The sequence below is a fragment of the Spirosoma pomorum genome (genome assembly GCF_054776615.1).
Window position 1 is genome coordinate 1 of the sequence record NZ_BAAHBP010000006.1, and the last position, 57,671, is coordinate 57,671.

At 48.5% G+C, this 57,671-nt stretch carries 44 protein-coding genes and 1 pseudogene (1 of these 45 running past the window's edge); 34 read left to right on the forward strand and 11 right to left on the reverse strand.

Annotation, left to right across the window (positions count from 1 at the left end):
- The coding region (locus tag ACYVAD_RS09195; RefSeq protein WP_461139207.1) for an ABC transporter permease at window positions 1-242 on the forward strand (242 nt) is incomplete at its 5' end.
- Between the two features lie 264 nt (window positions 243-506).
- Here ACYVAD_RS09195 and nrfD read toward each other — a convergent pair.
- The 3 genes from nrfD to ACYVAD_RS09210 all read right to left on the reverse strand — a co-directional run bounded on the left by nrfD (window position 507) and on the right by ACYVAD_RS09210 (window position 3,794).
- Complete coding sequence (nrfD, locus tag ACYVAD_RS09200; RefSeq protein ID WP_461139208.1) at window positions 507-1,937, reverse strand: NrfD/PsrC family molybdoenzyme membrane anchor subunit; 1,431 nt, start codon at window positions 1,935-1,937, stop codon at window positions 507-509.
- 161 nt (window positions 1,938-2,098) lie between these two features.
- Window positions 2,099-2,656, reverse strand: a complete 558-nt coding sequence (locus ACYVAD_RS09205; protein ID WP_461139209.1) for a TetR/AcrR family transcriptional regulator — start codon at window positions 2,654-2,656, stop codon at window positions 2,099-2,101.
- Window positions 2,657-2,873: 217 nt separating this feature from the next.
- Complete coding sequence (locus tag ACYVAD_RS09210; protein ID WP_461139210.1) at window positions 2,874-3,794, reverse strand: hypothetical protein; 921 nt, start codon at window positions 3,792-3,794, stop codon at window positions 2,874-2,876.
- A 280-nt stretch (window positions 3,795-4,074) separates the two neighbouring features.
- Here ACYVAD_RS09210 and ACYVAD_RS09215 point away from each other — a divergent pair, with 280 nt between their 5' ends.
- On the forward strand, window positions 4,075-4,722 hold the full coding sequence (locus ACYVAD_RS09215; RefSeq protein ID WP_461139211.1) for a recombinase family protein: 648 nt from the start codon (window positions 4,075-4,077) through the stop codon (window positions 4,720-4,722).
- A gap of 28 nt (window positions 4,723-4,750) precedes the next feature.
- Here ACYVAD_RS09215 and ACYVAD_RS09220 read toward each other — a convergent pair whose 3' ends face one another.
- On the reverse strand, window positions 4,751-5,437 hold the full coding sequence (locus ACYVAD_RS09220; RefSeq protein WP_461139212.1) for a GNAT family N-acetyltransferase: 687 nt from the start codon (window positions 5,435-5,437) through the stop codon (window positions 4,751-4,753).
- Between the two features lie 906 nt (window positions 5,438-6,343).
- Between ACYVAD_RS09220 and ACYVAD_RS09225 the strand changes: the two genes are divergently transcribed.
- The 10 genes from ACYVAD_RS09225 to ACYVAD_RS09270 all read left to right on the forward strand — a co-directional run bounded on the left by ACYVAD_RS09225 (window position 6,344) and on the right by ACYVAD_RS09270 (window position 15,351).
- The gene (locus ACYVAD_RS09225; protein WP_461139213.1) at window positions 6,344-8,116 is read left to right on the forward strand and encodes a KAP family P-loop NTPase fold protein; all 1,773 of its coding nucleotides are present in this window, start codon (window positions 6,344-6,346) and stop codon (window positions 8,114-8,116) included.
- A gap of 9 nt (window positions 8,117-8,125) precedes the next feature.
- Complete coding sequence (gene qatB / locus ACYVAD_RS09230) at window positions 8,126-9,061, forward strand: Qat anti-phage system associated protein QatB (RefSeq protein ID WP_461139214.1); 936 nt, start codon at window positions 8,126-8,128, stop codon at window positions 9,059-9,061.
- The gene (gene qatC / locus ACYVAD_RS09235; RefSeq protein ID WP_461139215.1) at window positions 9,058-10,404 is read left to right on the forward strand and encodes a Qat anti-phage system QueC-like protein QatC; all 1,347 of its coding nucleotides are present in this window, start codon (window positions 9,058-9,060) and stop codon (window positions 10,402-10,404) included. The genes qatB and qatC overlap by 4 nt, the downstream gene beginning before the upstream one ends.
- Entirely contained in the window at window positions 10,388-11,116 is a 729-nt protein-coding gene (gene qatD / locus ACYVAD_RS09240) for a Qat anti-phage system TatD family nuclease QatD (protein ID WP_461139216.1), read from the forward strand. Before qatC ends, qatD begins: the two co-directional genes overlap by 17 nt.
- A 217-nt stretch (window positions 11,117-11,333) precedes the next feature.
- Window positions 11,334-11,579, forward strand: a complete 246-nt coding sequence (locus ACYVAD_RS09245) for a hypothetical protein (RefSeq protein ID WP_461139217.1) — start codon at window positions 11,334-11,336, stop codon at window positions 11,577-11,579.
- A gap of 158 nt (window positions 11,580-11,737) precedes the next feature.
- Window positions 11,738-11,872 (forward strand): transposase, encoded by a 135-nt coding sequence (locus tag ACYVAD_RS09250; RefSeq protein WP_461139218.1) that lies wholly within the window; start codon window positions 11,738-11,740, stop codon window positions 11,870-11,872.
- 310 nt (window positions 11,873-12,182) lie between these two features.
- A complete protein-coding gene (locus tag ACYVAD_RS09255; protein WP_461139219.1) occupies window positions 12,183-12,668 on the forward strand; it encodes a transposase in 486 nt (161 codons plus the stop codon).
- Between the two features lie 23 nt (window positions 12,669-12,691).
- A complete protein-coding gene (locus ACYVAD_RS09260) occupies window positions 12,692-12,889 on the forward strand; it encodes an integrase core domain-containing protein (protein ID WP_461139220.1) in 198 nt (65 codons plus the stop codon).
- Between the two features lie 374 nt (window positions 12,890-13,263).
- On the forward strand, window positions 13,264-14,037 hold the full coding sequence (locus tag ACYVAD_RS09265; protein WP_461139221.1) for an antA/AntB antirepressor family protein: 774 nt from the start codon (window positions 13,264-13,266) through the stop codon (window positions 14,035-14,037).
- An 840-nt stretch (window positions 14,038-14,877) separates the two neighbouring features.
- On the forward strand, window positions 14,878-15,351 hold the full coding sequence (locus tag ACYVAD_RS09270) for a DUF6169 family protein (protein ID WP_461139222.1): 474 nt from the start codon (window positions 14,878-14,880) through the stop codon (window positions 15,349-15,351).
- A 128-nt stretch (window positions 15,352-15,479) separates the two neighbouring features.
- Here the strand turns inward: ACYVAD_RS09270 and ACYVAD_RS09275 are convergent, their stop codons facing one another.
- The 4 genes from ACYVAD_RS09275 to ACYVAD_RS09290 form a co-directional block, all read right to left on the reverse strand.
- Complete coding sequence (locus tag ACYVAD_RS09275; RefSeq protein WP_461139223.1) at window positions 15,480-16,511, reverse strand: hypothetical protein; 1,032 nt, start codon at window positions 16,509-16,511, stop codon at window positions 15,480-15,482.
- Window positions 16,512-16,539: 28 nt separating this feature from the next.
- A complete protein-coding gene (locus tag ACYVAD_RS09280; RefSeq protein WP_461139224.1) occupies window positions 16,540-17,229 on the reverse strand; it encodes a hypothetical protein in 690 nt (229 codons plus the stop codon).
- Between the two features lie 576 nt (window positions 17,230-17,805).
- Window positions 17,806-21,669 carry a hypothetical protein gene (locus ACYVAD_RS09285; protein ID WP_461139225.1) on the reverse strand — a complete coding sequence of 1,288 codons (3,864 nt, stop codon included), beginning with the start codon at window positions 21,667-21,669 and terminating at the stop codon, window positions 17,806-17,808.
- Between the two features lie 259 nt (window positions 21,670-21,928).
- Window positions 21,929-22,516: a recombinase family protein gene (locus ACYVAD_RS09290; RefSeq protein ID WP_461139226.1), complete on the reverse strand. Its 588-nt coding sequence runs from the start codon at window positions 22,514-22,516 to the stop codon at window positions 21,929-21,931.
- 339 nt (window positions 22,517-22,855) lie between these two features.
- Between ACYVAD_RS09290 and ACYVAD_RS09295 the strand changes: the two genes are divergently transcribed.
- The 7 genes from ACYVAD_RS09295 (at window position 22,856) to ACYVAD_RS09325 (ending at window position 31,594) form a co-directional block, all read left to right on the forward strand.
- Complete coding sequence (locus ACYVAD_RS09295) at window positions 22,856-23,731, forward strand: helix-turn-helix domain-containing protein (protein WP_164043895.1); 876 nt, start codon at window positions 22,856-22,858, stop codon at window positions 23,729-23,731.
- Window positions 23,732-23,850: 119 nt separating this feature from the next.
- Window positions 23,851-24,834 carry an aldo/keto reductase gene (locus ACYVAD_RS09300; RefSeq protein ID WP_164043896.1) on the forward strand — a complete coding sequence of 328 codons (984 nt, stop codon included), beginning with the start codon at window positions 23,851-23,853 and terminating at the stop codon, window positions 24,832-24,834.
- A 324-nt stretch (window positions 24,835-25,158) separates the two neighbouring features.
- On the forward strand, window positions 25,159-25,800 hold the full coding sequence (gene paoA / locus ACYVAD_RS09305) for an aldehyde dehydrogenase iron-sulfur subunit PaoA (RefSeq protein WP_164043897.1): 642 nt from the start codon (window positions 25,159-25,161) through the stop codon (window positions 25,798-25,800).
- A 56-nt stretch (window positions 25,801-25,856) separates the two neighbouring features.
- On the forward strand, window positions 25,857-26,807 hold the full coding sequence (locus tag ACYVAD_RS09310) for an FAD binding domain-containing protein (RefSeq protein WP_164043898.1): 951 nt from the start codon (window positions 25,857-25,859) through the stop codon (window positions 26,805-26,807).
- A 1-nt stretch (window position 26,808) separates the two neighbouring features.
- On the forward strand, window positions 26,809-29,019 hold the full coding sequence (gene paoC / locus ACYVAD_RS09315; protein ID WP_461139227.1) for an aldehyde oxidoreductase molybdenum-binding subunit PaoC: 2,211 nt from the start codon (window positions 26,809-26,811) through the stop codon (window positions 29,017-29,019).
- A 111-nt stretch (window positions 29,020-29,130) separates the two neighbouring features.
- Window positions 29,131-30,798 carry a carboxylesterase/lipase family protein gene (locus ACYVAD_RS09320; protein ID WP_461139228.1) on the forward strand — a complete coding sequence of 556 codons (1,668 nt, stop codon included), beginning with the start codon at window positions 29,131-29,133 and terminating at the stop codon, window positions 30,796-30,798.
- Window positions 30,799-30,859: 61 nt separating this feature from the next.
- Window positions 30,860-31,594, forward strand: coding sequence for an SDR family oxidoreductase (locus ACYVAD_RS09325; RefSeq protein WP_164043950.1), 735 nt, complete (start codon window positions 30,860-30,862; stop codon window positions 31,592-31,594).
- Between the two features lie 203 nt (window positions 31,595-31,797).
- Here the strand turns inward: ACYVAD_RS09325 and ACYVAD_RS09330 are convergent, their stop codons facing one another.
- Window positions 31,798-32,745 carry a helix-turn-helix domain-containing protein gene (locus tag ACYVAD_RS09330; protein WP_164043901.1) on the reverse strand — a complete coding sequence of 316 codons (948 nt, stop codon included), beginning with the start codon at window positions 32,743-32,745 and terminating at the stop codon, window positions 31,798-31,800.
- A gap of 469 nt (window positions 32,746-33,214) precedes the next feature.
- Here ACYVAD_RS09330 and ACYVAD_RS09335 point away from each other — a divergent pair, with 469 nt between their 5' ends.
- The 11 genes from ACYVAD_RS09335 (at window position 33,215) to ACYVAD_RS09385 (ending at window position 44,097) form a co-directional block, all read left to right on the forward strand.
- On the forward strand, window positions 33,215-34,348 hold the full coding sequence (locus ACYVAD_RS09335; RefSeq protein ID WP_461139229.1) for an XdhC family protein: 1,134 nt from the start codon (window positions 33,215-33,217) through the stop codon (window positions 34,346-34,348).
- A 29-nt stretch (window positions 34,349-34,377) separates the two neighbouring features.
- Window positions 34,378-35,610, forward strand: coding sequence for a PQQ-dependent sugar dehydrogenase (locus ACYVAD_RS09340; RefSeq protein ID WP_164043903.1), 1,233 nt, complete (start codon window positions 34,378-34,380; stop codon window positions 35,608-35,610).
- 61 nt (window positions 35,611-35,671) lie between these two features.
- Complete coding sequence (locus tag ACYVAD_RS09345; protein WP_164043904.1) at window positions 35,672-36,025, forward strand: hypothetical protein; 354 nt, start codon at window positions 35,672-35,674, stop codon at window positions 36,023-36,025.
- 494 nt (window positions 36,026-36,519) lie between these two features.
- Window positions 36,520-36,966 (forward strand): cyclophilin-like fold protein, encoded by a 447-nt coding sequence (locus tag ACYVAD_RS09350; RefSeq protein WP_461139230.1) that lies wholly within the window; start codon window positions 36,520-36,522, stop codon window positions 36,964-36,966.
- Window positions 36,967-37,040: 74 nt separating this feature from the next.
- Entirely contained in the window at window positions 37,041-37,718 is a 678-nt protein-coding gene (locus tag ACYVAD_RS09355) for a (2Fe-2S)-binding protein (protein WP_164043906.1), read from the forward strand.
- Entirely contained in the window at window positions 37,715-38,734 is a 1,020-nt protein-coding gene (locus tag ACYVAD_RS09360) for an FAD binding domain-containing protein (protein WP_164043907.1), read from the forward strand. Before ACYVAD_RS09355 ends, ACYVAD_RS09360 begins: the two co-directional genes overlap by 4 nt.
- Window positions 38,735-38,736: 2 nt before the next feature.
- A complete protein-coding gene (locus ACYVAD_RS09365; RefSeq protein ID WP_164043908.1) occupies window positions 38,737-40,974 on the forward strand; it encodes a xanthine dehydrogenase family protein molybdopterin-binding subunit in 2,238 nt (745 codons plus the stop codon).
- Between the two features lie 170 nt (window positions 40,975-41,144).
- On the forward strand, window positions 41,145-41,873 hold the full coding sequence (locus tag ACYVAD_RS09370; RefSeq protein WP_461139231.1) for a hypothetical protein: 729 nt from the start codon (window positions 41,145-41,147) through the stop codon (window positions 41,871-41,873).
- Between the two features lie 94 nt (window positions 41,874-41,967).
- A complete protein-coding gene (locus tag ACYVAD_RS09375; protein ID WP_164043910.1) occupies window positions 41,968-42,543 on the forward strand; it encodes a sugar O-acetyltransferase in 576 nt (191 codons plus the stop codon).
- Window positions 42,544-42,573: 30 nt separating this feature from the next.
- Entirely contained in the window at window positions 42,574-43,110 is a 537-nt protein-coding gene (locus ACYVAD_RS09380; protein ID WP_164043911.1) for a (R)-mandelonitrile lyase, read from the forward strand.
- Between the two features lie 186 nt (window positions 43,111-43,296).
- Window positions 43,297-44,097, forward strand: a complete 801-nt coding sequence (locus ACYVAD_RS09385) for a carboxymuconolactone decarboxylase family protein (protein ID WP_164043912.1) — start codon at window positions 43,297-43,299, stop codon at window positions 44,095-44,097.
- A gap of 404 nt (window positions 44,098-44,501) precedes the next feature.
- On the opposite strand, the gene ACYVAD_RS09390 is transcribed toward ACYVAD_RS09385, so the two are convergent.
- On the reverse strand, window positions 44,502-51,122 hold the full coding sequence (locus ACYVAD_RS09390) for a putative Ig domain-containing protein (RefSeq protein ID WP_461139232.1): 6,621 nt from the start codon (window positions 51,120-51,122) through the stop codon (window positions 44,502-44,504).
- A gap of 1,804 nt (window positions 51,123-52,926) precedes the next feature.
- Between ACYVAD_RS09390 and ACYVAD_RS09395 the strand changes: the two genes are divergently transcribed.
- From ACYVAD_RS09395 to ACYVAD_RS09410, 4 genes and pseudogenes are all read left to right on the forward strand, one after another.
- Complete coding sequence (locus ACYVAD_RS09395; protein WP_461139233.1) at window positions 52,927-53,871, forward strand: ParA family protein; 945 nt, start codon at window positions 52,927-52,929, stop codon at window positions 53,869-53,871.
- A 1-nt stretch (window position 53,872) separates the two neighbouring features.
- A complete protein-coding gene (locus ACYVAD_RS09400) occupies window positions 53,873-54,721 on the forward strand; it encodes a ParB N-terminal domain-containing protein (RefSeq protein WP_461139234.1) in 849 nt (282 codons plus the stop codon).
- Window positions 54,722-55,828: 1,107 nt separating this feature from the next.
- Entirely contained in the window at window positions 55,829-57,079 is a 1,251-nt protein-coding gene (locus ACYVAD_RS09405; RefSeq protein ID WP_461139235.1) for a replication initiation protein, read from the forward strand.
- Window positions 57,080-57,345: 266 nt separating this feature from the next.
- Window positions 57,346-57,465 (forward strand): annotated as a pseudogene (locus ACYVAD_RS09410) (DUF4062 domain-containing protein); the annotation flags it as partial.
- A 65-nt stretch (window positions 57,466-57,530) separates the two neighbouring features.
- Here ACYVAD_RS09410 and ACYVAD_RS09415 read toward each other — a convergent pair.
- A protein-coding gene (locus ACYVAD_RS09415) for a hypothetical protein (RefSeq protein ID WP_461139236.1) crosses the window boundary here: on the reverse strand, window positions 57,531-57,671 show its final stretch. Its footprint extends 681 nt past the window's final position; 141 of the gene's 822 nt are visible here — the last part of the coding sequence; the start codon falls outside the window, past its right edge; its stop codon occupies window positions 57,531-57,533.

Consider the following 57,671-nt stretch of genomic DNA (forward strand, 5'->3'; position numbering starts at 1 on the left):
TATGGACTCTACTGGCTAAGGACTTTGTGGGACTGGTTGTATTGGGTTGCTTTTTAGCGTCACCCATTGCCTGGTATTTTCTACATGATTGGCTGCAAAGCTATAGCTACCGTACGCCGATCTCGGGGTGGATTTTTGTGGGGTCGGGGGTGGGGGCGTTACTGCTTACGTTGGTAACGGTGAGTTACCAGAGTATCAAAGCGGCTTTAATGAATCCAGTAAAGTCCTTAAGAAGCGAGTAGCATCACCAATCAGCTATTCTCTTTAAATGCTCAATTTAAGAAGTAGATAACACAGAAGTTCCTCTGTTTCATGGGTGAGCGTTTCAGGAGACTATAGAGTGTAAGTGTGTAAATTTCCGATTTGGCTAGCACAGCCAATAAGTAAGACTTAATAGGCTTCCAAAAAGCAAGAGCCCTCTCGGGCCCTCATTACTTGGTTGCTGCCATATGAATCATGTACTGACTTCGCTGACTTGACGACCCTTACCGCCAGGAGTAGCGCCACTAGTCCACTTGCTTGTTGAAGGGGGAACTCCGGACTCGCTCCCCCTTAGCAACCCCAGCCACTGAGCCAGGTAGCTGGGCTGAGGACGATTTGATGATGGTCTTCACCTCGGCCATGTTCACTACTGGCAAGAACTTGGAGAACAACAAAAAGAGCGTGAAGAACAAACCAAACGAGAAGATAAAGTCGCTAATATCAAACAAAGTGGGGTGAAACATAACCCAACTGGAGGGTAAATAATCCCGGTGAAGGGAGGTGACCATGATGACGAACCGCTCGAACCACATCCCGATATTGACAACCACCGATAAGACAAACGTCCAGACTACACTCCGACGAATACGGCGGGACCAAAATAGTTGGGGGGTGATCACGTTACAGGTCATCATCGCCCAGTATGCCCACCAGTAGGGACCCGTAGCCCGGTTGATAAACACATAGCGTTCAAACTCGACCCCCGAATACCAGGCAATGAAGAACTCGGTTAGGTAAGCAACGCCAACAATTGACCCGGTTAGGGTAATCACTTTGTTCATTGACTCAATGTGTTCCAGGGTAATATAGTCTTCCAACTTGAAGACGACTCGGATGATCAACACTAGGTTTTGCACCATCGCAAAGCCCGAGAAAATCGCCCCCGCCACGAAATAAGGCGGGAAGATCGTCGTATGCCAGCCCGGAATTACTGAAGTAGCGAAATCCATACTCACAATCGTATGCACTGACAGAACCAGCGGGGTGGAAAGACCCGCCAGAATCAAACTCATATACTCGTAGCGGGCCCATGTCTTGGCTGATCCATTCCAGCCTAAAGAAAAGGCTCCATAGATGTAGCGAGAGACTTTACTGCGGGCGCGGTCCCGAATGGTGGCCAGATCGGGTAAAAGGCCCATGTACCAGAATACCAGCGAGACGGTAAAGTAGGTGCTGATGGCGAAGACGTCCCAAACTAAGGCTGACTTGAAGTTAACCCACAACGAGCCCAGGGTGTTGGGCAGGGGCAGTGCCCAGTAGGCTAGCCAGGGCCGGCCCATGTGCATCAGGATAAACAACGCGGCACAGATGACGGCGAAAATCGTCATTGCTTCGGCGGCCCGGTTAACGGCCGTACGCCATTTTTGGCGAAACAAAAGCAGAATAGCAGAAATCAGCGTACCGGCGTGGCCGATGCCCACCCACCAGACAAAGTTGGTAATGTCCCAGGCCCAACCCACGGTTTTGTTAAGGCCCCAGACCCCCAGGCCTTCCCACCAGGTCCAGAAGACGCAGGCACCCCCGTAGAGGAGGACGATCAGGGCCACTGTAAAGGCAATTTTCCACTCCCGGGTGGGCCGGCCCTCAACCTGTCGGCTAATGTCTTCGGTGACGTCGGCATAGGTCTTACCGCCGGTCACCAGGGGCGGTCTTACGGAAGATGATACGTGGGTCATAAGCTAGTTTAAGATGGTTTTTGCCTAATCGACTGGTTGTTTCAATTGAGCTTGGCCAATGAACTGATTGCCAAGAAAAGCTTACAGGCTACCCCTTGTGGGAGGCTAGATGAGATTTATGGTGGGGTCGGGTGACCCTGTCGCTTGAGGGCGGTAGGCGGCTAGCCCGCTAGATCTAGTGTTTCCAAGAATAATAAGAGTCGCTGTTTTTGCTCGTTGGTCAGCGAGTAGAAGCCAAGCACATGAGCGGTTAGGATGGAATCCGCCACTAGAAACAGGGTTAACTCAGCGGGCGAGTAGTCATCGGGATCGGTCAACACGTTTTCCTGGTACCACTGGCTGAACATCTGTCGGTAACGGTCCTGGTTGAGGGCGGCTTGCATCATCACCCGCAATGATTGCTTTTGTCGTGGGTCGGGCTTCTCGTTGATGACCGCTCGTAGGAAGGCCAGTACGGGGGGGCGGCTGATGGCGAGTTGTTGTTGGAAAGCCTGGTTGAACTGTTGCAAGCGGTCCTGAAACAAGGAGTCAACCAACGCTTCTTTTTTGGGGAAATGATGCACGAGTCCTCCCTTAGTTAGCTTGGCTTTTTGGGCCACGGCCTCTAGGCTCATCTTATCGAAGCCATTCTGACTGGCAATCTCCAGGGCGGCTTCCAGGATGCGTTGCCTGTTCTCGAGCGGTGCTTTTTTGCGTTTATAATTATTATCACTGTTCATCCTGTAAAGATACCGTACGTACGGTATCTTTACAAGCAATGTGTAGTGTACTTTTTCATTCGCTCTAACGCCTATATACTGACTATGGTTGATAGATTTAGTCGAGCTATGATTTCTCGCTAAGCAAAAGTCTCAAATTGCCATCTCATCAATCAAGGTATCAAAAACTGGGATGTAGACGAGTTTACGATGCACTTCGGCCAGCTAGCTATATCCACTACGCGGTAAACTGGAAAAGGTGATCGAGTAGCGGTGTTTTCTGTACTAACAGCGGATCGGGATAATACACACGCCCATGCTCTTTCTGCAGAGTCAGTAAACCAAACCACAGCCCAAACTGCTCAATAAACCGCCACCGGTACACCCGCTCAAACTCTAACGATCGACCGGGTAACCGACCTGATTCTATTGGCTCCCCCAGGTGAGGAAACGCCGTCAGTAATTTGGCTGCGTAAAAATCAGTGTTCTGCCATTGCTGCCCATGGCGATGGACCAAGTACAGCGAGTAGGCCCAGCCAAACTGACCCACCTGGGTTTGGGTATCATCCAGATAGGCCCAGTTGAAACGCATCGTGTAATCCCGCAGCAGTTGGCTCAAGCGCAGGACTCGATCCTGCTGCATAGCCTTTTGACCAGCCTTGGTTAGCTCCAGTGTATTGTGCCGTTTCCTGACGTAGGGACTCAGCGTCAGACAAACTTTGAGGGCCTGCAAAAAGGACACGTTATCTTCAGAAATCTTCTTGGTGATTCCTCGCTCGATGTCATCCTGCGCCAGCAACTTTCGCTCATACAGCAGTTGACACAAAGCTAGGGGCAGATTCCCCTTGGGGGTTAGTTTGATAGAGGACTTGGTCCGTAACTCTTCCAGAAGCATCTCGGTCAGGACCAGAAAGGGAATCTGGTCGAACATCTCATCCGACAACTCGTCCTGAAGCCTTACTAGGGACTGCTCACTCCAGGGGTCATGCAGCAGGGTGTGCATCTGGTGCGGGGATAGATTGTCAAAGTCCGCCAGTGGGCGCTGGTTGAAGGTTTGTCTAAAAGCATCCATCTTCAGGTTGATCTCTTCGAAGGATGTTTGACCCGGGATAAGCTCGGGGTGAGCCAGCAGGAAAGCTTGCCATATGTCTTGAGCCATGGCCATGGAGTGGTATCAGTAGTAGATAGGTACGATAAGATAGAGGGGTAAAATACGATAACTAATCTCAGTTCAGTATAGAAGGCTTACGATTATGGTTTTATAACGTTCTAACAACGGTCGTTCTTACAATGTTATAAAACCCAACTTTACCCTATCTTCGCCCGTGGAACACCAAAATAACAACTACAACCCTAGTTGAAAAGGGGGATAGGCAACTAGTTTTTATTCCCGCGCGATGGTCGCCCCATTTTACTACTATATATAAGGTACAAACTTGATGAAGTACGTTCCCTACTTTCGGGTCTCCACCGCTGGCCAAGGCAAGAGTGGCTTGGGACTCTCGGCCCAGCGTGAGATCGTCAACCGCTTTATCAAACCCGGGGATGAGGTGCTGGAAGAGTTTGTCGAGGTCGAATCTGGCAAGCGCGCGGACCGTCCTCAACTGACCGCAGCCATTGCCCTGGCCAAACAGCAGGGAGCACGACTATTAATCGCCAAGCTGGATCGGTTAAGTCGCAATGTGTCCTTTATCTTCTCTCTCCGTAATTCAGAGGTCGATTTTGTAGCCTGTGACATTCCGGACGCCAATACACTGACCGTCGGCATCATGGCCGTGCTAGCTCAGCACGAACGGGAGTTGATTGGGGAGCGGACCCGGGCCGCCTTAAGGGCTAAGAAGGCGCAAGGGTTTCAATTAGGCACACCCAATTTGACACCATTCATCGCTGCCCAAGGGCGCCATGTGCAACAGCAGAACGCCCGTAATCATCCCGCTAACGTGCAGGCGGCTGAATTGGTACGGCTATACCGAAAGGATGGCTTTACGTACGAAGCCATTGCCGAGCGGCTGAATAAAATGGGCTTTCGAACACGCAGAGGGAATTTGTTTAAACCGATGAGTATCAGGCGACTAGACAACGTTTAAAAAAGTCATTTGTCTAAAGAATAGTTTGTTAAAGGACATCCTCCTCATTGAGTGCTATCGCATCAAGTTTGGGATTTGTATGAAACATGGATAAGTAATGTAAATCTGATTTCGGAACACGCTTAAAACCAATTGACTTGTAAAAGGCAAATAGCTTGCGTTGAGCCATCGAAGTATTTTGAGTAAACGAGCTGAGCATAAGTTGTTGAGTCCAGAGGCTTGTGTTCGTTAAAATGCCAGCTTCAAACTGAAGCGGAAACGCTTTTAATACAACCATACCACAACAGCTATCAAATCGCCAGATAATGTCTTTTAATACTTTTTGCCCAATGCCTCTTCCCCGCCACTCCGGCAACAGCTCCAAACGACGAATATAAAGCAGGTTATCATTGAGTGGTTCAAACGTATCAATCAACGGTTTTTGAAATTCGCCGTGCTCGTCGTAAACTTCTTCGTACAGATTAACGTACTCGATACAATGATCGAAAATGTCAAACATCGATTGATCATTATTAAGGCCTAGCTCGACTAAGAATAAGCTAACAGAAGCACGACCAATCTCGACCGACTCTTCCCGTTGTGTGTCCGATAACTCGCGAACTTCATCAAAATAGATACGGACCTTATACTCGTTGATATAACGACCACTCTCTAACTCTCCAGAGCCGGACGTAAAGCTATACTCAGTGCGGATAAAACCGTAGTTATTAGTCATAAAGAATGGGTCAATTGACACAATATATGAACTTTCTTATTCATATTCTAAGTGTTAAATGGTAATATATAGTAACTGTTACCATGTCAACTAATTAAAAGTTGACATAATTACTTATTCGAGAAGAGATAGTTAGAAGCCGTTTACTAAATACAGATTTGTTAATAATATATAGAAGTCATATTTGTATACTGGTCTGAACGTATAGGAAGTTAAAGATACGTTTATTGTCACTTTATATTATAAAACAGTTATATAGCAATTTTATATTGTTGAAGATTGAGGCAAGAATAACAGTTAAAATATTTAAACATGTATAATGATTTAACATTAATAGTGAATATAATTAAGGGATTTTGGGAATGATTTTGAATAACTATCAATATATATACAATATTAATTTATGAGACTTTATGTAGCTAATTTAACTTTATCTTCTTCCTTTAAATGAATGGATTTAAAATAAAAGTATAGTCGTACGATTATAGTACAAAGCAGCATTATGATAGAACAGAAACACATGGTCTCTTTGCGGTTTACAAACGTCCTACTGTACTAGCAGTACCCTATTCTTAAAAGGTATAAACAACTTCTATATTTAAAGTTAAAACAGCTGGCAGAAGGTATGTGTATGTGTGCTACGATGCTAGCATTTTAAGTTATAATAAAAAAAATACTTCTGGCTCATAGAACGAAACTTGTCTGCAATAGAATAAGGGATTAATTAAGTATTTTCAAGGTAATATGGTAAAAACATGTGCTTAGAACTTCTAAAGTGTTAACACCGTATTTAATTTAATTGGCTGGTTTTGCTATGCTAATTTATTAAATCAGTTAATCGTCTATGTCGGGTTTGATTCTAATTGACTTTGGCCTTTTTCATTTGTACCGCAACCTAATAACCCTATGTGGAGTGATAACGAAACTAGTACAGACTATATCAATTTTAAGCATTATGAAGATGCTATATGCCAGATTGTAGACACCAATGAGTTATTACCCTGTAGCATCGGTATTTTTGGTGATTGGGGCAGTGGCAAGTCTAGTCTGATGAAAATGATTGAGTCACGCTACAGTGGTAAAGAAAAGGAAGGCATACTGACTATTCGCTTCAATGGTTGGTTATTCGAAGGTTATGAAGACGCCAAAACCGTCCTGATGGGTCGTATCGTAGAAGAGATTAGCCGCCACTGCACTTTGGACGAAAAGGCCAAAAAGGTAGCTATTCGGCTTTTCAAGAAAATTGACCTGCTGAAAGTGGGTAGCTCAATTGTCAAGTTTGGTATTGGCGCGGCCTTGGGGCCTGCGGGCTTACTTGGGATCACGGCAACCGAAATCTTCAAGAGCTTGAAAGACGAAGACTATGAAGGGTTTTTCAAGAGTGGTGAGGAGAAGGAAGAGACCAGTCGATCGAGTATACAAGATTTTGGGAAGGATTTTGCTGAATTACTAAGCACAACGAAACTCAAAAAAATCATTGTATTAATCGATGACCTAGATCGATGCAATCCTGACACAGTCATCGGAACATTAGAGGCCATAAAGCTTTTCCTATTCGTTGATAATAGTGTTTTTATCATTGGAGCAGACGAGCGTTTAATTAAATATTCAGTACGTCGGCGATTTCCCGAGATAACAGGCGATAAGCTAGATGTTGGTCGTGATTACTTAGAGAAGTTAATTCAGTTCCCTGTGCGCATTGCTTCGATGAACGCCATCGAGTTGACAAATTATATTAACCTCTTATTTGTTCGACTATACTTGAAACCGAATGAGGTAGAGACATTACGGCAAAAAGTACTAACTAACGACCGTGATCTTAAAACGAAAGGTCTAAATGCAGCCACGGTTCAGCAACTACTAAACCAGACAACAATTGATTCGAAGTTGTCCGAGTCATTGGACGTATCCTTTCGTATTGCCACTATTTTGACCGCTGGTTTAAACGGTAACCCTCGGCAAGCAAAGCGTTTTTTGAATACCTTAATGATGCGAACTAACATGGCAAACAGCCGAGGAATTATCCTGGAAAGTAAGTTGCTGGCCAAACTAATGCTGCTTGAATATTTTCAGCCTGAAACATTTAAGCGATTTAATACGTCACAAGCCGAAAACGAAGGTTGTATAGCCGAACTAGTTGCTTTCGAAACTAATAAAGAGATCCCCGCGGACTTAGAGTCGTTAATCCAGGATAAGTGGTTTCAAAACTGGCTTGAGATCGATCCTAAACTAGGCGAGCTTGACCTAGCCAGCTATTTTTATTATTCTCAAGATAAACTTTCGGTTGTTGGAGCAGCCTCGCAAAGAATGTCTCCCGAGGCCCAGGAATTCTACCAAAGTGTTAAATCTCCGAGTGACCTAAAGCGTAAAAGAGCTCTTGAACGGGCCACTAGTTTAAGCCAGGCCGATGCCGCAGCTGTCTTTGAGGCATTAGCGAATGACGTTCGACGAGATGAGAAGGCCAATTATGGTGATTCAATACTGAAAAAACTGGTTGAATTTTGTTCGGCTAGAAAAGACCTTGTATCTCAGCTAGTTCAGCTACTGAATAGTCTTCCAGAGGGTAAATTGAACATAGCCATGAGACCAGCTCTGCAGGAATTGGCTAGGGAAACCGTATATGCGAAATCAATCGAACCGCTTATTGAAAAACTCCCAAAACCACTAAAGTCAAAGTAGCATTAACCTATGGGAACTTCAAGTTCGTTTAAAGGACCAAAAAACAATAGTTCGCTGCTCCCATCCTGGGCGGATAATAATCCCGATTATGAATCAGCCCCTGCACCTAGTTTTCCGCAGGATGGAGATGGTCCTGCTACTGATAATCCAGCCCCCACTGGGCCGGGCGCCCCTAATCAGCCTAGCGCCCCCCCCCCTCAGGGTGAGCCAAGCCAGCCATCTGTCCCAGGTGATGATAAAGATACCCCTGAGAAACATACTCCCAAACCCCGTAGGTGGAGTGACGCCAAAATCGCAATGTCTCGCTTCGGCAGCGCTCCTAGTAATGCGAAGTCGCTAAAGAATGCGGGTCGCAGTTACGTAAGAGCTAGGGGTGGTCCGCAAGCAACAACTCGTTCGGCTGGACGAGGTATTAGCGCGGTAGCCGGATTGGGGGGCTTTTTGGGCGATGTAGTTAATCGTGGTTTTGATGAAGCACTGCGTAACGCTGGAATTCAGGATTGCCTTGGTAAGCCCGCCGAAGAAGTCTTCGCTAAACTAGCCGACCAGTTAGCTCCGGCTGGCGGGCCAATTGACGAAGGAATAACCCGAAAGGCCATTCTTGATTCCTTATGTTATCTATATGATAAACTGACGGATGAGAACGGTAAGCTTCAACCAATTGACGCGTTGGGCCCTGACGAAGTAAAGGAAGCCTTGTTACTGGCAACCCAGCAGTACATCTATCAGAAATGGCTGAATGAAGTAGGGATTGCTCTAGAGCGAAAAGAAGTAAGCGAAGCAGAACTAGTAGACGCAGAAATGACCATAAAAGAGTTTGTCGGAGAATCCGTCCGTGTAGCTTTTAAAAACGTCAATGTCGCAACGTTTAGCTTTCAAGATCCGAGTGTCACTCAGCAGATTAATTCAATTTTCCAAGAAACTTATACGTTGATTGAGCAATGAATGTAAAGCCAATTCTTCTTCAGACAAGCGCAGTTGATACGTTTACACCTGATACGGCGGGCGATGCTGAGTTGTTAGTCGTCGATTTGACAGAACAGGATCGTGAATCCACTCTCCTCCAGCATAAAGTTTATCAACTAATTGATCAGACCAAATTGACAGAGGAAGTACAGGACCTGCTGAATATGACCTTGATGGCCTACGCCGCCGATCAGGCCGTCTCTAGGGAAATGAATGGTTACCTAAATTGGAGCCGTCATTTTAGGTGCTATGTCCCTGTTAAAACCCTATCCAAATGGATAGCCATTCAGGAAGATCTACAAAAGATGCTTTCATTTTTAAGCGGAGATAAATGGGAGTTTGTTTTCCGTCAGGGAACAGCAGATACTGCCAAGCTTATAAGTAAAAAGTACGTTTTTCCAGAAGACCTTACGAAAGTATGCCTTTTTTCAGGTGGTTTAGACTCATTTATTGGAGCTATTGATTTATTACAACAGGGGGAACAGTTAGCTTTGGTAGGGCATCATAAAAAGGGGGGGGGAGAAGGCCAAACTCAGGAGGAACTCTTTTCACTTCTGAAAAAAACCTATCATGATCAAGAAGTAATTAATTTCCCGTTTTATGTACAGCCTAACCAAGCGTTTAAGGGTGCTCAGAAAGAGGTTTCATCTCGGGCTAGATCAATCCTATTTATTGGTTTAGGTCTTGCAGTTGCCAATTGCTGCAACAACATCCCGTTGATCATACCCGAAAATGGTTTTATCTCGTTGAATGTTCCTCTGACCTTTACCCGGCATGGCAGCCACAGCACGCGTACCACGCATCCTTATTTTCTCCATTCATTCCAGCAAATCTTAAGCAAGCTTGGCATACCTATTCTACTTGATAATCCTTATCAGTTCAAAACAAAAGGAGAAATGGTTAGTGGTTGCGGGAATCCTTCCCTGCTGAAAGTTCACTTTAAATCGACGTTGTCTTGTGCTCACCCCGATCAAGCCCGTTTCAAAAAAATGCCACCGGGAACGCACTGTGGTTATTGCACACCTTGCCTCATTCGACGGGCTTCGCTCGAAGCCAACGGTCTTCGTGATACCAAATACGTTATAGATGTGCAAACCGATCCGATACCTGCTTATAAAGATTCTGGGCGCGATCCAAGAGCTTTTCGACTAGCGCTGGAAAGATATCGGGTTATGGATCCTAAACACACACTCATACACATCATGAACTCAGGACCCCTCTCTCACTTTTCTCAGCAAGAGTTGATAAATTTGACACGTATGTACCGACAGGGCATGCAGGAAGTTGAACAAATTTTGCCCCGTAATGAACCACCTTCTTGATACGCATTTTCATTTAGACCTATGGCCCCAAGCGGGTATATCAACGCTGATTGAGCAGAGTGGAATTTACACAATTGCTGTAACGAATACGCCCTCAGTCTTTTATTACACCGAGAAGATTGCTTCAGCTAGTAAATACATCCGGGCCGCTTTAGGACTACATCCTCAATTAGCTTCAGAAAGACACAATGAGTTGGCCTTATTTATGCAGTTATTACCAAAGACTCGATACATTGGGGAAATTGGATTAGATGACCGAACGAGTACGGATTTTGAGATACAGAAAAAACTTTTTATTGCAATTATCGATGCTTGTGCGGATGCGGGGAACAAAATACTAACCATTCATTCAAGACGTGCTGATAAAGAAGTGGTTGAAGTAGTTGGCAAACAATTTCCCGGGAAAATAATATTACATTGGTTTTCAGGTAGTCTAGCTGTGCTGGAACGAGGGATTGATGCTGGTTATTACTTTTCGATAAATCCTGCAATGGTCAACTCGTCGACAGGAAAAAAGTTGATTCAAGCGATCCCTTCAGATCGACTGTTAACCGAAAGCGACGGACCATTTGTTGAAGCATCACGCAGTCCTTGCAGCCCTCTTAGTATGTCATCTTTAATATCTACATTAGTTTCGGTCAGAAGCGATTTGGAAAATGAAGAGGTAGCTTCCAAATTAATTTTTGCCAATTTCAAACGTTTGCTGAATTAATATTAATCTGAGCACACGTTTATATCAAGTCAGAAATGAGATTGGTCCCGTAGGCATAATTGAGAAAGAAGGGGTCAGGTATTATTAATCAGTACAATGCTTGCCATTTGCAAACAATTAGGATCAAGGAAGCCTAAGAAAAACGTAAATTATATTGTTTTTTGTATATAGTGTTATAAATGAATAAGACTTAAACTAATTAATTCTTGAAAAGGTAATGAAAAGAGTAAACTTTAATTCGCCTAAAATTTCTGGTAAGGATTTAATAAATACAATGAAAGAAGAGTGTATTGAACTAATAATACTCTCAAGCTCAGTTTTAAAAGGAAATCAAGCTATTTTGAGTGAAACTATCTTAACTGTTTCTGAAGAAGCTTATGATTCTGTTGTTGATATTGATACCTCTGCAGAAGCTATAAAAAGTTTAGATATAAATGTAATTCCGCTCAAGATTAAATTATAATGACAGTGCTATTAGTACATATACACAAATTTTTAGGTGTCTTATTAATGTTCCGCATTTATCATAGCTCATTAGCTTAGTAGTATTATTAGTATAGTGGTCCCGCTTTTTTGTACCACCCCTTAAGCTTGTCGGAATGGTGGCTAACTTAGTCAACCATGAAAGCAAAAAGCCGTCGTCAGTTCACCGCGGAGTTCAAGGTGAAAGTAGTTTTAGAAGTCCTCCGTCAGGAGAAGACCCTCAATCAGATAGCCAGCGACTACGACCTGCATCCACAGTTGGTACAGACCTGAAAACAGATCTCTATGGCCGCTGCCCCACACGTATTTGATCAACAAAATGGGGCAGAAAAACCCGTCACTGATGAAAAGGGGCCACTTTATGAGCAGATCGGACGACTCCAAATGGAGTTGAGTTGGCTCAAAAAAAACTGGGAATCAACCTCTGAACCAACGACGCGCCATGATCGAGCAATCCCATCCTGAGTTGAGTCTTCGCCGTCAATGTTGGCTGTTAGGTGTCAGCCGAGCCGGTCTGTCTTATGAACCCGTAGCGACCAGTGAGCAAACTCTACTGATAATGCGCTGACTTGACGAGTGGTATGTGGAGCATCCTGACCTGGGTCATCGGCGTCTAATAGTACTCCTCAAAGAGGACGGCTGGATAATTAATATCAAGCGAGTTCGCCGATTAAGAGCCTTGATGGGGTTGGAGACTCAGTTTCCTAAACCAAACCTGTCCAAACCAGGCACGCCCCGACAACGATTCTTTTATCTGTTGAGAGGGTTAGTAATCGACCGTATTCATCAGGTCTGGGCCACTGACATCACCTATATTCCCATGCCCAAAGGCTTTTTCTATGTGATTGCGGTTTTAGATTTGCACAGCCGTTATGTCCTGCACTGGCAGTTGAGCAATACGTTGGAAGCGGACTGGTGTGTGGCTACTTTACAGCAAAGCTTACAGCAGTGGGGTAAGCCAGAGATTTTCAATACGGATCAGGGCAGCCAATTCACTAGCGACTATTTTGTGGCTGTTTTGCAAGATCATCAGATTGCTATTATCTGGGAAAGGCCGGGCTCTGGATAACATCTTCCGGGGCCGCCCGTGCGGTGGAACGGTTCTGGCGAACGCTGAAATATGAGGATGTTTATTTGCGAAATTACCAAACCGGTAGTGAGTTGCGGGCGGGTTTGGTCAAGTATTTTCAGTACTACAATACTCAACGTCCCCATCAGTCGTTGGGCTACCGCACACCGGCAAGGGTATTAATGGAAGGGAAGAAAAACGAACATAAATCTGTCAACTAACCATTTCGTTTGGCCGAATGGTGGTACAGACAATGGGGTACACTATACCATTTCACTTGTTGAGTTTGACCATAATGCTTACATGTAACCATTTCTAGTACTATTGCTAGATTTAACGCAACTAGATCACAACATTTAAAAGCACCTACCTGGCTCTGTCCTTTGTAGTACTGTATCCTCAATGTATAGTACTAAAGTAGAACCTTTATATGTTCTCTGAAAATCAGTCACTTAATCGTATAATATGGTACTATTACATGCTATATGTAATAGCACGCGTAACAACATTTCTTTTAGTTCTTTGTAAATAAACAGTATACAAGTTTAACTTTATTATATTTGATTCATCCCAGAATTTACATCTAATGATAAGTTTGCGTTACTCACAAAAAGGTACACCTTATGTATGGGCTAGTGAATTATACGAAAGTCTCAAGCCTGATCAGCCCTTTTTGCAATGGTTTAAAACTATGGTTGGTTATGGGTTTAAGGAAAATACAGAGTACTGGGAATTTTCAAAGCCTGTAGAACTAAAAAGCGGAGAAATAAGAAAGGAAAGAGATTGGTCTGTTAAGTTAGACATGGCAAAAAACATTGCTATAATACAGAACAATGAAATAGGAAGACAGATAAGAAGCTATTTGCTATCTCTTGAGCAGCAAAAGGAAGATGGAAAACTTCTTACTGGACAGCAGATTGATGCCTTGATGGAACTGGCAGAAATAATGGGATTGTTTACAGTCCAAAAATTTTTAGAGAAAGAACATTACGCTCAATATTTATTAAGTTCTAAACCAGATCACTGGTGGGATTATAGAGCTAAGCTAATTGGTATTACTAAAGACGATATTAAAGCTATTATTACTTCTTATGGTTTGAAATACGAAAGTATGCGCCAGTCAATGTTCCATATTGATCGCTTCGAGTTAGTAAAATGGGCATGTATTGATTTATTTAAGGCGATGGGGAAATCTGATGAATATGCTACAAATATGGGTAACAGAGCTAAATCATTTGCCAAAAAATTTAAGTTCGAAGTAATTGATGATAGGTATGCCCCTTTAAAATTCACAAGTAGTCGACAACAGTTGATCATAGATCAAATAAAAAGTTATAAGAGTAAGCAGGGTCTGTTGAGCTCATTCTAGAGTAATATGCTAATATAATATTAATAAAATAGTTCCGTTTATCATTTAAGGTCATTTTAAGGTCATTTCGATCACTGGATCGCTCAACGATTGAGGATCAGACAATCATTTCTTCTACTTTCTCTCCCCTTTCCAAATTCACCCGATGTTTGTCCATCCAGAGAACTATGGTGTCGAAAGTGTATTCTTGTCGCTAAGGCTTTATCTTTCTAGCCATGAGAACCTGTGATCGTTCAAACATTCATCTCGAAAAATCCGGTTAAACGACCTTACTTGCGGTCTAGTCAATAAATGGGTTGCAATTGGGTTTTCTGGTTAGAAGAAGTGTATAACTACACCGTTATCACATACACAATTTGTTGCTCGCTTTTGATGGGGCCGCTGCTGTAGACAAATTCGCTCCCAATATCCACTTGTATACGATATATTAGAACAGGGACATTTTAAGATCATCGCAAGTAAGCTCAGCATCGTTCGCATACTTACGAGCAGGAAGTTTCGACGATACAGATAGAGCCCATCATTGTTGTTTTAAAGCAATGCTGATGTGGCTGCGATCTTCGACCAGTGAACATTTCTGGCTATATTGTATTGTTGGTCAGCCCAGCGATACGTAGGCATATCAACTAAAGTCATCAAATTTGCGTTTCTTTACCAGGTTATGATTATACTGACGCGTCATTAGCCTGGACCCGAAGTGCCTGTAGACAACTTAGACAAAAGAAATTGCTATGGCAACGAAAATAAAACATCTCGCGGATTTAGCTCAAAAGTTAGCCCAGGAAAAAAAGCAATTGGAGGAACATTACAAAAGTGGCGATGAGTCAAGAAAGCCCGCTAATGTCAAATTCGTCAAGCCTTTCTCCTTACCCGCTAAGTGAGACGGAAACGGGTTTTGCCTTTAAAACCGACTTAGGCGCAACTTACCGCTTAGATTTTGTCTCCGATTCCGATTATCTGCCTGACACTCCGTTTGCCGATTCAGTCTTTTCCTTCTCTCTACTTCCGGTGTCTGGTTCCTTCGATCGGAAAGATCCTCGGATAGAGCCCACTGTCAGTCAAACCTTACGTTTATTCTTTGAGCACAAGCCCAAAGCAGTGCTGCTTTACGTGTGCAGTACGGAAAATGATCATGAACGGGCCAGGAGCCGCTTGTTCGGACAGTGGTTCTCCCGGCATCAGCAGGGCTACGTAAAGTTTGATTTCAATTACCCCGAACATCGCCTGTATATGTCGGCAATTACCCGAGAAGATCTGCCAGAAAGATGGTTGGTTGAGCTGACTATTCTGCAGGCCGTTGAGCAGGAGAAGTAGTTTTTCCAACAAAGCCAATGGAGTCAAACAGTTTGCCGGCTTTATCAGTAAGTTAGCAGTTGGCTTAGCCTCCCGACCTGTTGGCTGGCTCTGACACAATGAGTTAAAGTAGTAAGCTCGGAGCTAACCTAAGCGCGTAACAACCGTCGACAAATTAGCGTTACCACATCGGCATCTCTTTTCATCATCAATAATGGGCTCTTACCCGTTAGCTTACCCACCCAGATTCCCTGCTTATAAGCGGTAAGATTCGAAATAGCGCTCAGTTTAATGGAAGACGTCTTGGTCACGCCAACAAAAATGAGCCGCTTATTCGTCACAAAGAGACTACCTTCATCAATTCGCTTCAACAGATCGAATCTCTCTTTACGAGTGGTTGAATTCCCTGATTGTACGTCAATTTCTTCGAACACTTTATCATAAACAAAGTGATCGGTGTAGCTGCTACGCCGGTCTGTTGCCCGTTCTTCATACCATTGCACGGTTTCAACCTGGTAATGGCAATGCTCCGACTTTTGTAAAGGAACAGCTATGTCAACCAGTGGTAACTCTATGTTCTCCAGTGCCCAGTAGAGTTTGAAACGATCTAATGTCTGCTTGGTGGCACGATCTGGTTTTATCCCCAGATTCTTGCTGATCATGCGTAGGTGCATTTCTTCTTCTGGAGTAATGCGAGCGTCAGCGCCGTATTGATCGATAAAGCGAGCCAGGTAATTTTCCCGCACTTCTTGGGAGATCGTTTCGGCTAGCTCAGGTGGTAACGAAATGGTTTGTTGCAACTCCGTCAGGAATAGCCGTTCCTTGGCTGAGAGTTGTCCATCCTGCAGAGCTTCTTCAAAACTGCGCCGATAAACGACTTCGCCGATTCGAGCATGAATCATCTCGACGCTTGCGGAGGGAATCTGCAACAGGGTACGTAAATGATTAAGCTCATCTAACTCGTCTTCTGATAGGTGCTGGTCAGTCAACGCGTAATTGAGCTGAACGGCATAAAACTCCTCCAGATTCAGTTTAAACTGTTTGAGCAGCGACAGACCATACTTCTGCTCAATAGCTTGAATGGTCGTGTTTGTAATGGATCGAATTGGGCTTTCAGCCAACAGGTTGTTTAGTTCAATAACTGCATTCTCTTCAGGATATTGGTTTAGTAGCCGTTGCATGAAGCTTTGCGGTGCTAGTGGTCGATGCTCAAAGGCCGTTAAAATCATATTTACGGTAGGTTTGGTAGATAGGTTTATTCCAGTCGCAAACGCCCCCGTGGTGGGAACAAGCCCCACGCCCTTTGGCATTCGATGGACTGTCAGATCCGTCGCAACACACTGTTTGATAGTACAGAATCCGTCGAAGCTCAGGATTTAGTTGGTTGTACAACTTCGTGGCTGGGACGTATCCATCATTAGAAGCTTTGTACAAATCGGTTAGGGCGTCGGATTTCTGTCCTAATCGTTGATAACACAAAGCGCGCTTGTAACGAAGCTCAGTATTATCCGAGGTAGCAGCTACGAGTTGGTCGTACGCTTGCAGCGCTAACCGGTACTGTTTGGTCAGAAAATAGCTAGTGGCTAAACCAACGCGAGCCTCATGCTTTTCAGTAGCGTTATCTGCGGTGGCTAACTGCAATGACTGCTTATAAAGCCCGATTGCCTTCGGGTGTATCCCTTTTCGGAGAGAAGCATCAGCTCTGGACAGGTACTTATGTAAGCTATCTAGGCGAAGCGTCCGTTGGCGGCTGGCGGCCTGCTCCCGAAGCGTTTGCTGGCGGATTCTAGTCTGCTCCGCTTTTTGTTTAGCAGCGGCTACTAGCCGTTCCGTTTCCTTTTCCGCTGCCAGCTGATTGCTATACTGATAGCCAGTTAATGATGAACATAGCGCTAACACACCGAGCACACTCGCCCTTAGAGAAGGGGTGAATTTAAATCGTAAGGTATTTTCAACGCGTCGCCTTCCCCAGGGTGACCAAAAGAAGGCAAACAGAAGAAGAGACAATCTAAAGCCGGCATGATGCGGCCAAACGAGTAGAGAAACAATAGCGGTTATAATAGCCAGTGTCCGCCAAAAGTTGTCTGCTCCTGAAGCAATTGTTTTCTTATTGGAATTGTCTGATTCTCGAAAATAGTCCGGTAAGACGCGATGCTGCTCAGGAATAAGGTTGGGTATATATTGCTTCATCTGTTATGGTGTAAACGCACTAAAAATAACAGATACTGTGGTATTTTAAGATTACCAATTTTAAGTAACCTTATAATTAGACGAAACATGTTGCAGCTAATAGTATTCCGTTATAATACACAACTGCTCGACTTCTTGAGGTTATACAATTTCACGATATCTCAACCGCTTTTAGAAAGCGAACGGAGCTATGACGAAGTGAACGTGCTACCATTGCATATTTGCGTATGACCAGCTGCAACTGTACTGATCAGTAGATCAACTTTGAAAAGTTAAAACCGGTAGTCATTCGCGTCTATTTTCGCTTAGTTGGAAAGGAAAACCTTTATCCAAAGGAAAGCCTTCATCCGACCAATCTTTTTCCTGCTGAATTCGGATTCGGCAAAACTCAGCCTGCCGTCTTGCCCATGCAGTAACGATTGGCAAAGAATGCTGATAGAGTTGTTCGAATAACGCCAAGTGCATCTCAAAAAGCGGTGCTGCAGAACCATTCACACCAAAAGTGTTCATACGGGCGACGATTCCAGCCCGCATAAGGTCATCAGTTCCAAATGTATCTAGCATTCGACGTGTAAAGGGATGCCAAACAACTTCATCAGGTTTCATAATTGGAAGCATATTGGCAAAGCGTAGTTGTACTTTCTGCTCTTGTCGGCTATACCAGTCAAGTAACGTATCTGGATCACCAACCTCGAACAACAAACCTTCGATTTCTGCGTGACTTTCTGATTTTGAACCCAAAAGATCGGCTAAGACGAAAATAAAATCGTCGTGTTCGAAAACGTCTCCTAATATGGGCCATACTGCTGAAAAAAATTTGGCAAGTAGTGCTCTAAGCGGCCGGTAGGCGTTTGAACTGGCGTAACCCGGGTAATAATCCGGCTGATTCGTTATAAATCGGATCAGCTGATTCATGCAAGACACCGCTACTTCGGGATCTTCGGTTTCTTCAGCAATGCGGACTAGATTATTCGTCCATCGGCTTTGCGTAAAGTCATCACCTTGCGTTTGAGTTAATTCTTCGTTTAGTGACCATTGAGTGATCAAAGGTTTGAAATATTCACTTCGCTCGTTTGATATAGACTCGTCGTCGGAGCGCTCGTAAACGTAATTCCAAGTCAGTGCCAAGGCAACCCAAAGCCCGTCCGGTCCCATGTCTGCAATCCGCTGCATCCATGTCTGTATTAACTCACGTTGGGATTCGGTTAGCACTTTGCTGTATTGTAAATGACGAAGTGCTGCAATAGGCTGCTTCTTTTGTTCTATAAGGGTGAGTAATGACTCGAGGTGTTCCGGCTTAGTCGTGCTGGCTGGTATCAGGTTGAACGCTAAATAATTGAGGGCATCGTCCGCCACTAATCGCTTCAGAAAATCGTCCGTAATCGTTTCGCCTGCGCTCACTAGGAAGCCCACAATTGGAGCTAGGGTTAAAGTTTTCTCCCCGGTTGACAACTGTTTGAAGTAAGTAATCCATAAGTCAACAAACCATTGCTGGTCCTGTTGACTTAATTGAGCTGCTAACTGGCGGGCAAATGGCGTTGCGTGGAACGGATTGGCCATGAGCAGATGTCGAGCCGTCTGCTCCCATATATCGCGACGTTGAATAAATTCCGGTACTAATGCCTCCGCTCGCGCTTGTAAAGTCGCTTCACCCATATCTTGGTAATCAGTTGGGTCCGCATATGAATAAACGTAGTATTCCAATCTGCCCTCTAAGTTGGTTGGTTCTGTTTTAGCCAACATCTGCTCCAACATTCCCCGGTCATTCGTTCGTAAGGAACCATTACGTAACGCGGATTTAAGAGCCGGCCGGATATTTTTAGCCTCCACGTTGCCAATATCTATTATACGATCAATAATGGGTAGCACAAGACCTGCAGCCCCAGAATTGGTTAGACCTCGAAGAGCACCAACTAAAATACTAGCTGCTTCTTCAGCGTAAGCATGCGCTGACAGGGCATATGGGCTTATTAATTCGACTATCTCGCGCCAGTAGCCTTTTATATCGACATTGGTGGGTCGGAATTCCTTCCAAGGATTAAGCTGTTCATCCGAATCCACGGAACGCGTAAAGCCCTGATGGGCTAAAGCAGCCCGAGCCGCTTTTATGATTAATGCGTCGTAAGCTTCATTCTGTTGACTCCTTGCCTGCTTTAGTACAGAAATTCGCTCTGGAAAGCTGACTTCGGTTCCGGATAGATGGATGGCGAATAGCTGTAAGAATAGACCCGTCGCGTTATTAGTAATAGCTTCATTTTCGGCAACAGCCAACCGCATTAGGAGCTGCGTTGATGTGAAAAAGGTGGCCTCATAGCGACAAAGTTTTTGTAGTGTCCACACTAAATCGCGTCGGCCGTCACGCGCTTCTTCTAACAATTCTATTGGCGCGATTAACAACAGCCGTGCTAAGCAATCGGTTACAACGCTTGGGTTGATGTCAGCCATGAAGTGTAGCAATGACGCTCCATCAGCGGAAAGTGCACGTTCTGGTGTTATAAAATAACCAGCCACTCCGCACAGCCTGCTGACGGTTTCCTGAACCGTCGAACTGCTGCGTAGGTGTTTGATTTGCCTCAAGAAGTTAGTTCGAAGTGCTGGCTGTTCATCCAGCCCGTTGAGCAGGTCAACTGCATCGGTGGTGTCTCTCGACTCCCACCACTCCTCCGCTAAACGCAAGGCTAAATGCTGAGGTTGTATTTGAATATTACGACCAATCGTGTGAATAATGCCCCGTTGTCGGTGTAGTTCAACGATCTGTTTGAACTTTTGCCACCGTTGCTGCTGCGTACCGGTTAAGGATGTTAATAGATCATTACCTGCAATCCACTTAGCTTCTATCTCTTCACCCCGCTCGTAGCCAACTTCCGTAAATAAGGATAAGGTCTGCAAAACGGCGCGATGTTCGGATTGCCGTTCTGCTGAACCAAGCACCTGATCGGCCCAGTTGTCAGGCGTTAGTTCGGCTAAAGCATAAGGATTGAGTTCATCTTGCTGGGTTAATAAAACCGCTAGTGCTGGAAATGCCCCCATAAAATTGACTGCCCGGCTCAGAGTGAATGCATCAGCTCTTGGAAACTTTTGCCGAAGAATCGCTTCACAAACGGATTTTACAATGGGCTCCGTCAAATCAACAACTTGCGTTAAACGATCCGCTGGTAACTGGGTCTCGGTGGTCGGAGCAATAGAAATTAAAGACGATTGACAACCTGATCGGCTAATAAGTGCACTGAGTTGAGAATGCAACCGCACTGATGCATTATCAATTACAAAAACGAATCGTTCACCCGTGGCCGTTAAGTTGTGAAGAAGATCTGCCAGATGGGTTGTATCTTCACCTTGAGCATCATAATACAGCACCGCTTGCGTAAGGGGTAGGGTGGTTTCGTCGGCCGAGGCCAGCCGCAACGCCTCAAAGACCGTACGAGTCTTGCCCGTCCCTGGTAAACCTACCACCCGTATAACTGAACCCGCTGATAAAGACGTTTTCACTATATCGAATAACGTCTCATACGCTTTATGTGTAACGAAGTGGCTGCTTAGCTGTATGTATGTAGACCATTCTGAAAATGTCTTCAGTGGCACAAATCGTTTCTTGCGCAACGTCTCATGCTGACGAATAATAACCAGAATAGCACTCTCCAGTACAGACGCTAATTGCTTAGTTGTTTGTTTTAAATCAATATCTGATTCAGCTTCGTACGTGATCGGATAGCGGTCTTGTTCAATGTCAAATGGAAATGGAAGTTTAGTGCCAATCTTACCATAGGCGACATTCATAACTTTTATGATTCGTTCGTCGCCGATTAAAGCCTTTGCTTGGCCTAATTCAATAACTACGTTGTTATTAATGCCACCTTTCCTACGTGCTTTAATTCTATCTGTTATGTAGGTACGATATCTGTTTACAAAAGTGACATCAGCTAAAAAGATATGACATTCACGTATTTTCTGTTCAATCAATCCAACGACGTTAGGTGAACCGGGTTGATTAGAGTCATCTGCTCGGTCCAAAGCCAAATCAATAGATACATCAGTCTGATATTTACTTTTTATGGTTTTGATTGCGTCCTTTACCGCTTGGCTAATCAAGTATTTGTTATAAGTAGGGTCAGTATCGAGTTGCCAAGAAAAGAAGATCTTATATACCATGTGTTACATCAGTAATTTAGATGAAAATTGGATCACCTTCAGTTAAGTTTCGTCTTATTTGGGACATCCTGTGGGTTAGAAATCTAACTCCAGCAGGTAGTCACCTACTGCTGAGTAATGTATCAATTTATTCAAACGATTGTTTGGCTAATGTTCCAGTAGCATCAAGATCAAAACTCGAGCGAGAAGGCGGACCGCGATTTTGCCGGAAGTGAAGAAAGGTTTGCGGAATTGAAAGTAGCAGGCTATCCTCCAGGACTTAGTCAGGAGGTAAACCAATAGGAACACCCCGATGCCGGAGATATTTGTATAAAGTGGTTTTCGATATATGCAGTTCATGGGCAATCTGCTCGACCGAGAAATTCTGATCTTTGTAAAGACTCTCTGCCAGCCGGGCTTTTTGCTCGGCCTGTTTAGTCAAGCCCTTGGGACGGCCCAGTAACCGACCCCGCCTACGAGCTGAGGCTACGCCGGCCATCGTTCGCTCGCGGATTACATCCCGCTCGAACTCGGCCAAGCTGGCAAAAATGCGAAAGACAAGTCGCCCCTGTGGCGTCGTGGTGTCAATAGGGTCATTTAGACTAAGCAGTCCCACACCTTGCTCTTCCAAATCGCTAACCAGTTTGATGAGATGAGCTAGTGATCGGCCTAGTCGGTCAAGTTTCCAAATAACGACCGTATCCCCTGTCCTGAGTTGGTCAAGCATTCGCACCAACTCGGGTCGTTCAGCCTTGCTGCCGCTGGCTTTCTCCTGGTAGATCCGTTCGCAACCGGCCGCTTTTAGCGCATCGATTTGTAAATCGAGGATTTGCTCATGGGTAGAGACACGGGCGTAACCGAACTTCATGGTCTTTTGGATATGAAATGGTCAACGAATGAAATTCCATCTTCCTGTTTCTAGAGATAGTAACTAACGATTGTCCACTAAACTAGTTACGCCGGTTACAATTGGTCAGAAAAAGCTAAAAACTATGCTATTAGATTAACAAGAAAAGTGAACGGATTTTCTAATCATCAAGAGGCCATTTTTCGCTTAATGCCCCTTCCCCATTCCGTGTTCAGAAAAAGGTCCGAATAAAATCAGGACAAGACATTACCCCTACCCCTTATGCTGGTTGACCAACCCTTAAGCATTTAAGGGGGTTCTAGATCCTAGGAAAATGCTTGATTTCATTAATTTTAGGCCATGAATCAGCAAGTAGTGAACCCGATCAACGAGGCCAATACCGTGAACTTAAAGCTTCGAGGTTTTAATGTGTATCAATTTGACGCGACGGAAAGTGGAGCCCCGACCTATAATCGTCGCGATTTTTATAAGATCGTCCTGTCCACTTCCCACATGCTCATTCATTATGCCGACCAAAGTATGGAAGTGAAAGGAACCTTTTTATTCTTTTCTAACCCCCATGTACCTTACTCGGTTGAACTGCTCTCGCCAACTCATACGGGCTATTCCTGTCTATTCAACGAAACATTTCTCCAGGTTGCCGGACGGCTGGAAAGCATTCAGCAATCCCCCCTATTCAAAATTGGCGCGCGGCCTGTCTTTGTCCTGAACCAGGGACAGCAGGCCTTTCTTGAGTCCTTATTTGAAAAAATGCTTCAGGAGCAGGATGGCGATTATCCATTTAAGGATGAACTGGTTCGAAATTATATTCAACTTGTTGTGCATGAAGCCCTAAAAATCCAGCCTTCCGATAAGGTTATTAAAAACAAAAGCGCAGCTTCCCGCATTGCCGCCTTATTTTTAGACCTGTTGGAACGGCAGTTTCCTATTGAAGCCCCTCAACGACCTCTCACCTTACGTACGGCTCAGGATTATGCTAACCGGCTGTCGATCCATGTTAACCACTTGAACCGGGCCGTTAAAACCACTACGGGCAAATCAACCACTACGCATATTGCCGAACGAATTGTGGGTGAGGCCAAAGCACTTTTACAACATACCAATTGGAGTATTGCCGAAATCGCTTACGGACTGGGCTTTGACTACCCCACTCACTTCAATAATTACTTTAAACGCGTAGCCGATCAGGTACCTAATGCCTACCGAAAACAATAGGTTGAAATCATTACTTTTTGGTTTGATATCTGTTAACCCCTGCCTGTCTGACGGAGTTACTTTTGCAACGTCTTTCGGTTCCGCTCCGTCAGTGAGCCGCTAAAACGAAACGTAACGTGATGAAGTACGTAAAGCTTGGAAACACCGGATTAGACGTTTCTCAGGTATGCCTGGGCTGCATGGGATTTGGTCGGGCGGAAAATTGGGTACACAATTCATGGGGACTGGATGAAACGGCAAGCCGCCCGATCATCCAGAAAGCGCTGGAACTGGGGATTAACTTCTTCGATACGGCCAATGTGTACGCCTTTGGCAACAGTGAAGAGATTCTGGGCCGTGCTTTGAAGGAGTGTGCCAACCGCGATGAAGTGGTCATTGCGACCAAAGTATGGGGCCAAATGCACCCAGGACCCAATGGAAAGGGGCTTTCCCGTAAGGCCATCCTAAGCGAGATGGACAAAAGCCTTAAACGGCTCCAAACCGATTATGTCGATCTTTACATCATTCACCGGTGGGATTACACAACGCCCATTGAAGAAACAATGGAGGTTCTACACGACCTGGTGAGAGCCGGTAAGACCCGCTACATCGGTGCCTCGTCCATGTATGCCTGGCAGTTCCAGAAGGCAAACACTGTGGCTCAACAACAGGGTTGGACACGTTTTGTCTCTATGCAGAATCATTTGAACCTGCTTTACCGGGAAGATGAACGGGAGATGATTCCTTACTGTCAGTCGGAACAGATCGCCCTGACTCCGTATAGCCCGCTTGCTGCTGGCCGATTAACCAGGGACACGACCGCAACGACTGAGCGAAGCGAGAAGGACTCGATTGCCAAAACCAAATATGATGCAACCGCCGAAGCGGATCGGGTGATCATTGACCGGGTAGCTTCACTCGCCGAAAAACGGGGGGTAGCACGGGTTGAGATTGCCCTGGGCTGGCTGTTCCAACGCCAACCCGTAACCATTCCCATCATTGGCGCGACGAAGTTTTCCCATCTCGAAGATGCCCTACGTGCTTTAGCCATTGAACTGAGCGCTAAAGAAACAGCCTTTCTGGAAGAACCTTACATTCCCCATAAGATTGTCGGCCATCAATAAATAAATCCAGACAAGCGGAGCTTCTGCCTTCTCTGGTTTGAGAACAGGACAGAAGCAGTCAAGCCCAACTGGCTCCGGTGGCTATTTCTCTTTTTTCAATGGGCAATCTAGGAGCACGATTCAGCATGTGCTTTCCTCGTTCAGATGGTGTCTTTTAAAACTAAAGTCAGTGTAGAAATCTATGGTTTTCATAAAACAAGCACTGGTTTTAGTATAAGTTTCAATCTATAAAGTGTCGAACTTTGTGTTTGGTACCCCTCTCCAGGAGGGTGTTAGCTCGCTGAAACGAACAGCTACCAATTAACCCTGTGAAACGGCAATACTATGGAAGAGTCAAATGAGTTGACAATTAGTCGGCGTGAAATGATTGCGGGAACGACCGCTGCGATTGCCGCTATTACCCTGGTGAACGTGACAGGTACACAGGCGGCTCCGCAGCATACCGTTCCTCTATCGCTGGCAAAGGTGTCGTTTACGGTGAACGGGCAACCCCACGACCTGGAACTGGATACCCGAACTACCCTGCTCGATACCCTCCGGGAACACCTGCATTTTACGGGCACCAAAAAAGGCTGTGATCACGGGCAGTGTGGCGCGTGCACGGTACTGGTCAATAACCAGCGTATCAATGCCTGCCTATCGCTGGCCCTGCAGCATCAGGGTGATTCCATAACGACCATTGAGGGACTGGGAACACCGGACAAGCTCCATCCCATGCAGGCGGCCTTTATCAAGCACGATGGCTACCAGTGTGGCTATTGCACACCAGGGCAGATCTGCTCGGCGGTAGGCGTACTGAATGAGATCAAGGCCGGTATACCCAGCCACGTGAGCGCCAGTCTGTTGGATACACCACAGGTTACCAATATGGAACTACGCGAACGGATGAGTGGCAACATCTGCCGATGCGGGGCTTATTCCAATATTGCCGAAGCGATGAGCGAAGTGGCCCAGAAATCGGCTTAGTACAACGTGTCTCCGCCATCTTCAACCCGTCCCGGGATTAACCTCATTAGTGTCCTATGAAAACTTTCACCTACGAACGTGTACACACGCCCGCCGAAGCGGCTGCTGCCGCGGCCCGAACGCCGGGGGCTAAATTTTTGGCCGGGGGTACCAACCTGCTTGATTTGATGAAGCTGGAAATCGAAGCGCCACAGCACATCATCGACATTGGCAAAATTGGGCTTAATACCATCGAATCAACTCCGGTTGGAGGCCTGCGCATCGGGGCGCTGGTGAGCAATACCGATCTGGCGGCTCATCCCATCGTACGTCGGGATTATGGGTTGCTGGCCAGAGCCGTGCTGGCGGGTGCGTCAGGGCAGTTGCGTAACAAAGCCTCCACCGCCGGTAACCTGCTTCAACGTACCCGTTGCCCCTATTTTTATGACACCAACCAGCTTTGCAACAAGCGCGTTCCCGGTAGTGGCTGCGCGGCCATTGCTGGCTTTAGTCGGCAACTGGGCATTATTGGCACCAGTAACTCGTGCATTGCTACCTATCCGGGCGACATGGCTGTTGCTATGCGCGCCCTCGACGCGACGGTAGAAACGGTAAAGGCCAACGGTGCCAAACGCACCCTTTCGCTGGACCAGCTTTACCGCTTGCCGGGTCAGACTCCGCACCAGGAAACGACGCTGGAGAAAAACGAACTAATTACTAGTGTCGTCCTGCCGCCACCGGTGGGTGGAGTGCATATTTACCACAAAGTACGCGACCGTAGCTCCTACGCTTTTGCCCTGGTCTCGGTGGGGGCTATTCTCCAGAAAGATGGCACGGGCCGGGTGGCCGTGGGGGGGATAGCACCCCGACCCTGGCGGATAGAGTCGGCCGAATCCCTGCTGCCATCAGGAGCGAAGGCATTTACCGCCCAACTGTTGAAAGGGGCCCGGCCCACGAAGGAGAATGAATATAAGGTAGCCCTGGTCCAACGAACCCTGGCAGCCGTTTTAAACGAAGCCAACCACTGACATGAAATTTGAAACGCCTGCCGGAATCAACCCGATCGACCAGCTCAAGGTCATTGGGAAACCAACCGACCGCATTGAAGGCCCGCTAAAAACAACGGGAACGGCCAAATACGCCTATGAGCATAACGAAGCCGTGACGAATCCCGCTTATGGGTACGTCGTGGGCGCGGCCATTGCCAAAGGACGCATCAAGGCCATCGACCAAACAAAGGCTAAAGCTGCGCCCGGTGTGCTGGCGATCGTGACAGCCGCCAGTGCTGGACCCCTCAAGCCGGGTCAATTCTACGTAGACCGGCTACTAGCCGGACCCAATATCGACCATTATCACCAAGCTGTCGCTGTGGTGGTGGCCGAGACCTTCGAGCAGGCCCGCGCGGCAGCCTCCCTGCTGAAAATAAGCTATACCAAAACCAAAGGAGCCTACGATCTAACAGCAGCCAAAGATTCGGCACCCCTTATCAAACAGGGTCCGTATAGTCCACCCCCGACAACAAACGTGGGGAATTTTGAGGGGGCCTTTGCGTCGGCTCCGGTTAAGCTGGATGAAACCTACACCACCCCCGACCAGACCCACGCCATGATGGAGCCGCACGCGACCATTGCTAAATGGGACGGGGATAAACTGACGTGCTGGGCATCCATTCAACAGATCAACTGGGGCGTTCGGGACATCGCCACGGTGCTGGGCATCCCGAAAGAAAATATCCGGCTCATATCGGCCTTTATCGGTGGCGGCTTCGGCGGGAAGGGTACCGTCCTGTCCGACATCATCGCGGCTTCCCTGGCGGCCCGGGCCGCCGGTCGACCGGTAAAAGTAACCCTGCCCCGGCCACTGATTGCCAATAACACGACCCACCGCCCGGCCACGATCCAACGCGTCCGGATCGGGGCTACCCCCGACGGAACCATCACCGCGATTGGGCACGAAAGCTGGTCGGGTAATTTGCCCGGCGGAATATCCGAAACGGCCACCGCATCGACCCAACTGCTGTACGCGGGTGCCAATCGGTTCATGCAGTTACGGCAGGCGGTGCTCGATCTGCCTGAAGGAAGCGCCATGCGCGCGCCGGGGGAAGCGACGGGCATGATGGCGCTTGAGATTGCGATGGATGAGATGGCCGAGAAACTGAACATGGACCCGGTGATCTTCCGCATCAAAAACGACACGCAGGAAGACCCCGAAAAACCCGGTCGAAAATTTTCGTCCCGTAAACTGGTCGAGTGCCTGAAAACCGGGGCTGAGCAGTTTGGCTGGAACAAGCGGCAGGCCAAACCCGGCACCGTCCGGGAAGGGCAATGGCTGATCGGGATGGGCGTCGCGTCGGCCATCCGGGGGGCACCAATCCTAAAGTCGGCGGCTCGCGTACGGCTAAGTCGGGAAGGCATCGTTACGGTCGAAACCGACATGACCGATATTGGAACGGGCAGTTATACCATAATCGGGCAAACGGCGGCCGAGATGATGGGCATTACCATGGATAAGGTGGTGGTTAAACTGGGCGATTCGACATTTCCCGAATCGCCCGGTTCGGGTGGGCAGTTGGGCGCGGCTTCGTCCACGTCGGGCGTCTATGCTGCCTGCGTCAAACTGCGCGAATCGGTAGCTAAATCGCTAGGCCTTAGCATCGAGAAAGCCGAGTTCGTGGACGGAAAGGTACGCGAAGGTAACCGCAGCTATGCGTTGGGCGACGCAGCCAAAGCCACCGATCTGGTTGTTACGGATGAAATGACTTACGGAAACCTTTCTGAGGAGTACGCGCAGGATACCTTCGGGGCTCATTTTGTGGAAGTAGGTGTGAACCGCTATACCGGGGAGATTCGCGTCCGGCGCATGCTGGCCGTTTGTAACGCCGGGCGTATCCTGAACCCCAAAGCCGCCCGCAGTCAGGTGATTGGGGCCATGACCATGGGCGTTGGCTCGGCCCTGATGGAAGAACTGGTGGTGGATAAGCAGGTTGGTTTTTTTGTCAACCACGATCTGGCGGGTTATGAAGTGCCCGTGCACGCCGACATTCCACATCAGGAGGTCATTCTGCTCGACGATGTTGACCCCACCATGTCGCCAATGAAAGCCAAAGGTATTGGTGAGTTGGGATTGGTTGGTGTGGCACCAGCGGTTGCCAATGCCGTTTATAACGCCACGGGTATTCGGGTTCGTGAGTACCCCATCACCCTCGACAAGCTGATCGATAAACTCAGCGTCAATGGGTAATATCGAAACGACAGTCGGTATTCTCATCCCTACTGGAGAGACTAGAAGCAGAGAAATTTAAGAGAGCCAATTTTTTACAAGCAAAACCTAAACGCCTAAACCACCAACTCCATGAACCCCTTAGACCGACGCGAATTTTTGACCCGATTATCCCTGGCTACGGCCGCCATTGCCGCACCCGGATATGGGTTCTCAAACGTTGGCCGAGCCGACGAATTCGTAGAAGTAGCCACCACCCACGGCCGACTGAGAGGGGCTCGAGCTGAAGGCGTAACGATCTTTAAGGGAATACCCTACGAGGGGCGGGTTTCCGGCAACCGGCGCTTTCAAGGGCCCGCTCCCCTTGCCCCCTGGACCGGTGTGCGGGATGCATTGCAGGTTGGTGTACCGGCCATTCAGCCTCCCCGGCGCAACGAACCGGCTCCCGCCGAGGACTGCCTGTTCCTCAATGTGTGGACACCGGCCAGCGACAATCGCAAACGCCCGGTGATGTTCTACAGCCACGGGGGTGGATTTGTGGCTGGTTCCGGTGCATCAGGTGGGCAGGATGGGTCAAATCTAGCCCGCAACTTCGACGTCGTCGTCGTGGAAACAAACCACCGATTAGGACTATTGGGCTTTCTTTATCTGGACGAACTGGCTGGTGCAGACTATGCCGGCTCGGGCAACATGGGGATGCTCGATATTACATTGGGCTTGAGATGGGTACACGACAACATTGCCCAGTTTGGGGGCGATCCTGACAATGTGATGATCTGGGGCGAATCGGGCGGGGGAGCGAAAACCTCCTGTTTGTACGCCATGCCCGACGCGGCTCCCTACTTCAACAAAGCCTCGATTGAAAGCGGACCGGGGGTTCGCATGCTCCCCAAAGACGTAGCCGCCGAAACAACGGCCGTGCTGCTCAAGGAACTTAGTATTGCCCCAAAAGACTGGCGCAAATTGCTCGATGTGCCAGCGGCTACGTTGCTGGCGATGCAGAACAAGCTCCCGTCCGTACCGCCGTTTCAGGAGAAGAATCGGACGCAGAGCCTGATGCGCCGGAACTACGGCGGGTTTGGACCAGTGGTGGATGGCACAGTGCTACCCCATCATCCGTTCGACCCAACCGCACCGGCCATTTCGCGCGATAAGCCGCTACTGGTGGGCTGGAACGAAGACGAATACACGTTTTTTGCTTGGCAAAGTAAAGACACTGCGTTTGCTAAACTGGATTTTGAGGGCGTCCAGAAAAAACTGGAATCCCAATACGGAACTGATGCCGGGAAAATTGTCGATACGTACCGGAAAGCAAACCCCAACGCATCGGCCCCCGCTATTTTTGTCGCCATATCGTCGATCGGTATGATGGGACTGGGGTCAATAGACATTGCGGAGAAAAAGGTGAAACAAGGTGGGGCACCGGTCTATTTGTATAATTTCGGCTACAAGTCCGAAAAGAAAATTCCGGACACGGACTATGCGCTGGGTACGCCCCACGCGATGGACATTTCGTTTAAATTCAACAACGAGGTGCCCCCCCGCGACGGTTCGGCCCCCAAGGAAAGCTATTTTGGAGGCAATCGGCCGGAACGGTTTACGGCTTCCCGCCACTTCGCCGAACTCTGGACCACCTTCGCCCGGACGGGTAAACCAGCCGCCAAAGATGTTCCTGCGTGGCCAGCTTATAACCTAACTACCCGCCCCACCATGCGTATTGATTCGACCTGTGAAGTAATTGATAATCGCTTCAGCCAGGAACTGGCTATGTGGCGCTCAATCGGTAAAGTTGGAAGCTAACTTCTTTTCGTACTACCCATAGCCCCCTAAAATTATTCAAAATCGACTTTTGGAAATTAACATGAACGGGAAAGTGATCGTCATTACAGGCGCCAGCAGTGGTATGGGCGCAGCGGCAGCCAGGCACTTATCAGCCCTTGGGGCAACGGTTGTCCTGGGCGCCCGTAGAGCGGACAGAATTGAAACGCTGGCGAAGGAGATTCAGGATCAGGGCGGAAAAGCACTGGCCATCGCTACGGATGTCACGCAACGGGATCAGGTAAAGAAATTAGTCGATTCAGCGGTTGGACAATTTGGCCGGGTAGACGTCATCCTGAATAATGCCGGTGTCATGCCGTTATCGCCCATGGACCGCCTAAATGTGGCCGAGTGGGACACGATGATCGATGTGAACCTTAAAGGGGTGCTTAACGGTATTGCCGCTGTTCTCCCCCACATGAAAGAACAGAAATCAGGTCAGATTATCAACACCGCTTCGGTGGCGGGTCATAAAGTGTTCACTGGCTCGGCGGTGTACTCGGCCACCAAATTCGCGGTGCGTGCCCTGACAGAAGGCCTACGGATGGAGGTGAAGCCGTATAATATCCGGACTACCATCGTGTGTCCGGGCGCGGTTAAAACCGAATTACTGGACCATATCACCGAGGCAGACATCCAGCAAGCCAACAAAGAGTATGTAGGGGCGGTAGGGATTAGCCCGGACAGTTTCGCCCGTGTAATAGCGTTTGCCATCAGCCAGCCGGAGGATGTCGATATCAATGAAATTATCTTCCGTCCAACATCCCAGGAACTTTAAGCTAATCCGTGCTGACAGCAGTCTCATTGACCTCTACAACTCATCGGGTAGGATCAACTAAACGGCAAATAAGAAGGGAGATACACCTTCTCCCCTCATACAGGTAACGTATTATACCCACAACTAACCCGTTGTAATGTCCTTCAAATGGACCATTGCAACGGGTTAGTTGTGGGTATAATCAAATTCTACAGATCGCCGATTCAGTCCTCGTACGCTGGCGATATGGGTGAACGCCGAAACTCATTGGGCGTTATCCCCACGTACTTTTTAAAGAACTGGCTGAAGTTAGGCTGATCTGCAAAGCCAATAATCTGGCTGATCTGCTGCAAACTCCAATCGGTCTGAATTAGCAGCGCTTTACTTTCTTCGATCAAGCGATTTTTGATGAGCGTGCTGATGGGCTGACCGATATGCTTTTTCACTAACCCGTTCAGGTAACTGGGGTTCAAGTTCAGTTTCTGGGCATACTCCTGAGCCGTCCGTATCCGAATGGGCTTGTCCAGGTTGGCCAGATTGGTTTCCTTCTCCAGCAATTCGAAGAAATTATATACATGCCGGTACTCATGAGAAATCGGACCGGTTGACGTGTAGGTTGTTCCTTTCAGGCTTTCAATCAGAACCAGTTGCGCGTAAGCCTGCATGGCTTCTTCGGCTAACTCCCCGCCCGAGGCCGCTTCAATCTTCATCTGGGTGAGTAATTGGTGAATCATCTGAGTGGATTCTTCGGAAAGGCGCAGAATCTTTTTTTCGGTAAAAAACCGGTATCGGTCGATGACCAGCTTTAGGGAAGGGTGCTGATCCAGGTACCGTTTTTTAAACATGCAAAAGATCCCCCCTCCTACCGTTTCGGGGGCATTGCGCCAGCACACAATTTCATTGGGGTGCAGGAATAAAATGGTTCGTTCATCAATGAGGTAGTTGTCCTTCCCTACGGTTTGGCAACCCGTACCGCTGGTCATGAGCATGATCTTGTAGAAATCCCGTCGGTTCGGTGAGAGGTAGTTATCACAGCCACTTTTTTCCCGATCCACGACTTTAATGTTCCAGTCTTCGTAGTACAGTCGGCTCACCGGCGTGGTGCCAGGGGGAAGCTCGGATGGACTATCATAAACCATCGTGATGGGCTGGGTTTCACGTTGCATTTTCATAATTGCAATTTATGATTATCAAATTAGTATAAACTATTTTGTGCAGAAAGGTAGCTGGAAATCGGGCACTTTAATCTGATTATCAACTGTCAACGGCTTAACCTCAAATTTATTGCAAACGTATTACTCAATTTATCTTTTTGCAAGAGATGCGTTTTTCATAAATAATGATTCGATTTTACTATAAAGTGTCTGCTCAAGTTCAGGTTATTTTGCCAAGGTCTATAGTCCGTGTTTACTTGTATTTGTTAACACGCTTTACTGCTTAAAGTCGATATACCGGCGGTAAATGAATCACGAATCAGTTGGCTTTTTTAAGTTGAGGTCTTGATAATTTAATTAGGCGAGCTAAACCGTTTATACTATACGTCATTTCTCTCGGCCAGAAACGATAACGATCATCAGGAAATGCTGATCCTTGAGCCTGGAGTTAGCATTTAACGTAAGCTAATCAACAACACGATTGACCATGAAAGAGATTAAAGCCATACTTGATATCTATGACCAGATCGACTTGTCCCAGCGAAAGCTGGCACTGGCCACCGTTGTCTACGTAGAAGGATCAGCGTATCGTCGACCCGGAGCCAGGATGCTTATCAGCGACGATGGCCGTTGGGAAGGAGCTATTAGTGGGGGTTGTCTGGAAGGTGATGCTCTCCGCAAAGCGCGGCAAGTTATCCTGGATGGTCAATCCATGGTAGTTCGCTACGACACAATGGATGATGATGCGAACAGCTTAGGGATCGGGCTGGGTTGCAATGGCATCATCGATGTGTTTATCGAGCCCATTGATCCCACGGATGAGACCAACCCCATTGCCCTGTTACGAGACTTCGTCCAGCTGCGGGATCAGCGTGTTATCGCTACGGTTTACCGAAGTGACCCCGCGACAAGGCTATCGGCAGGATCCCGGTTTGTCTGTACGGATAATTCGGTTGACGCCGTTCCGGGCTGGCTTCTGAACGATATGGAAGCCGTTATGGACCTGGGCAAACCCTTGACGACGACCTACCTGCTGGAGGGTGGCTTGGTGGATATGTTCATCGAGCGGATTGATACCGGCATCGAACTAGTCATTTTTGGAGCTGGCTACGATACAATTCCGCTCACGCGTCTTGCCACCGAAATCGGATGGCAGGTGACCATTACCGAAGACTGCATCGCGCACCTGTCGCCTAAACGATTTCCCGAGGCCACCTGTGTGCTGTATGCAGACGCGCAGGCGGTGACCCAGAAAATTTCGATTACGGACCGGACTGCCGCCGTTTTAATGTCCCATAATTACAAGTATGACCAGGCTGTTTTGACAAACCTGCTAGCTACTATCGTACCCTACGTAGGCGTTTTAGGCCCCCGCAAACGATATGAAAAAATGCAAAATGAGTGGCGTAATACGGGCCACCATTTTTCACAACAGGAACTAGATCGGGTTCATTCTCCGATAGGCTTAGACCTGGGGGCCGAAACCCCGGATGAAATCGCGCTGTCTATTCTATCTGAAATTAAAGCTTTTTTCAGCCAGCGGACAGGCGGTTTCCTGAAAGAGAAAATAGGGCCTATCCATGAACGGCAATTAACTCCAGCGTCGGAGACTTTAGTTTAATTGTTCTATCCATTAACGCTGAACATAAAATGAAAAATCACGGCCTAATATTGATTGCCAGTATCTGCTTTGGGCTTACGTCTTGCTCGCCCGACGTGGCCGATAACGCAAATCCTCCAACGGGCTCCACCGGCTCAGCAGCGGTTGAAACCAACCCGGCGAACTCAACCTATCGCCCAGCCTTTTCGGGCCAAACCAGAATCGCAGGAGTCAGTACCACGACTCCTTTCACGAGTAGCGTAGTAACCGAATCACTGCGAAGTCCCTGGGGAATTACCAACCTGCCCGATGGGCGACTGCTTATCACCGAGAAGGCCGGTAGCATGCGCTTGGCTACCCCGGCTGGTCAGCTTAGTGGACCCATCACGGGAATTCCAGCGGTTAATCCCGCGGGTCAGGGGGGACTATTGGGCGTCCGGGTTGACCCCGCTTTTAGTACCAACCGAATGATCTACTGGGTATTTTCCGAAGCGCGGCCTGATGGGAACGTAACGGCAGTGGCCAAGGGCACCTTATCACCCGATGAAACAAGAATTGAGGGAGCAACGGTCATTTACCGCGCCTTACCCGCATACTCTGGAATAGCGCATTATGGGGGTCGGCTGGTGATTGATCCAGCAGGGAACTTGCTGGTGAGTACGGGAGAGCGTTCAGACCTGGTTACCCGGCCGCAAGCGCAGTCGATTAACTCAGGTCTGGGCAAAATCATTCGCATCAATAAAGACGGCACGGCTTCCAGCGGTAATCCCTTGGCGACTACGGCCGGGGCCTTACCCGAAGTTTATTCACTTGGCCTTCGTAACCCACAAGGACTGGCTTTTCACCCGGTAACGGGCGAGCTATGGGAAAGTGAGCACGGTCCAAGAGGAGGTGATGAGATCAACCGAATTCAACCTGGCGCAAATTATGGCTGGCCGATCATCACGTATGGGATTGAATACAGTGGAACCCGGGTGGGTGAGGGTATTCAGCAACGGGAAGGGCTGGAACAACCGGTTTATTACTGGGACCCAGTCATCTCCCCTAGCGGAATGACGTTTTATACCAGCAATCGAATTCCGGAGTGGCAAAACAATCTGTTCATTGGGTCACTGAGCGGGATGCACCTGGTCCGCCTGGTGATCGCAAACAACCGGGTGGTTGGTGAAGAACGATTGCTGGCGGGTGAGGGGCAGCGTTTTAGGGACGTCACCCAGGGGATAGATGGGGCTTTGTATGCTATTACAGACGGAGGAAGATTGTACCGGATCGATCGGCGATAAGGGTCACTGATTGTAATCTGATCACCAACATTTACAGACACATCAAACCTAACAAAAACGCATGAATGGCCATTTCTTAACTAAAATTAGACCCTACGCCTGGTATCCTGCGAGCACAAACCCGCCCCAGTTAAGTTTGGAAGAAGAGATGAGTTACCAACTCATTCTAAATATTGCGCTCGTTGGTGTGGTCGCTGGTTTCTATGATCATAAACGAAACCAGTTTTGCAAAAACTGCGAACGCTATTTCGGCTCGCATTGCGAACGGTTTGACCAGTACAATGACATTGACAGCATCAATAAAAGCCTGGCATGGACGTACGAACCGGTCAATAAAGTTTTGGCCTGGATGCTCATACCTCTCCCCGTCTTATCTAGCCTATATCAAGCTCACCCAGAAGCCGGGTTGAACTAAGCGACTGGTTGATTCATAAACCGTATAGTCTATAACGATGAGCCTACTAGGCAGACTTCACACCAAGCAATCATAAACAAACGAATAATATCCTTTATTAATCGTGCGAATGGCTTGGTACTACAGTCAGTTCACCAGCATGCTGGTGTAATCGTATTTTCATAATTGAACGGGTAATTTTTAGCCTACAACAAATGCCTTTCTACTCAATTGCTATTCCTGATGCACGTTTAAGTCCTTAGTAAATAAGCTTTAACAGCCAGAACAAACCTTTATTGGAAACTAATCCGCCCACCTATCTATCCTGCCTAGAGATGCGGTATTCATAAAAAAGGCTGTGGTTTTGCTATAAACCAGCCCATGTCTTTCGGGTAATTTTGTGTACTGAAAAGTAATCCTTTCAACTTCATAACGTTCAACGTTATCAATGAATCAGTATGAAAACAATAAACGGGTCGCGACTTACCTTACTTCTATTTTTTCTTATCGGAATCATGGCGTGCAAAATGGATGACAATGGGGCTCCTTCGGCTGCTGTGCCTGAAAACAGCGGCAACACGGAACCGGATACGGCTAGTACTAAGCCGCTCGGCAATAAGCTTAGAATCCGAGTCGGGGCCACTACGTTCACCGCAACCCTGCTGGACAATCCGACTGTCACGGCCTTTAAAACCAGGCTACCCATGACTGTCTCGATGAGTGAGTTAAACGGGAACGAAAAACTTTACAATTTCCCCGCAGGCTTGCCTACCAATTCAGCCAATTCCCGAACGATTAATGCCGGTGATCTGATGTTGTATGGGTCCACTACATTGGTACTCTTTTATAAGTCATTCCCGACAAGCTATAGTTACACCAAACTGGGACAGGTCGATAACCCAGCCGGACTTGAAGCTGCCTTGGGATCGGGTAGTGTAACGGTAAGTTACGACCTACAATAGCCTAAACGTTTCCGGCTCCCAATGGGTACCCAGAGCAGAAACTAGTAATCTCCTAACCTTAAAAATAAAGCTATATGGATGAGATTAAAAACATAGAAGACGAGTCAACTAACTCAGCATCATCCAGGCGGATTTTCCTGAAGCAATCGTCTGCGCTGGCCGCGCTAGTTATGACTCCGCCAGCCGCCATGGCTGCGGTCAACAATGGACTAAATGAAAAAGTAGCCACTGCGTTTGAGCAGATGCCACTTCATGTCAATATCAACGGGACGATTCGGCAGCTATCCATTGAGCCACGCGTCACGCTGCTCGATCTGTTGCGCGAGCAACTCCACCTGACTGGCACCAAGAAAGGGTGTGACCACGGCCAATGCGGAGCCTGCACGGTTCATGTTGATGGTGCGCGGGTCAACGCCTGCCTGACCCTGGCCATGACCACTGAAGGTTGCCAGGTAACGACAATTGAAGGCCTGACGGACGGAGATCGGAATCGCTCCGGCGAACCGGCCGCATCACCCGCGACAGCCCGATTACACCCCATGCAGGAAGCCTTTATCAAGCATGATGGTTTCCAGTGCGGGTACTGCACCCCCGGTCAGATCATGTCGGCGGTGGCCTGCATCCGCGAAGGGCACGCCAACAGTCCCGACGAGATCCGCGAATACATGAGTGGCAACATCTGCCGCTGCGGGGCCTATGCCAACATTGTCGATGCGATCATGGACGTAAAAAAAGGAGGAGCCAAGGTATGAATCCGTTTCAGTTTACGCGGGTTACGACCCCTAAAGCCGCCATTACTGCAATCACGAAAGAAAGTGGCACCTACTTTCTGGCGGGCGGCACCAATCTCATCGACTTGATAAAGCGCGAGGTTATCAAGCCCGAACGCTTGGTCGACATTAATAAGCTGCCGCTGGCCACGATTGAAAAAACAGCCACCGGTCTGCGGATTGGGGCCATGGCCAAAAATTCGGCCGTGGCTGACAACGAACTAGTGAGGAAGCATTTTCCGCTGCTGTCGATGGCCCTGAATGCAGGTGCTTCGGCCCAGCTTCGAAATATGGCCACGGTTGGCGGCAATATGATGCAGCGCACCCGCTGCGCGTATTTCTACGATACGTCGATGCCCTGCAACAAGCGTAGCTCCGTACAGGCAGGTCCCGACAAAGGACAGGCCAATGGGCCAGCGGGTTGCGGAGCCATTGGCGGTCACAATCGAATGCACGCCATTTTTGGCACCAGTAATAAGTGCATTGCCGTTCACCCCAGCGATATGTGTATTGCGCTCGTGGCACTGGATGCAACGGTGAATGTGTCGGGTCCCAAGGGCGACCGTAAAATTCCGTTCAGCGAGTTCCACCGGCTACCTGGCGAGCTACCGCAGAAAGATAATACCCTGCAGCCTGGTGAACTGATTATGTCGGTTGATCTACCGACGAACCAGTTTGCGGAGCATTCGCACTACCTGAAAGTGAGGGATAGAGCTTCGTATGCCTTCGCGCTGATATCGGTGGGTGTCGGACTTGACATGAAAGGCAAGACGATTCTAAACGCTCGGCTAGCGATGGGTGGGGTTGCCCACAAACCCTGGCGACTGACGGCGGCTGAGGAATTCCTTAAAGGAAAAGCCGCTACCGAAGCCAACTTTAAACAGGCCGCCACGCTGGCCATGCAAGGGGCGAAAGGCTACGGCGAGAATGATTTCAAACTCACGCTGGCCCCGAACTCGATTGTTGACGCGCTGAAAACCGCCACTAAAACCGCCTGATCATGACAAATAACACAAAAAATCCTCCGATTGATCGAATCGACGGGCGGATGAAAGTGACTGGTGGGGCCAAGTACTTCGCCGATTTTGAGTTACCAAATACATCCTATTGCGTCATCGTCGGCAGCGAAATTGCGAAAGGAGCTATCACTAGTCTGGATACCAAAAAAGCGCAGGGTGCACCCGGCGTACTGGGTGTGTTTACGCACCAGAATATGCCGCCCATTCCGGGCTGGGACGCCCCCGTGGGTGGTGAAGCGGACGGGCCAGCACCCAAGCCGAAAACGGAGGAGACCTATAGGATTCTAAGCAGTCCCAAAATCCTGTTCGATGGTCAGCCTATCGCTATCGTAGTGGCCGATACCTACGAACGGGCCATCTATGCGGCTTCCCTCGTCAAAGCGACGTATACCAAACAAGCAGCCCGCACTGATCTGCAAAAACATGTGTCGGAAGGCGTTGCGCCAAGGGGAGCCGATGGAGGCAACTACCTGCGGGGAACAGCCGACGGTTACAAAACCGCTCCGGTTACCCTCGAAGCCAACTACACGATTCCAGTGGAAGTGCACAACCCCATGGAACTGCATGGTATACTAGCTCACTGGACGGGCGACAAGCAGCTACTGATCTATGCCAAAACACAAGGTGTGAATGCTACGCAAAATGCGATGGCGCAAGCCTTTAAAATCGACCCCAAGAACATCCATGTGCATACGGAGTTCATGGGTGGCGGCTTTGGTATGGGGCTGCGTACCTGGCCACAGGAAACGGCGGTGGTAGCCATTGCCCGAAAAATTGGGCGACCGCTGAAACTGGTGATGAACCGGAGTCAGATGTTTACGCTGGTGGGTCACCGGCCCACTACGGTGCAGACGATCAACATGGGGGCCGATCAGGACGGGAAACTGATCGGGATTGCCCACGCAGCTACCGCCGAAACGGCCAGATACGAGGATTTTACCGAAGCGACCGTCAACATGACCAAGTTCATGTATGCCTGCCCCAACGTAAGTACCCGATACCGCATCGTGCGGCTTGACCGGAGCGTACCGATCTGGATGCGGGGCCCCGGTGAAGCCACGGGTGCGTTTGCGCTGGAGTCAGCCATGGACGAAATGGCCCACAAACTGAACCTCGACCCGATAGAATTTCGCCTGCGCAATTACAGCGAGACTGATCCGGAACGAAACCGACCCTATTCGAGCAAAAACCTAAAAGAAGCGTATCAGCGTGGAGCCGACGCCATTGGCTGGAAAGAGCGGAAGAACCAGCCGGGCAGCACCCGTGATGGTGACTGGCTGATTGGCTATGGCATGAGTACCGGCGTATTTAGCGCCTTCCGCTGGGAGGCCAGCGCCCGTGCCTTACTAAAGGCGGATGGATCACTAACGATTCAAAGTGCCGTGACCGACATCGGGCCGGGCACCGGAACGGCTCTGACGATGATCGCGCACAACGTACTGGGCGTACCTATGAACCGCATCAAGATTGAGTACGGAGATACGTCGCTTCCCAAGGCGCCCACACAGGGCGGATCAGCCATTGTCTCCGCCGTGGGGTCGGCGGTTTTTGATGCCTGTACAGGCATCAAAAACGAACTGATGGAGCTAGCCCTTAAGGCGGGTGCTCCCCTGGCGGGGCGGCAGGCCGACGAACTGACGCTGGCCGATGGCGTGCTGTCGGTTTCAACCGATTCGGGAAAGAAAGTTTCCGTCAGCGACCTGATGCAGGCCAATAAGCTGACCGTGATCGACAAAACGAAAGATTCGAAGGGAAGTCCGGAACAAGAGAAATATTCGATGTATTCGTTTTCGGTGCATTTCGTACAGGTACGGGTCAATCCGCTGACGGGTGTGGTGCGGGTGAGTAAGGCAGTAAGCGTAGCTGATTCGGGTCGTATCGTGAGCCCCAAAACGGCGGCCAGTCAGATGATCGGGGGCGTGGCCGGTGGCATCGGTATGGCCCTGACCGAAGAAGCGGTCATTGACCACCGATTCGGTCGTTTCGTCAATAACAACCTGGCTGATTATCACGTAGCGGTTCACGCCGACGTACCCGCCATTGAAACGATCATGATCGACAAGCCCGACCCGATTATCAATCCGATGGGTGCCAAAGGGATGGGTGAAATTGCCCTGATCGGATTTGCCGGAGCCGTGGCCAACGCGGTTTTCAACGCCACCGGTCAGCGTGTCCGTGACCTGCCTATCACCCCTGATAAGCTACTGCGTACGGTTTAACTGCGTAAGAGCGGGAATTATTTACCCGCTCTTACGATATGATTAAATGCCATTGTGGCACCAAGTGCAGTTGTTAACCAGGCTGTTTTTATGAACGATGATGTAACGAGTCTATCCCACCGTATTTGACCTAATCATAGTCCCTGCCCGAATTGCTAATAAAGCGCGTTTTGTCTGTTTTACTGTTCAGTCTTACTCCTTATCTCGTTTTTTCTCAACAAACAGATAGTTTGCTGCGGCAGAAAGGCTTAACGGGCGCTATTGCCGTCACCAACAATGGCGTTTCGCTGATTCCAACCTTCACCCTGGGCAAACCGGCTGTATTCTTCGATGTAGCGATGCGAAAAAACCGCTTGAGCTTCGAACCTCAATTGACCTTTGCGCTGAAAGATGCCAAACCCTGGTATTTTATCTTTTGGGTACGCTATAAGCTTCTGGAAACCAAAAAGTTTCGACTGGGGACAGGGTTGCATCCATCAGTAGTTTTTGTAAATAGCCCACTGTTGCCCACCGGCACACCTGCCACTGATAATCTGACTGCGGTTCGCTATTTTGCGGGCGAACTAGCCCCCGTTTACCGTATTACCAGCAAAGTCAGCGTAGGTATGTATTACTTATACTCACACGGTCTTTCGGGCGGGTCCAAAAACACCCATTTTGTATCGCTTACTGGAAATGGTTTAACCAATCCTTTTTTTGGTTCGGTTTATATGAGGGTAGCCCCTCAACTGTATTTGGTAACAATAGATGGACGGCAGGGTTACTATGCGACCGCTACGTTTACCCTGACAAAGCCCTCCTTTCCCATTGCTTTTTCCTCAATCATCAACCAAAAGATTCAGTCGGATATACCAAGCGATGATTTTGTCTGGAATGTCAGCCTTGCTTATTCCTACTGAACAATACCGGGTCGATTCGTTTAACTGGGTACAAAAGAAGACACAATGTCGATATAAATTTTTGCTGATTAACACCGACGTAACAAGAATAAACATGAGTCATTCAACTGAAACCAGCAATATTTTCCAGCGGATGCGAGCGGGTGAACCGCTCCGAAAAGATGATCCTGACTATGCTCAGTTTTCAGCGGTCGTGGCGCGTACCATACGACTATGTGTCCAGATGAACGCCACGGCCACCGAGCTGGACCAGGTCCGCAGCCGATTGAGTGACATCATTGGCACCGGGATCGACGAGTCGACCACGATTTTCCCTCCGTTTTACACCAACTTTGGCCAGTTTATTCATTTGGGTAAAAACGTCTTTATCAACCACAACTGTTCGTTTCTGGATATTGGTGGCATCACGATAGAAGACGACGTGCAGATTGGCCCCAGCGTCAAGCTTACGTCTGAAAATCACCCGTTAGACCCCACTGACCGCAAAACAGTCATTCTCCAGCCCATTCTGATCAAACGGAATGCCTGGATTGGTGCAGGAGCTACTATTTTACCGGGCGTTACGGTTGGCGAAAACGCCATCGTGGCAGCGGGTGCGGTTGTAAGCCGGGACGTACCACCCAATACGGTGGTTGCTGGGATACCGGCAAAAGTGGTGAAGACACTGTAGTTGAAGCAACAGAAAACTAGCCAAATGATTATGGAAAATTCAAGCCACTACAGGACAGCCCACTTTTCAGGCTATTTCGTAGTAACCCCGCAATTAATAAACATAGCCCGCACGAGTATACTGCTGTTGGTCGTCCTGATTGCAATTACTCCTCTAGCCATAGGACAAAGAAGTAATGTCATTACGGGTTCGCAGGCAGCGAAGCGAGGCCCCGCCGACACGTTTACGGGAACTGTTTGGGTAACGAGCCTTGTCCCCAATGACTCGATCTTTACGACTATTTCCGGCAGTGTCGCTTTTGAGAAGGGTGCGCGCTCGAACTGGCATTCTCATCCGACCGGGCAGATCCTCATTGTTACGGATGGGATCGGTTATCATCAGATCAAAGGGGAGCCCAGGCAACTGATTCACAAAGGTGATGTGGTTAAATGTCCACCCAATGTGGTTCACTGGCACGGAGCCAGCCCTGGTAGTAAGATGACTCACCTGTATATTATTCCGAATACGGAGAAAGGCATTGTCACGTGGCTTCAGCCCGTTACGGATGCGGAGTATAGCCAAAAATAAGTTGACTAGCAATGGTCGTTCGATCTGTCCAGACTATCATTGTTCGATAAATTTACATAGCTCGAACCTCGGCCCTTATTCATCTGCTGGTAGCTGTTCTGGTTGCTTAACATGTTCAGAATCAGTCTTCGTAAGAGCCATCCATCAGGCAACTCAAGACGACTAAAAGTTAGCTACCCTACTGTTATGCGCGATCATAAAGTCACCTCAACCTCTGGGAACTTAACGGGTTTACTCACTCAGGTATTGATTCTATTCATTTTATTTGTCAGTATAAGTTATCCTATGCACGCGCAGACCAAGTCTACTGAATCTTTAGATGCCAAACAGCAGTCTATCGTAACAATTTCGGCGCTAACTACTATGGGCGACATTCCGAAGCTCAAACAAGCGCTGAACGCCGGGCTTGACGTAGGCCTGACAATCAATGAAATCAAGGAAGAGCTCGTTCAACTCTATGCCTACTGTGGCTTTCCCCGCAGTCTGAATGGCATTAATGCGTTGATGGCCGTTGTTGACCATCGGAAAGCTATGGGTAAAAACGACTCCCTTGGTAAAGACGCTACACCGATTGACCAGAAGGCCGATAAATACACCGTTGGCAAGAAAACCCTGGAAGTGCTGATGGGTAAACCGGACATCACGGCCGAGATGGGTGCCAATGCCTTTGCGCCGGTCATCGATACCTTTCTAAAAGAACACCTGTTTGCCGACATCTTCAGTCGCGATGTGCTAACGTATCGTCAGCGGGAACTGGTCACCATTTCGAGTCTTGCTAGCATGGTCGGTGTTGAGTCCCAGTTGCAGTTTCATATGGGAGCAGGCCTACAGGTAGGCCTCAACGAAGCGCAACTCAAGGGACTGATTTCGCTGATTGAAACTAGCGTCGGTAAACAACAAGCTGATACCGCTCAGCAGGTCCTGGCCAAGGTTCTAGACGCGCGAGAGCCTACTAAGAAACATTTCGAGTTACTTGACAGAAACTGATATGGGCTCTTCGAGAATCATTGCCGTACTGGAAAGCTAAATCGAAAGCTACAATGCAAGTCCAATCGACTGGTAAATCGTCGTGTTTAAGACTTGTGTTATGAATTTAACAGGGATTAAGCCCCCCTCCCTCGCTCAAAATCGTTCAATTAACGGTCAATACTTCGAGTTTCTGGACTCGCTTACGCTTTGTAAAACAAGCAGTTGGCTTTGTTTTGACCACCTAACCCGGCAATCGTTCAGAAAAACGTCGAAATGGCAATAAATACTATGCTCGACAACGATCTAGATCCGTCAAGTGTGGCTTTTTTATCCGTGAATGTTACAGCCACCCCACCAACATAAAGGGACCCCCCGTGGAGGATCCCCTTATTACCAAATAACAAGATTGACACAACGACCCCTTAACGCTTGATCACCTTGAGGCTCTGCTGCTGACCAGGAATGCTCACCTGCAGCACATACACGCCACCAGCGCCGGGTAACCGGAACGCAAGCCGCTCGACGGCTTCAGCACTTGGGCGCAACAAGGGCTCGGCCGCCGGGTAGCCCCGCTCGTCCAGCACCCGCGCCGTCAGCGGCTGACCCTGCGCCCCCCGCACCTCCACCATCAGCTCGTCGCCCTCAACGGGGTTACCCAGCACCCGAACCTGCATGGTCGACTCGGCCAATACACCAACCCGCCCCTGGCTCGAGCCGCAGGCACTGAGCCAGTTGTAGCTGAACGTATTGCTTACCCCGCCTTGCTGGGCCACCAGGGTGATCATCGGATTATCGCTGTACAAGCGTAAGGTATAGGGACCGGGTGCCGTGGTGGCCGCCAGCTCGTTCGTTACCGAGAAGGTAACGGGTTGGCCGCTCAGGCCCGTATACTGGGGCACGAACGTCACCTGCCGCTGCCCTCGGGCCGCATCCACCACCACGCACGACACCGTCGTCACCCCGCTGATGGCAAAACCCGCTGGCGGACTCACCGTGCCGCCTGTGACCGTCAGCTGAAAGCTGGTGCTGGCCGACAGACCGCCTGGATCAGTGGCCGTTACCTGTACCGTGCTCACGCCCGTCGCCGTGGCTACCCCACTGATGGTGGCCGGAGCCGTAAAGACCAGTCCCGCGGGTAGACCCGCCACGCTCAGCGTCAGCTGAGTCGGCGTCTGGGCATCCGAGAAGGTGCCGGCTGGGATAACGTAGCTGAAGGGCTGACCCACACTGGCCGTCTGAGCCGGGATCACACCCACCACCGTTGGCGGGGTGTTGGTCGGTGGTTCCACTGAGCCTCCACACGCTGAGAGCCAGTTGTAGCTGAAGGTGCTACTGACCCCACCCTGCTGGGCCACCAGGGTAATGACCGGGTTGTCACTGTACAAGCGCAGCGTATAAGGACCAGCCGCCGTGGTAGCCGCCAACTCGTTTGGCACCGAGAAGGTGACAGGTTGACCGTTGAGACCCGTGTACTGGGGTACGAACGTAATTTGTCGCTGACCCCGGGCCGCATCCACCACCACGCACGACACCGTCGTCACCCCGCTGATGGCAAAACCCGCTGGCGGACTCACCGTACCGCCTGTGACCGTTAGCTGGAAGCTGGTGCTGGCCGACAAGCCCCCTGGATCAGTGGCCGTTACCTGTACCGTGCTCACGCCCGTCGCCGTGGCCACCCCACTGATGGTGGCCGGAGCCGTAAAGACCAGTCCCGCGGGTAGACCCGCCACGCTCAGCACCAGCTGAGTTGGCGTCTGGGCATCCGAGAAGGTGCCGGCTGGGATAACGTAGCTGAAGGGCTGACCCACACTGGCCGTCTGAGCCGGGATCACACCCACCACCGTTGGCGGGGTGTTGGTCGGTGGTTCCACTGAGCCTCCACACGCTGAGAGCCAGTTGTAGCTGAAGGTGCTACTGACCCCACCCTGCTGGGCCACCAACGTGATCACCGGATTGTCACTGTATAAGCGTAGCGTGTAGGGACCAGCCGCCGTGGTGGCCGCCAACTCGTTCGTTATTGAGAAGGTGACGGGCTGACCGTTAAGTCCACTGTACTGGGGCACGAACGTCACCTGCCGCTGACCCCGGGCCGCGTCTACTACCACGCACGAGACTGTCGTCACCCCGCTAATGGCGAAGTTGCAGGCAGCGGCCGTGACCGTGATTGAAGCCACGGCGAAGCAGCCGTTGACCGCGGTAGCGGTCACCGAGTACACACCGGCCGTGGTGACAGTAGCCGTATTACCGCCGTTAACTTGGATAGCCCCCTGGCTGAAGCGGTAGGTAGCACCCGGGGTGGTACTCGACGCGATCAGCGTTGTCGTGCCACCACTGCAGGCCAAAGGCCCACTGCTGGTCAGACTGACCGTGGGCACGCTCTGATCACCCACCACCGTCGTGGAAGCAATTGAAGAACAGCCATTGGCGCCCACCACCGTTACCGAGTAGACACCCGCCGTGCTCACACTGGCCGTTGGACCACTGCCCATCGGGGTAGCCCCTTGGCTAAACTGATACGTGCCCACGCCCGAGGCTGTCAAGGTCACGCTGGTCTTGGTGCAGGAGAGGGGACCGTCGTTGGTCAGACCCGCCATCGGTAGACTCTGATCGCCTACCACTGTGGTCGAAGCCACACTGCTGCAGCCGTTAGCACCCACTACTGTTACACTATACACACCCGCCGTGCTCACACTCGCCGTTGGGCCGCCATTGATTGGCGTGGCCCCACCGCTGAATTGATACGTACCAGTACCCGAGGCTGTCAAAAGAGCTGTCGTTTTATTGCAAGACAAGGGACCGTCGTTGGTCAGGCCCGCTACCGGCACACTTTGATCGCCCACCACCGTGGTTGAAGCAATCGAAGAGCAGCCGTTGGCGCCCACCACCGTCACACTGTACACGCCCGCCGTGCTCACACTCGCCGTTGGGCCACCGTTGATCGGGGTAGCTCCACTGCTGAACTGATACGTACCCACGCCCGACGCGGTCAAGGTCACGCTGGTCTTGGTGCAGGACAAGGGTCCGTCATTGGTCAGCCCTGCCACTGGCACACTTTGATCACCCACCACCGTGGTTGAAGCAATAGAGGAGCAGCCGTTGCTGCCCACCACAGTCACACTGTAGATACCCGCTGTGGTGACCGTTGCTGTTGGGCCACCATTGATGGGGGTAGCGCCCGCGCTGAACTGGTAGGTACCTGCGCCCGAGGCTGTCAAGAGAACACTCGTCTTAGTACAAGAGAGAGGACCGTCGTTGGTCAGCCCTGCAACCGGCACGCTCTGATCGCCCACCACTGTGGTGGAGGCTACACTGCTGCAACCGTTCGAGCCGATCACCGTTACTGAGTACACACCCGCCGATGTGACCGTCGCCGTGGGTCCGCCATTCACCGGCGTAGCCCCTGCACTGAACTGATAGGCGCCCACGCCCGAAGCGGTAAGGGTCACGCTGGTCTTGGTACAGGAGAGGGGCCCGTCGTTGGTCAACCCCGCCACCGGCACACTCTGATCACCTACTACTGTGGTTGAAGCGATCGAGGAACAACCGTTGGCGCCCACCACCGTCACACTGTACACACCAGCGGTGGTGACCGTAGCCGTCGGACCGCCGTTCACCGGGGTCGCCCCTGAGCTGAACTGATACGTACCCACTCCCGAGGCTGTCAACGTGACACTAGTCTTGGCGCAGGACAAAGGGCCGTCGTTAGTCAGCCCTGCCACTGGCACACTTTGATCACCCACCACCGTGGTGCTGGCAATAGAGGAGCAGCCGTTGCTACCCACTACTGTTACTGAGTACACACCGGCCGAGGTGACCGTCGCCGTGGGTCCGCCGTTCACCGGAGTCGCCCCCGCACTGAAGCGGTAGGTACCGTTGCCGGTGGCCGTCAAGGTGACGCTGGTCTTGGTGCAGGACAGCGGCCCGTCGTTGGTCAGCCCCGCCACCGGCAGACTCTGATCACCAACTACTGTCGTGCTGGCAATACTGGAACAACCGTTAGCGCCTACCACAGTAACCGAGTATACACCCGCCGTGGTGACCGTGGCTGTGGGGCCACCGTTCACCGGGGTGGCGCCCGTACTGAACTGGTACGTGCCACTGCCACTAGCCGTCAAGGTCACGCTAGTCTTGGTGCAGGAGAGCGGACCATCGTTAGTCAAACCTGCCACCGGCACGCTCTGATCACCTGTCACTTGGGTACTGGCGGTTGCTGTACACCCATTGGTACCGATTACGGTTACCGAGTAGACACCAGCGCTGGTTACTGTAGCAGTTGGAGCACTTCCTACTTGGGTAGCGCCCGTACTGAACTGATAAGAGACTCCGCCACTAGCCGTCAGCGTCACACTGGAACCACCACAGATGAGTGGCCCATTGTTAAGTAGACCCGCCACTGGGGGGGCATTTACGGTTACACTAGCGTCGGCACTGGCCCGGCCATTTTGGGATACCACTAAATTAATATTCGCAGAACCTGACCCATTCGCATTCACGGTCTGGCTGAAAGGACCGCTGGATACACCGCTCAGTACAGTATTACCGACTGTCAGCGTGTAATTATAGGCAGCCGATACCTGGCCAATACTGGCCGTCACTGTAATTGGGCTACCCAGGCAGACGGTAGCCGGGCTTGCTCCCAATCCGGAAATGGTCGGTGCTGTGATGGTCAGTGCGTAGGTCCGCGTACCACTAAAATTTTGAGCGTCGGTAGCTTGAATGGTGAAATTAAAGATACCGCTCCCCCCCGTGGGCGTTCCCGAAAGGGTACCGTTTGAGGCTAAAGTCATACCTGTTGGTAGAGCACCTGCTGTCACCGCATACGTATAAGGACTCGTGCCTCCTGAGGCTGTCAGGGTTTGGGTGTAGGCTGAGCCCACCGCTCCGTTTGGCAGACTGGCAGGAGTCAGTGTGATCGTTGGCGCAGCAATCGTCAGCGTGTAGACGCGCGTTGCCGAATAGGGTCCCGAGCCCGTTGAGGAGTCCTGCGCCCTCACCGTAAAGGTGAAGGTACCACTGACCGTGGGGGTACCCGAGAGGACACCGTTGGCGGCCAGTGTCATGCCTGCTGGCAGGGCACCCGCTGTCACCGCATAGGTGTAGGGCGAAGTCCCCCCCGAGGCCGTAATGTTCAGGCTATAGGCCGTGCCCGCCGTGCCATTTGGCAGCGAAGCGGGCGATACGGTGATCGTTGGCGCAGCAATAGCCAATGAATAAGCTCGCGTACTGATGAAGCCGCCTACGTCGATCGCTCGAACGGTAAAGTTGAACGTTCCCCCCGCCGTGGGCGTACCCGACAGAGTCCCGCTAGAAGTCAGTGTCATACCCGCAGGCAGGGCACCCGCTGTCACCGCATAGGTGTAGGGTGCAGTGCCTCCTGAGGCAGTGAACGTCTGGGCGTAAGCCAATCCTACAGTACCGCCGGGCAGGGTGGTCGGTGCGATCGTGATGGTAGGAGCGCTGGTCGTGAAAGTTACAACAGGGGAACCGTAGCTCGTACCGGCACTGTTGGTGGCATACGCTCGTACATAATACGTAGTGCCCGGCGATAGACCAGTTATCGTAGCCGAGAAGGTACCGGTACCTGATCCGTTGACTGCCTGCGTCACCCCACTACCGCCGATGGTAGGATTAGTGTTGGTGCTGCTGTAGACTACACCACGCCCAGTCACAGTGGCGCCCCCATCGGCCGTTACGTTGCCTCCAAGACTAGCACTGGTTGTCGTGATGGCACTAGCAGAGCTAGTGATTACGGTAGGGACTGCAGCTGTGGTTGGTACAGTCGCTGTTGCATACCATAAGCGCCGGGTGTTACTGGTCCCACAATTACCACTTGCCGTTGACAAATAGTCAAACAATACCATGATCCGACCGCCGGGTGAGAGAATAGCGGATGGGAAGGAGCCGAAACTCACACCCGTCTGGGGAGCAAAGGCCGATGCCGTTAACCAGTTTCCGGATCCACCAGGTTGGTAGGCAAACTGCAAACCACTTGAGTTATACCCAAATGACTTACTGCCATTACTGTTTATCCGGAAGGAGCCATCAATGATACTACCCGCTAGATTACCATTAATCTGCTGAGGTGTCGCAAAACTTCCTGATGCGTTATTTGTGTATTTAATCTGACCGGGATAGCCAGAAAAGACAATATGTACTTTATTGCCCGCATCAGTATCGATGCCTAATGTGGTGCCCTGGGTTTGGTCTTGAGCGCCTTCGGCTATGACCGTAGGAGCGACCCAACTCCCCGAGCTGTTGGTTGTATAGACCAGGCCTCCGTTTCGGCCCTGCCCATTGGTTTCCCGTTGAATGGCCAAGTGCGCTTTGCCTGCGCCATCAATAGCCATGTCAAAATTGTTGATCTCGTTACTAGCTGGTGAGCCACCCGATTGAGTAAAGGCTGTCTCACCAACCCAAGTCGCCCCCGTATAGCGGTAGTATCGAATACTATACGTACGTGGGTCGTTAGCATCAGAAGTTAGAAAGCCAATGTGCGGGTTATTTTGGGCGTCAACTTCGATAACAGGATCGTTGGTATTTTTGAACCCACTAGGATCGGAGAAGGTCTGAATCTCCGTGAACGTCCAGGACGTACCGTTTGTGCTTAACCCGTACCAGACCCCCCGGGTACTAGTAAGCCCATCACCCCGGGATCCCCGGAAAACGACGTGAAATCGATTCTGGGCATCGATAGCCATGTCTACGTCATCAGTGGCACTAGTAAAGTTGGGGATTGTAATTGGTGAATTGGTAGTCCCTGAAGGAGCAAATGTACTTAGGGTGGTCCAGCTGCTCCCATCCCAGCGAATGAGTTTGTAGGTGGCCTCTGCTCCTGCTCCCCTACGCCAGAATCCATAAATTCTGTTGTCGGCCGGACTGGTAGCCAGCGAGCTGAACGGCCAATCACAGCCCGTCCCGGCTTCAATTTGAGCGGAGGAAAAACTTGATATCTGGGAGAGTGCTGTCGTGGTTACCCAAAGGCTGATAAAGCAGCTGAGCAGCCATCGAAGCCAATTCCTCTTAGCAGTAGAGATGTGTTGCATAAATTAAGTCGAGTGAATTAGAAAAACGAGTGAAGGTTGACAAACTACGCCGTAGTAACAGCGTAGTTCCGTGCTATGAGTCAGATGCTACGGAACCCGCAGTAAATGATACGCTAACGAATGGCACCGGGAGAACAAGCCAGATACGAGACTCTCAATAATGAAGGCGTTGGTTATTGAGATTAGGTAGGTGGTAAGACAGAAAGTAGTTTTAATTCATACGTTTCAGGTAGATGATGGATAAAAAAAGGTTAAGCTGTACGAGTAGACTACCAAAATAGGTCTTCTACCAGAGAAAATATATCGCGACTATGGCCAATTGGTCAATCCCCTCTCAGCTGATCAGGCCAAGTGCTCCAACGTTTGTGTCCTCCTACTAGAAAAAAATAACCATTAAACTTTCTTTAGCTATAGCATGGGTACATGTAATAAGCATGTACCCATGCTATAGCTACTACCTGGAATTTCTTGTAAGTTGTGAACTACTGTTTATCCGTTGTCAACGGCCATAATCTGTAGGTGAAGGTCAGCTATTAGCCATTGGGTAATAACTTATTCATGCTGCTATCAAATTGACTATTTATCAAATTTAGTAACATTGGTCTATTTTTAGTACCCTATTACGTTATATATAGTATGTAATACAGCAAGAAGCCTCGATTTATTACCAGTCGATTGTAATCGGTCGTATCAACTATAGCAAACCAGCTATCCTCATGAGGAACTGGCTTACATAAACGTAGTTTCAGCACGATTGTACCATAAGGACAAACGTGTGGGTCTGATCAAGTCTATTGCTTTGTAGCAAACCCCTCCCTATGTTATACAGAGATTATAGATATAGTAGCCGGACCACGGCAACTACTTGATTCCGCGGAGTGTGTACTAAGCATCACGGGCGAATTGATCGCGGCCCAGTCGCCGCGGGACTGTCAGCGCCCCGGCAGATAGTTGATCTATTATCTAATAGCAGATTTGGTTCGTCGCCGTTACTCGGTTTATGCTTGCCAAATCTCCACGTATCACTTGAGCTAGCCCTTGATGAATACACTCGGACTAGGGTGTCTTCCCATCATTCAAACAGGCATAGGGCTTCCGTCCGATCTTAACTCAATTTTTTCTGAACTGAAGTAATCTTTATATGTCTTTTAGTAAACAACGGTACAATTAAACGTCTCTTCGATTGGGGCTACACTTATGGTTGACCCAGAAAATTTTGGCTTCACACTCGCAGCCGGTCAAGTACCTCAATAACTTTGATCGTTTTTTCCGATTTCCATTTCTCGGAGTATTTGGCCCGGTAGTATAATAGATCTTTTGTCATTTCAGCCTACTCCAGTACAAACCCGATAGAACGAGTATCCTCCAGTTGATCGCGCAGATCCACTTGGGCTTTGGCAAAGTCGTGGATCACCTGTTTATCCTCAACAGAACCATGACCGTTTACGATATTTACAAAATCATTGTCCGTCAATGACCTATGGCCTATCTTTTGAGTTAAACTGTTCCTGGCTTGATGGATAAGTGCTGATCTTCCGCCTAATCCAGTAGTGCGGGGGTCTTCTATTGAAGTTCAATGTACCGTTGAGCAGCATTCAAAATAACCGCATTTAATTCTATTAGAGCCATGTTCTCCTCGTCAATAGGGGATAATAATACACAATTACTTGCTCTAAGCGGGTTATCATACGAACGCGCGCTCAGATCTGTATCAACTACCTTTTACAAAAATCATCTTATTGTTTTGGATAATAATAGTTCTTTATAGATTTACAAAGGATAAATATTTATCCTATTTATTTATATGCTCACACACGACAAGTTGGTGAAATTCCTCAGGGCGAAACCTGCGCTAAATCTCTCTCAAATTGAGAAGGAGGCCAGTATACCTTCTAAAACGCTTCACAAAGCACTCACTAATCAGAAAGAAGTACCTGCTAAACACTTTTCTGCATTGGACGCAGCATTGAGACAGTATGGTTACTCAGAAAACTTGTTCGACAAGGCAACTGTGATTTCTGTTGTCAATCATAAGGGGGGTGTTGGTAAAACTACTACTACGATAAATGTTGGTAAGGCGCTCAGCGTACTAGGTAACAAAGTACTGTTGGTAGATATGGATTCGCAGGGTAATCTGTCACAATGCTTTGGTGTTCACGAGCCAACTGATCAAGTGATCGATTCTTTACTAGGTAGCTCCCCTCTACCAATGCTAGAGGTAGGTGAGCGGCTGTTTCTGACGCCATCCGATATTCGCATGGCTTATAAAGAATCAGAGTTAGCGAATGCAATAGGTGCGGACCGACGTCTAACGGTTAGACTCGAAGAGGCACGTTCACAGTTTGATTATATATTGATCGACTGTCCGCCCAGCCTGGGTATATGTACCACGTGTTCATTGGTTGCTTCTAATTGCAGTATAGTACCTATTCAGCCCGAAGCGTCAGCTTATCATGGTGTCGAGAGTTTATTTAACCGGATAGCCGAAGTAAGAACATATATCAACCCTTCCCTGACCGTTAAGGGTATTGTGTTCACAATGGTACACAAAAACCAAAGTGTCCATAAGAGTATGATGACTCACATTCGGGACACCTACCGCAACTTTCATATTTATGATGCGATCGTTGAAGTATCAACTGTTATAAAACAGTCTCAAGTGGCTAAAGAAGATTTATATGCCTATGCACCTAAATCAGCTTCGTGGCAGCAGTATTATCAATTAGCTACTGAAATCATGACCTTGTAAAATGGCAAAGAAAGACTTTATGACGCTGATGAAAGAAAAGACCGTCGATGTACGACCTTCCCTCCTATCAGCTGAGGAGAATATCAAAAATCAAATTGTTGTTCTAGAACAGCTTCGCGATCTAATTCCACCTTTAACAGCAGACGAACTTAACCAGTTAGAACAGAATGTTTTAAAACACGGGGTAAAAGATCCATTGACAATATGGGAAACGACGGCTGATGTAGCTGGCACAGGATCTGAGAGCACACCCGTCTATGTTCTTATTGACGGTCATAATCGTGAGCAAATCATTCGGAAACATCAACTCGACTTTCGTATCAACTTGGTTCGATTTGCTTCACTTGATGAAACCAAGGACTACATGATTGCCTACCAACTAGGTCGACGAAATCTAACGCCAGAACAGGCTTCTTACCTACGAGGATTACGCTACAATCAGCAGAAAACACAACGGGGTAGCAATCTACAGTCCGGTGTTGCACAGGTAAACGTGGCCGAAATCTTGGCGAGTGAATACGGTGTCAGCAGCCGTACAATCAAACGAGACGGCGAATTTGCTGCTAGTCTCGAACAAACTGACTCCGACACTAAGCGTAAAGTCTTAGCGGGTAAATTACCTAAATCAGTAATTCAGTCTAAAAATCATCCTGAATTGAAATTGTCAAACCATTCAGGTGGTGGGTTGACTAGTACTAATTCTATAGGCTTGTCTATAAAATCTGCAAAAAGAGCTACAGACTTAAAAACACAGATTCAAAAGCTTGCTAACGGTGATCTAGGTTTACAGGCGTGCTCTGAGCTTATCAAAAGCACAAATGAATTATTAGCACTGCTATCCACGAAGTGACAGCTTGTCACTTCTGATAGATAGATCCACCACTTAAAGCATGAACAACCTAGCTTAACGAGCGAAGTGACAAGCTGTCACTTCGCTCGTTTTTTCTTATGTTTTACGAACTTTAGTAGATTCTAGGCTAACCCAACTCCCAAGATTGACAACATTTCAGATGTATAGTCGAAGCCATCCTACAAATCACTGCGATTATAAAATATATCATATCTACATATAAAGTTATTTATTACGGTATTGATTGCCTATACCTACTTATACTATCCATATTTAATTTTTGACGACAGTTCTAGCTATGAAACACCTGTGTCAGGGATATAATATCTAATTGCGAGAAATGTACCGTCGTGGTTAAACCCATTAATGGGCATAACCCAGTTCTTTGATGAATAGATTTTTTAAAAAAACACTTTAAAAGTGCTGAGCCATTTTATTAATAAGCTTAGTGTTAAATGATTGTAAGCTATTAATAAATTAATACCTTCTTAACTGACTCAATACCAAGTATTTATGTCATATTATTACGAGAGATGTACCGTTAAATGTGAGGAATGTACCGTCTATTTACGAGAGATGTACCGTTAAATGTGAGGAATGTACCGTCTATTTACGAGAGATGTACCGTTAAATGCGAGGAATGTACCGTATCTACGAGAGATGTACCGTCAAATACGAGGAATGTACCGTGCAAAACTGTCACCATGCGTTCGTGATGAACAATAGCCGGAGCATCAAATATGCTTTCTAATGTTGCCATGTTGAATAGCGTTATCGTATTGCCTTATTGCGAGTTAGAGTACGTCAAGCAGATAAAAAGAGGCATAAATGCGAGTAAAGTACCGTAATTAAGACTGTCCAATGGTTTTATAAGATGGTTCAGCTATTTGTAAAATCCTTCTAATACGAGTAAAGTACCGCCATTAATGACTAAAAATAAGTAGTTAAAAGTAGAAGGGGAGGGGTATGTGCCTACGCGACGGGTTTTTTCTCGCAATTCAATTTTGAACATCACAGTCAGTTCGATAACTCGTTTGATCAGGCCTCTACACGATGAGATTATTGGTTGAATGATTATCTTTAAATTCGTAATAAGGTGACCTTTCTATGGCAAAGAGTAGCACTTCCACTAGTTCACAGACAGAGTTGTTTAGCAACGATTCTGAGTTTTTAGAAGCAGATCAGCGGGCTACAACAAGACAGATTCGACAAGACAGCCTAGTTGCTCAACACAACGATTTGATTCGAGCTCGTTATGACATGTCACTGCTCGAATCACGTTTGTTTGTGTGTCTATTGGGACGGATTGATCGGAAGGATAAAGATTTTGTGCTGTGTCGCATTCCAGTATCAGAGTTATACCCGGAAGAGAAAGTAGGGGGGAAGGCTTATGCTCAGGTAAGAGAGGCAGTGATACGACTAGCTAGTCGTATCATTCATGTTGAAACCAAAGACGAGCAAGGACGCCGAGAAATAGTGAGTAATCCTCTTATGGCTACCTGTCGTTACAAGGAAGGATCAGGTTATTTAATTGCCCAGTTTAATAACTTCATTAAGCCCTACCTTCTAGAATTACAAGGGAATTTCACTGTAGCCGAAATTCAGACTCTGTTAGGCTTCCGAAGCTTTTACTCATATAGGCTATACTGGCTGCTTAAATCCTCTGCTTTTCATAAAGATACAATTGTATTGGAGCTAGCCACGTTAAAGAAGACGCTCAACTTAGAGCAGCGTTATCAAAATTTTGCTGATTTTAAACGATTTGTACTGGATGTGGCTAAGAATGAGCTTAGTCAGACAGATATGGCGTTCGAGTATCAGCAAGTAAAAACAGGGAGAGCGGTGAGTTCTCTGCATTTTTATCTGAGTCGGCCTACCGTCGTTACGCAAAGTGATATCAAATTACCTGAGGGTACACAGCAAACACTTACTGAGATAGGCATCAGCTTAAAATCCCTCAACGATATAAAGACTCGTTTTCAGCAGGGAAAGCTTTCCGAAGACTATTTACGGTTTACAATAAAATATTATCAAGAAGCGAAGAAGAATGGGCGTATAAAGTCACCAGCAGGCGCTATATACAAAGCCTTGATGACAGATCAATTAGATCAAGAGTTTAAGGTATGGAAAGCCGAACAACCTATTTATAATCCACCAAAAGCTATAAAGAAGGGACCGAAGACAGAGATTATAGAGTTAGACATATTAAGAGAACAGTTTACAACTTTGCGCGAAAAAGGACTTTCTAACCACGACTCCTTTGATGAATACTTGAATTGGATGCTGCAACAGGATGAATATGATATGGACGTACTTGACGGACGAGAAATACTCGTATATACTGAGTCTAAAGCGTGAGGTGATGTCGTTACGTGATTAGCCCAGAGAATCTGATAACCGTTGGCTCAAATGTATGCCCTAATACTATTAATGTATATTAGTTAGCTGAGCTAAGTGTACCTAGTTTTCAAGCTTGTTGTAAATACCCCGTAACGCCCCGACTATCACGGTTAGCTCCACCTGCTACGATCTCAAGCAGGTATATAAAGACCTAAGACGATTTATCGAAGAGATAAGTTACACCCCCCCTACTTTCCGAGTTTGACTATTTCCCTGTCAACCCCGATTTGGACACGGTCGAAAACTGCCGTCGCCGGGTTGAGCAGGACGCCGATATCATGGTGCTAATCATCGGGGGGCGTTATGGCTACGTAGAGCCCAAAAGCGATAAGTTGATTTTTTAGATGTACTGGCCTATAACACAAGAGCTAGCTGTAATCTAACACAATTAGCTTTTATGGGTAAAAGATTAAGACCCAAACAACTCAAGTTGAGGTGATACCTTAGGAGGTTTGGGAAATGTTGGGTGGAAAGTCCCTATAATTATGAACGGGTTAATCGACTTGTGATGATTTGCGAGAGTAGTCCCTAAGAAAAAATAAATGTCTTT

What these genes read in the sequence shown, in the direction of transcription:
- qatD (WP_461139216.1), top strand. Translation starts at nt 10,388, where the DNA reads ATGAACCACCTTCTTGATACGCATTTTCATTTAGACCTATGGCCCCAA.
- ACYVAD_RS09320 (WP_461139228.1), top strand. Translation starts at nt 29,131, where the DNA reads ATGAACCCCTTAGACCGACGCGAATTTTTGACCCGATTATCCCTGGCT.
- qatC (WP_461139215.1), top strand. Translation starts at nt 9,058, where the DNA reads ATGAATGTAAAGCCAATTCTTCTTCAGACAAGCGCAGTTGATACGTTT.
- ACYVAD_RS09295 (WP_164043895.1), top strand. Translation starts at nt 22,856, where the DNA reads ATGAATCAGCAAGTAGTGAACCCGATCAACGAGGCCAATACCGTGAAC.
- ACYVAD_RS09345 (WP_164043904.1), top strand. Translation starts at nt 35,672, where the DNA reads ATGAATGGCCATTTCTTAACTAAAATTAGACCCTACGCCTGGTATCCT.
- ACYVAD_RS09245 (WP_461139217.1), top strand. Translation starts at nt 11,334, where the DNA reads ATGAAAAGAGTAAACTTTAATTCGCCTAAAATTTCTGGTAAGGATTTA.
- ACYVAD_RS09405 (WP_461139235.1), top strand. Translation starts at nt 55,829, where the DNA reads ATGGCAAAGAGTAGCACTTCCACTAGTTCACAGACAGAGTTGTTTAGC.
- ACYVAD_RS09220 (WP_461139212.1), bottom strand. Translation starts at nt 5,437, where the DNA reads ATGACTAATAACTACGGTTTTATCCGCACTGAGTATAGCTTTACGTCC.
- ACYVAD_RS09375 (WP_164043910.1), top strand. Translation starts at nt 41,968, where the DNA reads ATGAGTCATTCAACTGAAACCAGCAATATTTTCCAGCGGATGCGAGCG.
- ACYVAD_RS09395 (WP_461139233.1), top strand. Translation starts at nt 52,927, where the DNA reads ATGCTCACACACGACAAGTTGGTGAAATTCCTCAGGGCGAAACCTGCG.
- ACYVAD_RS09310 (WP_164043898.1), top strand. Translation starts at nt 25,857, where the DNA reads ATGAAAACTTTCACCTACGAACGTGTACACACGCCCGCCGAAGCGGCT.
- ACYVAD_RS09385 (WP_164043912.1), top strand. Translation starts at nt 43,297, where the DNA reads ATGCGCGATCATAAAGTCACCTCAACCTCTGGGAACTTAACGGGTTTA.
- ACYVAD_RS09365 (WP_164043908.1), top strand. Translation starts at nt 38,737, where the DNA reads ATGACAAATAACACAAAAAATCCTCCGATTGATCGAATCGACGGGCGG.
- ACYVAD_RS09350 (WP_461139230.1), top strand. Translation starts at nt 36,520, where the DNA reads ATGGCGTGCAAAATGGATGACAATGGGGCTCCTTCGGCTGCTGTGCCT.
- ACYVAD_RS09325 (WP_164043950.1), top strand. Translation starts at nt 30,860, where the DNA reads ATGAACGGGAAAGTGATCGTCATTACAGGCGCCAGCAGTGGTATGGGC.
- ACYVAD_RS09205 (WP_461139209.1), bottom strand. Translation starts at nt 2,656, where the DNA reads ATGAACAGTGATAATAATTATAAACGCAAAAAAGCACCGCTCGAGAAC.
- paoC (WP_461139227.1), top strand. Translation starts at nt 26,809, where the DNA reads ATGAAATTTGAAACGCCTGCCGGAATCAACCCGATCGACCAGCTCAAG.
- ACYVAD_RS09380 (WP_164043911.1), top strand. Translation starts at nt 42,574, where the DNA reads ATGGAAAATTCAAGCCACTACAGGACAGCCCACTTTTCAGGCTATTTC.
- ACYVAD_RS09400 (WP_461139234.1), top strand. Translation starts at nt 53,873, where the DNA reads ATGGCAAAGAAAGACTTTATGACGCTGATGAAAGAAAAGACCGTCGAT.
- ACYVAD_RS09275 (WP_461139223.1), bottom strand. Translation starts at nt 16,511, where the DNA reads ATGCAACGGCTACTAAACCAATATCCTGAAGAGAATGCAGTTATTGAA.
- ACYVAD_RS09330 (WP_164043901.1), bottom strand. Translation starts at nt 32,745, where the DNA reads ATGAAAATGCAACGTGAAACCCAGCCCATCACGATGGTTTATGATAGT.
- paoA (WP_164043897.1), top strand. Translation starts at nt 25,159, where the DNA reads ATGGAAGAGTCAAATGAGTTGACAATTAGTCGGCGTGAAATGATTGCG.
- ACYVAD_RS09360 (WP_164043907.1), top strand. Translation starts at nt 37,715, where the DNA reads ATGAATCCGTTTCAGTTTACGCGGGTTACGACCCCTAAAGCCGCCATT.
- ACYVAD_RS09285 (WP_461139225.1), bottom strand. Translation starts at nt 21,669, where the DNA reads ATGGTATATAAGATCTTCTTTTCTTGGCAACTCGATACTGACCCTACT.
- ACYVAD_RS09210 (WP_461139210.1), bottom strand. Translation starts at nt 3,794, where the DNA reads ATGGCTCAAGACATATGGCAAGCTTTCCTGCTGGCTCACCCCGAGCTT.
- ACYVAD_RS09335 (WP_461139229.1), top strand. Translation starts at nt 33,215, where the DNA reads ATGAAAGAGATTAAAGCCATACTTGATATCTATGACCAGATCGACTTG.
- ACYVAD_RS09300 (WP_164043896.1), top strand. Translation starts at nt 23,851, where the DNA reads ATGAAGTACGTAAAGCTTGGAAACACCGGATTAGACGTTTCTCAGGTA.
- ACYVAD_RS09340 (WP_164043903.1), top strand. Translation starts at nt 34,378, where the DNA reads ATGAAAAATCACGGCCTAATATTGATTGCCAGTATCTGCTTTGGGCTT.
- ACYVAD_RS09250 (WP_461139218.1), top strand. Translation starts at nt 11,738, where the DNA reads ATGAAAGCAAAAAGCCGTCGTCAGTTCACCGCGGAGTTCAAGGTGAAA.
- nrfD (WP_461139208.1), bottom strand. Translation starts at nt 1,937, where the DNA reads ATGACCCACGTATCATCTTCCGTAAGACCGCCCCTGGTGACCGGCGGT.
- ACYVAD_RS09270 (WP_461139222.1), top strand. Translation starts at nt 14,878, where the DNA reads ATGTCAAATTCGTCAAGCCTTTCTCCTTACCCGCTAAGTGAGACGGAA.
- ACYVAD_RS09215 (WP_461139211.1), top strand. Translation starts at nt 4,075, where the DNA reads ATGAAGTACGTTCCCTACTTTCGGGTCTCCACCGCTGGCCAAGGCAAG.
- qatB (WP_461139214.1), top strand. Translation starts at nt 8,126, where the DNA reads ATGGGAACTTCAAGTTCGTTTAAAGGACCAAAAAACAATAGTTCGCTG.
- ACYVAD_RS09290 (WP_461139226.1), bottom strand. Translation starts at nt 22,516, where the DNA reads ATGAAGTTCGGTTACGCCCGTGTCTCTACCCATGAGCAAATCCTCGAT.
- ACYVAD_RS09390 (WP_461139232.1), bottom strand. Translation starts at nt 51,122, where the DNA reads ATGCAACACATCTCTACTGCTAAGAGGAATTGGCTTCGATGGCTGCTC.
- ACYVAD_RS09355 (WP_164043906.1), top strand. Translation starts at nt 37,041, where the DNA reads ATGGATGAGATTAAAAACATAGAAGACGAGTCAACTAACTCAGCATCA.
- ACYVAD_RS09225 (WP_461139213.1), top strand. Translation starts at nt 6,344, where the DNA reads ATGTGGAGTGATAACGAAACTAGTACAGACTATATCAATTTTAAGCAT.